The 57,671-nt window shown below is 59.2% G+C and carries 46 protein-coding genes, 2 tRNA genes, 1 other RNA gene and 6 pseudogenes (1 of these 55 running past the window's edge); 16 read left to right on the top strand and 39 right to left on the bottom strand.

Annotation, left to right across the window (positions count from 1 at the left end; all coding sequences use genetic code 11):
* Positions 1 to 1,436, bottom strand: a pseudogene (locus tag ACP15V_RS00005) (methyl-accepting chemotaxis protein); the annotation flags it as partial.
* 276 nt (positions 1,437 to 1,712) lie between these two features.
* Positions 1,713 to 2,441, bottom strand: a pseudogene (locus ACP15V_RS00010) (HAMP domain-containing protein); the annotation flags it as partial.
* 214 nt (positions 2,442 to 2,655) lie between these two features.
* Here ACP15V_RS00010 and ACP15V_RS00015 point away from each other — a divergent pair.
* Positions 2,656 to 3,312, top strand: coding sequence for an NnrU family protein (locus ACP15V_RS00015; protein WP_424941674.1), 657 nt, complete (start codon positions 2,656 to 2,658; stop codon positions 3,310 to 3,312).
* A gap of 376 nt (positions 3,313 to 3,688) precedes the next feature.
* Positions 3,689 to 3,916 (top strand): hypothetical protein, encoded by a 228-nt coding sequence (locus ACP15V_RS00020; protein ID WP_424941675.1) that lies wholly within the window; start codon positions 3,689 to 3,691, stop codon positions 3,914 to 3,916.
* Between the two features lie 63 nt (positions 3,917 to 3,979).
* Here the strand turns inward: ACP15V_RS00020 and ACP15V_RS00025 are convergent, their stop codons facing one another.
* Positions 3,980 to 4,591 (bottom strand): hypothetical protein, encoded by a 612-nt coding sequence (locus ACP15V_RS00025; RefSeq protein ID WP_424941676.1) that lies wholly within the window; start codon positions 4,589 to 4,591, stop codon positions 3,980 to 3,982.
* A gap of 375 nt (positions 4,592 to 4,966) precedes the next feature.
* On the opposite strand from ACP15V_RS00025, the pseudogene ACP15V_RS00030 reads away from it, so the two are divergent.
* Positions 4,967 to 5,110, top strand: a pseudogene (locus ACP15V_RS00030) (amino acid--tRNA ligase-related protein); the annotation flags it as partial.
* 184 nt (positions 5,111 to 5,294) lie between these two features.
* Here ACP15V_RS00030 and ACP15V_RS00035 read toward each other — a convergent pair.
* From ACP15V_RS00035 to ACP15V_RS00080, 10 genes and pseudogenes are all read right to left on the bottom strand, one after another.
* Positions 5,295 to 5,498, bottom strand: a pseudogene (locus ACP15V_RS00035) (D-Ala-D-Ala carboxypeptidase family metallohydrolase); the annotation flags it as partial.
* A 222-nt stretch (positions 5,499 to 5,720) separates the two neighbouring features.
* Positions 5,721 to 5,810 (bottom strand) — tRNA-Ser (locus ACP15V_RS00040).
* Between the two features lie 89 nt (positions 5,811 to 5,899).
* Positions 5,900 to 6,616, bottom strand: a complete 717-nt coding sequence (locus ACP15V_RS00045) for an alanyl-tRNA editing protein (protein WP_424941677.1) — start codon at positions 6,614 to 6,616, stop codon at positions 5,900 to 5,902.
* On the bottom strand, positions 6,609 to 9,128 hold the full coding sequence (locus ACP15V_RS00050) for a DUF3772 domain-containing protein (RefSeq protein WP_424941678.1): 2,520 nt from the start codon (positions 9,126 to 9,128) through the stop codon (positions 6,609 to 6,611). The genes ACP15V_RS00045 and ACP15V_RS00050 overlap by 8 nt, the downstream gene beginning before the upstream one ends.
* Complete coding sequence (locus ACP15V_RS00055) at positions 9,128 to 10,162, bottom strand: cysteine synthase A (RefSeq protein ID WP_424941679.1); 1,035 nt, start codon at positions 10,160 to 10,162, stop codon at positions 9,128 to 9,130. Before ACP15V_RS00055 ends, ACP15V_RS00050 begins: the two co-directional genes overlap by 1 nt.
* A gap of 123 nt (positions 10,163 to 10,285) precedes the next feature.
* A complete protein-coding gene (locus ACP15V_RS00060; protein ID WP_424941680.1) occupies positions 10,286 to 11,422 on the bottom strand; it encodes an NUDIX domain-containing protein in 1,137 nt (378 codons plus the stop codon).
* Between the two features lie 51 nt (positions 11,423 to 11,473).
* A complete protein-coding gene (locus ACP15V_RS00065; RefSeq protein ID WP_424941681.1) occupies positions 11,474 to 11,917 on the bottom strand; it encodes a TrgA family protein in 444 nt (147 codons plus the stop codon).
* 84 nt (positions 11,918 to 12,001) lie between these two features.
* Entirely contained in the window at positions 12,002 to 13,207 is a 1,206-nt protein-coding gene (locus ACP15V_RS00070; protein ID WP_424941682.1) for a class I SAM-dependent methyltransferase, read from the bottom strand.
* Between the two features lie 159 nt (positions 13,208 to 13,366).
* A complete protein-coding gene (locus ACP15V_RS00075) occupies positions 13,367 to 14,605 on the bottom strand; it encodes an aminotransferase class V-fold PLP-dependent enzyme (protein ID WP_424941683.1) in 1,239 nt (412 codons plus the stop codon).
* Positions 14,606 to 14,873: 268 nt separating this feature from the next.
* Entirely contained in the window at positions 14,874 to 16,454 is a 1,581-nt protein-coding gene (locus ACP15V_RS00080; RefSeq protein WP_424941684.1) for a BCCT family transporter, read from the bottom strand.
* Between the two features lie 227 nt (positions 16,455 to 16,681).
* Here ACP15V_RS00080 and ACP15V_RS00085 point away from each other — a divergent pair, with 227 nt between their 5' ends.
* Complete coding sequence (locus tag ACP15V_RS00085) at positions 16,682 to 18,511, top strand: BCCT family transporter (protein WP_424941685.1); 1,830 nt, start codon at positions 16,682 to 16,684, stop codon at positions 18,509 to 18,511.
* 76 nt (positions 18,512 to 18,587) lie between these two features.
* On the opposite strand, the gene ACP15V_RS00090 is transcribed toward ACP15V_RS00085, so the two are convergent.
* The 7 genes from ACP15V_RS00090 to ACP15V_RS00120 all read right to left on the bottom strand — a co-directional run bounded on the left by ACP15V_RS00090 (position 18,588) and on the right by ACP15V_RS00120 (position 23,866).
* Positions 18,588 to 19,040: an N-acetyltransferase family protein gene (locus ACP15V_RS00090; protein WP_424941686.1), complete on the bottom strand. Its 453-nt coding sequence runs from the start codon at positions 19,038 to 19,040 to the stop codon at positions 18,588 to 18,590.
* A gap of 188 nt (positions 19,041 to 19,228) precedes the next feature.
* The gene (locus ACP15V_RS00095; protein WP_424941687.1) at positions 19,229 to 19,636 is read right to left on the bottom strand and encodes a contact-dependent growth inhibition system immunity protein; all 408 of its coding nucleotides are present in this window, start codon (positions 19,634 to 19,636) and stop codon (positions 19,229 to 19,231) included.
* Between the two features lie 9 nt (positions 19,637 to 19,645).
* The gene (locus ACP15V_RS00100) at positions 19,646 to 20,104 is read right to left on the bottom strand and encodes a hypothetical protein (RefSeq protein WP_424941688.1); all 459 of its coding nucleotides are present in this window, start codon (positions 20,102 to 20,104) and stop codon (positions 19,646 to 19,648) included.
* A 143-nt stretch (positions 20,105 to 20,247) separates the two neighbouring features.
* A complete protein-coding gene (gene acuI, locus ACP15V_RS00105) occupies positions 20,248 to 21,240 on the bottom strand; it encodes an acryloyl-CoA reductase (protein WP_424941689.1) in 993 nt (330 codons plus the stop codon).
* A 45-nt stretch (positions 21,241 to 21,285) separates the two neighbouring features.
* Positions 21,286 to 22,410, bottom strand: coding sequence for a dimethylsulfoniopropionate demethylase (locus tag ACP15V_RS00110; RefSeq protein WP_424941690.1), 1,125 nt, complete (start codon positions 22,408 to 22,410; stop codon positions 21,286 to 21,288).
* Positions 22,411 to 22,444: 34 nt separating this feature from the next.
* The gene (locus tag ACP15V_RS00115) at positions 22,445 to 23,077 is read right to left on the bottom strand and encodes a DUF1326 domain-containing protein (RefSeq protein ID WP_055191758.1); all 633 of its coding nucleotides are present in this window, start codon (positions 23,075 to 23,077) and stop codon (positions 22,445 to 22,447) included.
* A 24-nt stretch (positions 23,078 to 23,101) separates the two neighbouring features.
* Entirely contained in the window at positions 23,102 to 23,866 is a 765-nt protein-coding gene (locus ACP15V_RS00120; RefSeq protein WP_424941691.1) for a DUF2182 domain-containing protein, read from the bottom strand.
* Between the two features lie 181 nt (positions 23,867 to 24,047).
* Between ACP15V_RS00120 and ACP15V_RS00125 the strand changes: the two genes are divergently transcribed.
* Positions 24,048 to 24,767 (top strand): FadR/GntR family transcriptional regulator, encoded by a 720-nt coding sequence (locus tag ACP15V_RS00125; protein WP_424941692.1) that lies wholly within the window; start codon positions 24,048 to 24,050, stop codon positions 24,765 to 24,767.
* Positions 24,768 to 24,785: 18 nt separating this feature from the next.
* Here ACP15V_RS00125 and ACP15V_RS00130 read toward each other — a convergent pair whose 3' ends face one another.
* The gene (locus ACP15V_RS00130; RefSeq protein ID WP_424941693.1) at positions 24,786 to 25,598 is read right to left on the bottom strand and encodes a hypothetical protein; all 813 of its coding nucleotides are present in this window, start codon (positions 25,596 to 25,598) and stop codon (positions 24,786 to 24,788) included.
* A 60-nt stretch (positions 25,599 to 25,658) separates the two neighbouring features.
* Between ACP15V_RS00130 and ssrA the strand changes: the two genes are divergently transcribed.
* The 6 genes from ssrA (at position 25,659) to ACP15V_RS00160 (ending at position 29,373) form a co-directional block, all read left to right on the top strand.
* Positions 25,659 to 26,036: a transfer-messenger RNA gene (ssrA, locus tag ACP15V_RS00135) on the top strand.
* A 182-nt stretch (positions 26,037 to 26,218) separates the two neighbouring features.
* Complete coding sequence (locus ACP15V_RS00140; RefSeq protein WP_424941694.1) at positions 26,219 to 26,641, top strand: ester cyclase; 423 nt, start codon at positions 26,219 to 26,221, stop codon at positions 26,639 to 26,641.
* Positions 26,642 to 26,812: 171 nt separating this feature from the next.
* Complete coding sequence (locus ACP15V_RS00145; RefSeq protein WP_424941695.1) at positions 26,813 to 27,343, top strand: SspB family protein; 531 nt, start codon at positions 26,813 to 26,815, stop codon at positions 27,341 to 27,343.
* Between the two features lie 241 nt (positions 27,344 to 27,584).
* Positions 27,585 to 28,979 carry a class II fumarate hydratase gene (fumC, locus tag ACP15V_RS00150; protein ID WP_424941696.1) on the top strand — a complete coding sequence of 465 codons (1,395 nt, stop codon included), beginning with the start codon at positions 27,585 to 27,587 and terminating at the stop codon, positions 28,977 to 28,979.
* Entirely contained in the window at positions 28,979 to 29,161 is a 183-nt protein-coding gene (locus ACP15V_RS00155) for a DUF4169 family protein (protein ID WP_424941697.1), read from the top strand. Before fumC ends, ACP15V_RS00155 begins: the two co-directional genes overlap by 1 nt.
* Positions 29,158 to 29,373 carry a ribbon-helix-helix domain-containing protein gene (locus tag ACP15V_RS00160; protein ID WP_424941698.1) on the top strand — a complete coding sequence of 72 codons (216 nt, stop codon included), beginning with the start codon at positions 29,158 to 29,160 and terminating at the stop codon, positions 29,371 to 29,373. Before ACP15V_RS00155 ends, ACP15V_RS00160 begins: the two co-directional genes overlap by 4 nt.
* A gap of 7 nt (positions 29,374 to 29,380) precedes the next feature.
* Here the strand turns inward: ACP15V_RS00160 and ACP15V_RS00165 are convergent, their stop codons facing one another.
* The 4 genes from ACP15V_RS00165 to ACP15V_RS00180 all read right to left on the bottom strand — a co-directional run bounded on the left by ACP15V_RS00165 (position 29,381) and on the right by ACP15V_RS00180 (position 33,220).
* Complete coding sequence (locus ACP15V_RS00165; protein WP_424941699.1) at positions 29,381 to 29,659, bottom strand: hypothetical protein; 279 nt, start codon at positions 29,657 to 29,659, stop codon at positions 29,381 to 29,383.
* Positions 29,660 to 29,680: 21 nt separating this feature from the next.
* The gene (locus tag ACP15V_RS00170; protein WP_424941700.1) at positions 29,681 to 31,060 is read right to left on the bottom strand and encodes a cytochrome P450; all 1,380 of its coding nucleotides are present in this window, start codon (positions 31,058 to 31,060) and stop codon (positions 29,681 to 29,683) included.
* Positions 31,057 to 32,304 (bottom strand): hypothetical protein, encoded by a 1,248-nt coding sequence (locus ACP15V_RS00175; protein ID WP_424941701.1) that lies wholly within the window; start codon positions 32,302 to 32,304, stop codon positions 31,057 to 31,059. The genes ACP15V_RS00170 and ACP15V_RS00175 overlap by 4 nt, the downstream gene beginning before the upstream one ends.
* A gap of 163 nt (positions 32,305 to 32,467) precedes the next feature.
* Entirely contained in the window at positions 32,468 to 33,220 is a 753-nt protein-coding gene (locus ACP15V_RS00180) for a cytochrome c biogenesis CcdA family protein (protein ID WP_424941702.1), read from the bottom strand.
* A 114-nt stretch (positions 33,221 to 33,334) separates the two neighbouring features.
* Here ACP15V_RS00180 and ACP15V_RS00185 point away from each other — a divergent pair, with 114 nt between their 5' ends.
* Positions 33,335 to 33,562 (top strand): sulfurtransferase TusA family protein, encoded by a 228-nt coding sequence (locus ACP15V_RS00185; RefSeq protein WP_424941703.1) that lies wholly within the window; start codon positions 33,335 to 33,337, stop codon positions 33,560 to 33,562.
* 91 nt (positions 33,563 to 33,653) lie between these two features.
* Here ACP15V_RS00185 and ACP15V_RS00190 read toward each other — a convergent pair whose 3' ends face one another.
* Positions 33,654 to 36,629, bottom strand: coding sequence for an Rne/Rng family ribonuclease (locus ACP15V_RS00190; protein WP_424941704.1), 2,976 nt, complete (start codon positions 36,627 to 36,629; stop codon positions 33,654 to 33,656).
* Between the two features lie 643 nt (positions 36,630 to 37,272).
* Positions 37,273 to 39,816: a penicillin-binding protein 1A gene (locus ACP15V_RS00195; protein WP_424941705.1), complete on the bottom strand. Its 2,544-nt coding sequence runs from the start codon at positions 39,814 to 39,816 to the stop codon at positions 37,273 to 37,275.
* Between the two features lie 267 nt (positions 39,817 to 40,083).
* Here ACP15V_RS00195 and ACP15V_RS00200 point away from each other — a divergent pair, with 267 nt between their 5' ends.
* Positions 40,084 to 41,931: a M3 family oligoendopeptidase gene (locus ACP15V_RS00200; RefSeq protein ID WP_424941706.1), complete on the top strand. Its 1,848-nt coding sequence runs from the start codon at positions 40,084 to 40,086 to the stop codon at positions 41,929 to 41,931.
* A gap of 236 nt (positions 41,932 to 42,167) precedes the next feature.
* Here the strand turns inward: ACP15V_RS00200 and ACP15V_RS00205 are convergent, their stop codons facing one another.
* Positions 42,168 to 43,808, bottom strand: a complete 1,641-nt coding sequence (locus ACP15V_RS00205) for a PAS domain S-box protein (protein ID WP_424941707.1) — start codon at positions 43,806 to 43,808, stop codon at positions 42,168 to 42,170.
* Positions 43,809 to 44,052: 244 nt separating this feature from the next.
* On the opposite strand from ACP15V_RS00205, the gene ACP15V_RS00210 reads away from it, so the two are divergent.
* Positions 44,053 to 44,709, top strand: a complete 657-nt coding sequence (locus ACP15V_RS00210; RefSeq protein ID WP_424941674.1) for an NnrU family protein — start codon at positions 44,053 to 44,055, stop codon at positions 44,707 to 44,709.
* A gap of 376 nt (positions 44,710 to 45,085) precedes the next feature.
* The gene (locus ACP15V_RS00215) at positions 45,086 to 45,313 is read left to right on the top strand and encodes a hypothetical protein (RefSeq protein WP_424941675.1); all 228 of its coding nucleotides are present in this window, start codon (positions 45,086 to 45,088) and stop codon (positions 45,311 to 45,313) included.
* Positions 45,314 to 45,376: 63 nt separating this feature from the next.
* Here ACP15V_RS00215 and ACP15V_RS00220 read toward each other — a convergent pair whose 3' ends face one another.
* Positions 45,377 to 45,988 (bottom strand): hypothetical protein, encoded by a 612-nt coding sequence (locus tag ACP15V_RS00220; protein ID WP_424941676.1) that lies wholly within the window; start codon positions 45,986 to 45,988, stop codon positions 45,377 to 45,379.
* 375 nt (positions 45,989 to 46,363) lie between these two features.
* Here ACP15V_RS00220 and ACP15V_RS00225 point away from each other — a divergent pair.
* Positions 46,364 to 46,507 (top strand): annotated as a pseudogene (locus tag ACP15V_RS00225) (amino acid--tRNA ligase-related protein); the annotation flags it as partial.
* A gap of 184 nt (positions 46,508 to 46,691) precedes the next feature.
* Here the strand turns inward: ACP15V_RS00225 and ACP15V_RS00230 are convergent.
* From ACP15V_RS00230 to ACP15V_RS00275, 10 genes and pseudogenes are all read right to left on the bottom strand, one after another.
* A pseudogene (locus ACP15V_RS00230) lies at positions 46,692 to 46,895 on the bottom strand (D-Ala-D-Ala carboxypeptidase family metallohydrolase); the annotation flags it as partial.
* A gap of 222 nt (positions 46,896 to 47,117) precedes the next feature.
* Positions 47,118 to 47,207 (bottom strand) — tRNA-Ser (locus tag ACP15V_RS00235).
* Positions 47,208 to 47,296: 89 nt separating this feature from the next.
* The gene (locus ACP15V_RS00240; RefSeq protein ID WP_424941677.1) at positions 47,297 to 48,013 is read right to left on the bottom strand and encodes an alanyl-tRNA editing protein; all 717 of its coding nucleotides are present in this window, start codon (positions 48,011 to 48,013) and stop codon (positions 47,297 to 47,299) included.
* Entirely contained in the window at positions 48,006 to 50,525 is a 2,520-nt protein-coding gene (locus ACP15V_RS00245) for a DUF3772 domain-containing protein (protein ID WP_424941678.1), read from the bottom strand. The genes ACP15V_RS00240 and ACP15V_RS00245 overlap by 8 nt, the downstream gene beginning before the upstream one ends.
* Entirely contained in the window at positions 50,525 to 51,559 is a 1,035-nt protein-coding gene (locus ACP15V_RS00250) for a cysteine synthase A (RefSeq protein WP_424941679.1), read from the bottom strand. The genes ACP15V_RS00245 and ACP15V_RS00250 overlap by 1 nt, the downstream gene beginning before the upstream one ends.
* Before the next feature lie 123 nt (positions 51,560 to 51,682).
* Positions 51,683 to 52,819, bottom strand: a complete 1,137-nt coding sequence (locus ACP15V_RS00255; RefSeq protein WP_424941680.1) for an NUDIX domain-containing protein — start codon at positions 52,817 to 52,819, stop codon at positions 51,683 to 51,685.
* 51 nt (positions 52,820 to 52,870) lie between these two features.
* Positions 52,871 to 53,314 (bottom strand): TrgA family protein, encoded by a 444-nt coding sequence (locus ACP15V_RS00260; RefSeq protein WP_424941681.1) that lies wholly within the window; start codon positions 53,312 to 53,314, stop codon positions 52,871 to 52,873.
* An 84-nt stretch (positions 53,315 to 53,398) separates the two neighbouring features.
* Positions 53,399 to 54,604, bottom strand: coding sequence for a class I SAM-dependent methyltransferase (locus tag ACP15V_RS00265; protein ID WP_424941682.1), 1,206 nt, complete (start codon positions 54,602 to 54,604; stop codon positions 53,399 to 53,401).
* A 159-nt stretch (positions 54,605 to 54,763) separates the two neighbouring features.
* Positions 54,764 to 56,002 carry an aminotransferase class V-fold PLP-dependent enzyme gene (locus tag ACP15V_RS00270; RefSeq protein ID WP_424941683.1) on the bottom strand — a complete coding sequence of 413 codons (1,239 nt, stop codon included), beginning with the start codon at positions 56,000 to 56,002 and terminating at the stop codon, positions 54,764 to 54,766.
* 268 nt (positions 56,003 to 56,270) lie between these two features.
* Positions 56,271 to 57,671 carry the 3' portion of a BCCT family transporter gene (locus tag ACP15V_RS00275; RefSeq protein ID WP_424941684.1) on the bottom strand. It continues 180 nt past the right edge of the window, so only the last 1,401 of its 1,581 coding nucleotides appear in the window; the start codon falls outside the window, past its right edge; it ends in the stop codon at positions 56,271 to 56,273.

A 57,671-nucleotide genomic window follows, 5' to 3' on the forward strand; every position in this document is an offset into this window, starting at 1 on the left:
ATGCCCGGTATTGAACCGCCCCATGGTCTTGTTCAAGGTTTGGGCCTCGCGGGTCAGCGCATGGCTTGCTGCAGTGGTTTCTTCGAACATGGCGGCGTTTTGCTGCGTCACCTGATCCAGCTGGTTCACCGCTTCGTTGATCTCGGCAAGCCCGGCACTCTGTTCGCGGGATGACACCGCAATTTCACCGACATTGCGACTGATTTCACTGACACTTTCGACAATGCCCGCCAGGGCCGCCCCAGCCTGGTCCACCAGTTGCACACCGCGTTTCACCTGCGTGCCCGACGCCGAGATCAATTCGTTGATCTCGCGTGCCGCATCAGAGGAGCGTTGCGCCAGCGCACGCACTTCTGAGGCAACAACCGCAAATCCGCGCCCCGCTTCGCCCGCCCGGGCCGCCTCAACCCCGGCGTTCAGCGCAAGCAAATTGGTCTGGAAGGCAATGTCGTCATCACCCCGGTGATCTTGGAAATCTGCTGCGACGAATTTTCAATCTCGCCCATCGCGTCCACGGCTTCACGCACCACCTCGCCCGAGGCTTCTGCGTTTTGGCGCGCAGTATCCACCACCTCATTGGCATGGCTCGCCCCTTCCGCGGCGGATCGCACCGACGAGGTCAGCTCATCCAGCGCCGAAGCGGTTTCCTCAAGCGTGGCCGCCTGTTTCTCGGTCCGTTGCGACAGATCATCTGCCGCATTGGAAATCTCGGACGCCTCGCCCTGGATCAGGTCGGCATTTTCCACCACGCCGCGCATCGCGGACAAGAGGTTCTCAGCCGCCCGGTTGAAATCATGGCGCAGCTGTTCGTAATTCTCGGCAAAGGGATCGGAAATGCTGATGGTCAGATCACCGTCCGACAGCTGGCTCAGACCATCGCGCAACGCATCAACAACCTGGCTTTGCGCCGCTTCCATCTCAGCCCGCTCGGCTTCCGCAGCCTCAACCTCCCGTCGCGCATCCGTCACGTCATTCGCGATCAGGACAATGCGCATCAGTGTGCCATCGAGATCGGTGACCGGAACGAACCCACCATCCACAATGACTTTTTGCCCATTTTTTCCGATCAGATGGAAGTGACCATAAAGGCTATCCCCCCCGGTCACCTGCAGCAGCACGTCGGTGAGCGTGAGGCCCTCTTCTTCGCCACCGGCAAACAGTGTTGCGAAATCCACATTCAACAATGCAGCCTCATCATGACCCATAACCGTCATGAAATGCGGGTTGACCGCAAGAACGGTTCCATCCGTTGCCAGGTCGATTTTGATCTGATTGCTGTTGATGGCTTGCATCAAGGCCTCGTTGACAAACCGATCCGTGATATCCTGCCATTCGGCCACATATCCAATGACGCAATTGTTGGTATCACGCACTGCATCCACCAACACCTTCAGACGTGTTTCCAAGACTGAAAGCACAACTTCACAGGGCAGATCTTCTGCTGCGATCAGCCGATCGGCCACATCGGATTGAGAACTGAAAGCCAGATACTGTTCAAAATTTCTGAACTCACCCAGATCCTGCTCGCCAGAGGTAACAGCCTTGGCACAGTCGCTTTGCAACTGCTCGATCAGCTCCTGCATCGCAGGGTTCACCATGCTGATATTCAACGTGTCATCCATCATCATCAAACACGTGGATGCGCCTTCGAACGCGGTGCTGCGGAACCGGTTTTCGGCTTCGGCTTGCGCCCCTTTACCCAATTCTCCCGCGAAGTCCTGCAATGCGGCCGCCAAACGACCCAACTCATCATGGCTGCGTGAGGTTGGTATTTCCACATCATAATTCTTGCGGGCAATCTGGCCCACGGCACAACCGATATCATGCAAGGGTGTCATGACAATTTTCCGCACCCCAAACATGATGGCAATCAAGGCGACAATAAAAATGCCCGCAGAGATGCCCGCGATTCGTATTTGGTCTGACAACACAAGGGCGTGGGTTTTCTCTGCATTCCACGCAATCGCCAACACCCCAAGCTGGCGATCCCCGCCGCGCGCTTTGACCGGCTGCGCAACATAAAGCCCGCCTTTCGAAACCTGCTTTTCGCCTGTGTCCAGGGCTGCATTCGCCAGCCGTTCCAATTCGTCAATATCTGCGATTTCCGGGCCGATTTGCGTCAGGTTCCGGCCATTTGCAGCGAGCGCCATAATCGTCGGGGCGTTTGGATCCTCCGGATCCACCATCGGTTCAAGCCGGCGATTGATGCCGTTGACATTCATCATCTGGAAGGACCCGACCAGCGCGTCGGCCACCAATGCGGTGATCTCTTGATCTCCTGCAGCGGTCAACTGATCCACCACCTGATTGCTGCCGCGCAACGACAGGCTGACCAATGCCAGCCCCGAGATCCCCACCGCAACGATGATTGGCACCGCCAGCTTAAAAAACACCGAGTTAATTCCACGCATTCGCTTGCCGGGTGTGACTTCTGGTTTCATCGTTGTTTTGTACCCTTCCCGCTGAGAGGCAAGTTCGCCTGACCTTAAGTTCAATCACGACCCTAGAGCCCCACTTATTGAGATGACGTTAAGGCCCGCGGAAATCAGTCCGGCCCCGTGATCAAACGAAAAACCCAAGTGGAGATCGCGCTGGATACAGAGGATAAAACCGCGTAGACAGACCGGAAATCTCAATGAGGGAAAGGCAAGAGCCATGCAGGATTGGACAGGTTACATCCTTGGTTTTGCATTCTTTTTTGCCAGCCACATGATCCCGGTAAAACCGCGGGTGAAGGCAGGGATCATATCTATCATTGGGGCACGTGGCTTCACCATTGCCTATAGTCTGTTGTCGACCCTGGCGTTGATCCTTTTGATTGTCGCGGCCCGCAGGGCACCCTATCTGCCGCTTTGGGATTGGCAGGAATGGCACAATCATCTTGCGATGGCTCTGATGCTCGTTGCCGTGGTGATCATTGCGATGGCCATTGGCCGACCAAACCCCTTGTCATTTGGCGGCGCAAATAATGACGCCTTCGATCCAGCAGATCCGGGCCTGATCGGCTGGACCCATCATCCCCTGTTATTGGCCCTGTTCCTGTGGTCTTGTGCCCATCTTCTGGCCAATGGTGATCTGGCACATGTGATCATGTTTGCCTGTTTCGCGGGGTTTTCCCTTTTGGGGCGCAAGATCATCAATCGTCGCAAGATCCGGCAGTTGGGCGACAAGGAATGGACGCGGATCAGCACCACAACACGCAACCTGCACCCCAGTTTTAATGGGAGCATGCGTGTTGGAATTGGCCTGGTGATCTACGCCCTGGTATTGTGGGCGCATGACCCCGTGATCGGGATTTCTCCTATCCCGTAACCCCCTCCCCGGCCCCCCAAACGGGCAAGCGCCAGAGCAACGTAACAGGTGGCAGAATTTCGCATCTGGTCCGGGTGCGCACTGACCGGACGCAGGGGAAAAGCGCGACTTTCCAGGTGCCTGCGGGGCTGACGCAAACCGCCTGCCCGCAATGTGACCTCTAAAATGTCACCACTAAACTGAATTGGGGGGGGCCACAAAAGATCTGTGGCGGAGCGGAAGTCCGGCAGTATTGAAATATGCCTACTGATTACCCCTTATTTTTAAGGCTGAATGGGTTTTATGCGGTGCAAAATGTGGTGCAAGGATTTGCTCATTTTTGAAATCAACCCAAAATTGTGGTATTGTTAGCTTATTAGCAAAAGGGAGACTCCAAATGGCTACAGATATTCCCCAAACCGACGTCGATCAAATTGCATCCGAGATGGCTCCAAAAATTCAAGCACTACTAGAGGCGTCAGGCCTTAGCCAGTATGAGCTTGAAGGCTTTGAATTAAAGAAAAAAGCTGATGTCAAGATTATGGGTCTCGTTCCAGAATGTAAAATGGAATGCTCCGTCGGCGGTTTTCCCCCAAAAGTCTCATGCAAATTGGTTTGCAAATAGACTGAACAAGAGCTGAGATTGAGCCTTAGCCATTAGCCAGAAGTGGGTTGGGGCTCCTATTTGTTAGCTACTCAAATAATGGTCTGGTTGGCTCCTGAAGCTCATATCAATGGTGACATCTTCGGCCTTGCCATGCAGCAAGACGATCGCAGAGCGGGATGATAGGTCTTTTACTTCCAACCGCAAGTTGGGATCAGAGCACTTCAATACAGGGTAGGCGGTTTGAGACAGATCCTGAAAAGTTAGAAAAATCGTAGTGACCACGTTTTCGTCTTTTCTCTGACCACTCTGATCAAAAACCTGCATGATAACTGGGAATGTATACCACCTAAAAATGTTGAGATTTTTGGCTTCGAACGGCTGTGGATCCTTCCGAAACTGCAGAGATAGCTCGCTATCATACAGAAGAACGGGCTTTGCTTGTCTGCGTTCTATTTTTCCCGCAAACCAATACAACCAAACTGCAGCGAATGCGCCGCCGCTGGCCCCCAAAACATAGGGGTATGCCGCGCTATTGATGATCTGGGAAGCAAACATAAGTAATGCATCCACGACTGCCGCGGGATCATCATAGAATCCGAGTGTTTTTGCATACTCAATAAAAAAAGTGCCCACGATCGGACTTATTACTAACACAAACAGAAGCGACGCGATCCATTGCAATACTCTTCTCATGAGTGTTTCATCTCATATTGATTCCACCATATCAAGAGGCAATGTATCACGTACGTATCGAGTGGGACATGCTCCGAAACTTAATAATGGATGCATCTAAAAAGCGTCATCAGAACCTACGCTAGGGAAGCCCTCGCGCTTGACTCGGCGGATAGTTTCAGGGCTTCTTATTTTGACTTCCAAGGCCTCGGCTCCACCGCAGGACTTATGTGCATTTTTTGCACACAACTCCGCTCCTTTTTCCTGGCAACCTCTTCACTGTCCGTCCGCAGGCTCATGAAGACAAATGAACGTCTTTCAATCTTCGAGTATCGGACAGGAACCCTCATCTTGAAATGGTAGGTAGAGCATCAAGATCTCGTTCGTGACGAGCCTTACGGGGTTGACGAGTATTTTTTGTCGGCGATTGAAGACGGACTGCCTCAAGCTGGCGGTCTTGGAATCGGCCTAGATCGCCTCGTGATGGTGATTACGGGTGCAGATAGAATATCTGACGTGGTGCCGTTCCCGTTGGTGTAGAAAATCTCCGTCAATCGCAGGCTCAACCTTGGCCTCTCCATCGTTCGCGCCCCGCTGGATTTCCAGCGGGGCGCTTTGATTTCGATTGCATAATACGCACTACAAAGAAGCCCGGGCTTTTCACCCCCTACGGCACGAGCGGCAGGATGGCGGTCTGGGTCTCTGCCAGGACGCCTTGCGCCACCCCGACCTCGCGCGCCGCCGCCTCGAAGGCCGCCGGGTCGTGGTTCGCCATCGCGATGTCGAAGGCGGCGCCCTCCATGTGCTTCGAGCGTTTGGCACCGCCGACAACGCGGTTGTGCTCCGGGCTGCGATAGGCCGAGCGCACGATCAAAGGCTTGCCCAGCTGATCGCGCAGGACCTGAAGCTTCTCCAATGCAGGCTCGTTGAAGTGCTCAGGTCATGGCTCCAGAAAATGCTTCCTTTTCAACGCCCTCTAAGAAATTCACCAAATGGCAGAAGTCATGAGGTTCAGAGAAAAGCTCGCCGAGAGAACGGATTTTGTGCCGATTGCTGGCACGGTGGTGTTCAGCCGGTTCTGCAAACCCCTTTGAAAACGCGGAAAAATCCGGCCGCAGCCGGATCGAGAGAACGCTTTCGCAGGGGCAAGTGGCGGAGCGGAAGGGATTCGAACCCTCGAGACGGTTCCCCGCCTACACACTTTCCAGGCGTGCGCCTTCGACCACTCGGCCACCGCTCCGCCGGTGTTGCTACAGAGAAAGCCGGGCGGTTTCAAGCATCTTTCTGCGAATTCCAAAAAATCTCTGACCTGCCGGGTACGGACCGAAATCAGTCCACCAGGTGCAGGGCCACGCGGCGATTAATCTTGCCTTTTTTCTCGATTTTGCCGATGCGGATTTTGCCGATTTCGGCGGTGTGTGCCACATGGGTGCCGCCGCAGGGTTGCAGGTCGACCTGCTCATCCTCGGTGCCAATCCGCACCAGGCGCACGCGCCCGGCCCCTTGGGGGGGCTGAACCGACATGGTTTTCACCAGACCAGGGTTGGCGGCGAGCTCCTGATCGGTAATCCATTGATCTGTCACGGAATAATTCTTCTCGATCAGCGCATTGAGCGCATCTTCGATGGCTTGCTTATCCTCCGGCGGGGTCTCCATCGCGAAATCCAGCCGCGACTTTTCCGCGCCGATCTGCCCCCCCGTAACCGGCAAGGGGATCACGACCGAGAGCAGATGCAGCGCCGTGTGCATGCGCATGTGCCGGTGACGGATATCCCAGTCCAGATGCTGTGTGACAGGGGTTCCAACCGGCGGCAAACCCTCGCCTTCGGCAGGCACAAGAACCGGGCCATCCGCAGATTTCACCGTGGTCACCACGGACATGTCACCCCCTTGCCAGACCAGACGCCCCGCATCACCGGGTTGCCCGCCACCGGTTGGGTAAAACAGGCAAGCGTCAACGATCACTCCGCCAATGTCGGTGTGGGCGATCACCTGCGCCGGCGCCTCTGAGGCATAGGCATCCTGTGTATAAAGCGCGTCACTCATCGCCCTCTCCTTCCACACCTTCATCGGCCCCGTTTTGCAGGTCGTCGAGTGTCATCGCCTCTGGGGGGACGGTCTGACCAGCCCCCGCGGCACCACCCGCCACAGCTGCGGCGGGGCGCAGCGCCTCGGGATTGCGGATCCACAGGTCGCGTTGCGCAAACGGGATTTCGAAGCCTTCCTCAGCAAAGCGGCGGGCAATCTCGTGGTTCATCTCGCTTTTCACCGTAAGCGAATAGTTCACATCACTCAGAACCGCACGGATTTCAAACTCCAGCGCGTCAGCACCGAAATTGGTAAAGATCACCGAGGGCGCCGGGTTTACCGTGACCATCGGATGGTCCTCGGCAATTTCGCGCAACACTTCTTCAACCCGTTTCGTATCCGTGCCGTATCCCACCCCCACCGGCAGGATGATCCGACCGATGGAGTTGCCGCGGGTATAGTTGGTCACCACCCCCGAGATCAGATCCGAGTTGGGTAAAATCACATCCGACCGGTCAAAGGTTTCAATCCGGGTGGAGCGCACGGAAATGTCGCGCACATAGCCCATCTGGCCGCCCACCTCGATCCAGTCCCCCTCGGAAATCGGCCGCTCGATCAACAGGATGATGCCAGAGACGAAGTTCGACACAATGTTTTGCAGACCAAAACCGATCCCCACCGACAGCGCACCGGCGACAATCGCCACCGAGCTGAGGTCAAGCCCCGCCGAGGTGATCGCAAGCAGCGCCGCCAGAAATATGCCAACATATCCGACGCCCGCAGAGATCGCATTTTGCCCGCCGATATCCAGCTTGGTCTTTGGCAGGATCGAGCTTTTCAGCATGGATTGCAGGAAACGGGTCGCCGCGTAGCCAAGCACAAACACAATGGCGAACGTCACAAAGGTGCGCGGCGTGATCCGCGCGCCGCCCACTTCGAACCCGCTCATCACCGTGGTCCACAGTTCGGTCAGGTCGGTGATCCGCGCGCCCCAGATCAGCGCCAAGAGCGGCACGGCCAGCAAGCTTATGAAAAACGAGATCAGAATTGGCCAAAGCGCCTGCCCCGCCTCTTCGTCATCCTTGCGCAGAACCACACCATACAGGCTGACGACAAACCAGTGCAGCACTTCGAGCACCGCAACCAGGCCCAGCGTCAGCACCCAGGGGATCATGAAGGAGGCGGCCAAAGTGACATAGCCGACCGCCGCCGCCAGCGGGCCCGCGATCGCCACGGCATTGGTGAGGATTGACAGCATATGCAACACGCTGGTGCGGAACGTCCCGACCTGTTCGTCACTCTCACGCAACTGCAGGTGCAGGCGCAACAGGCGGGCAAGCCGCAGCAAGAACAGTCCCATCAAGGCAAACACCGGGAAACTGATCACCGCCCATGTGGTCTGCGGATAGTTCTCATGCAGGGCCAGTTGCGTCAGAAGATCCCAGATCGCCAGAAGCACACCCAGCATATTGGTGGTCCAGCGCGCTTCGGTGCGCGCGCCTTCCGATGGCATATCCAGAATGGTCCAGCCTGCCCCCTCGACCCCAAACACCCGGTTGCTGATCCACAGGCTCGCGAAGATCACCATGACCATGTTCGGCAAAACATCCACGATCACCTGGCTGCGCAGTCCCAAAATGCCTGTCAGATACAGGGCAAAGACCAGGAAAGAGATGCCCAGAAGCGGGATGAGAAACTGGCCAAGGGACACCAGAAATCCGACCACGCCAAGCGCCGGGCCCCGGCGATTGCGGCGCAGAAAGGCGCCAAAGCGCATCACCCAATACCGCCCCCGCAGCAACAGAACCGCCCCGATCAGCGACAACGTCAACGAAAGCGGCAAGTCTCTTTTGAAATCCTGCCATTGCGCGTCGCGGCCCCAGTTTCGGGCCATCTCTTCCCCCGCCAGACGAAAGGTTTCAACCAGATCGGTCAGGGCCGCGGGCCAGATGGTCGGGTTAAACGGGGTCGGTCCCAGCTTCAGCAGCTGATCGGCCTGTCGGCCGCGCATCAGCTTGTCAATGCCATTGATCAGCACATCCGCCTGCGAATGGGCCTCTTCGGCGCGCTGTACCGGCAGGCGGGCGGCGTTCAGTTGCGTGGTCAGCTCATCCCTGCGTTCGGTCAAAATGGCCGGTTCGCTCTCCCCTTCTTTCGGCTTGGGGCCAAGCGTGGCAATCTGCGTCTTTAAGGTGTCGATCCGGATGTCGTTTTCCTGCTTGGCCTCGGCAAACAGCGCCCGCCAGTCGGTAAGATTGGCGCGCAGGTCCGCCATGACCGCATCGGATGCGCGCCCCACTTCCAGGGCCCGCTCGACCCGTTCGGCAAGTCGCGCCCAGGCGTCGTAATCCGGTGTCCCGTCATCCAGCAACACATAGGCCGGTTGATCAGACGCATCCGCATCAAGATCGGCTGGCGCAACAGAAAACTGCACCACCGGACTGGTCGCCCCGTCCTGGGCCATGCCCCCCTGTGCTGACCCCAGCAAGGTCAGAACCGCAAGGCAGAGGGCCAAAACGAAATGGTACATCAGACGTCCTCAAACACCTCTGGCAGCAGCGCGGGGTCGCGATCCAGCCAAGCGGGCACGGGCAGGCCCTTTTCCTTCAGGAAGGTCGGGTTGAACAATTTCGACTGATAGCGAGAGCCATAGTCGCACAGAATGGTTACAATTGTGTGGCCCGGCCCCATTTCGCGGGCCATACGCACCGCACCGGCAATATTGATCGCAGACGAACCGCCAAGGCAAAGCCCTTCCTGTTCCACCAGATCAAAGACATACGGCAGCGCTTCGGCATCAGGGATCTGGAAACACATGTCGGGGGTGAACCCTTCAAGGTTCGCGGTCACGCGCCCCTGCCCGATCCCCTCGGTGATGGATCCCCCTTCCGAGGCGAACTCGCCGGTGGTGTAAAAGCTGTAAAGGGCCGCGCCCAGCGGGTCGGCCAAACCGATTTTCACGCCTTTGGGCTGCAGCGCCTCGGCCACCCCGGCCAGCGTGCCCCCCGACCCCACCGCGCAGGTGAAGCCGTCGACCTTGCCGTCGGTCTGCGCCCAGATCTCGGGCGCGGTGGTTTCCACATGGGCCTGACGGTTGGCCACATTGTCGAACTGGTTGGCCCAGATCACGCCATTTGGTTCGGATTGTGCAAGTTTCTCGGCCAGACGCCCGGAATAGCGCACGTAATTGTTCGGATTGCGATAGGGGGCTGCGGGCACCTGCACCAGTTCCGCCCCCGCCAACCGCAGCATATCTTTCTTTTCTTCCGATTGGGTTTCCGGGATCACAATCACCGTCTTGAACCCCATCGAGGCCCCCACCAGGGAAAGGCCAATACCGGTATTGCCAGCCGTACCTTCGACAATTGTCCCACCCGGTTTCAGGTCCCCGCGCGCGATGGCATCCTTGATGATATAAAGCGCCGCGCGGTCCTTGACCGACTGGCCCGGGTTCATGAACTCGGCCTTGCCGTAAATCTCGCATCCGGTGGCGTCGCTGACCGCATTCAGACGGATCAGGGGGGTGTTGCCCACTGTTGCCGCAAGGTCCTGTTTGATATCCATGTTTCCCCCTAATTTCGCGCTTGGGTCAGGTGGCCGATGGGTGTTCCCACGGCGGATCATTTCTGTTCCCCACATGTGTAAGTGCGCAGGGCGCCAACTTCAAGACGAGCTTCACCACTGACCTTAAACAGCGCCACGCAACCGATCCCGGTTTTGCATCAACCACATGGCCGAAATCAGCAAGGGCGCATTGTCCACCTCGCCCGATTGCACCAGGTCGATCAGCCGGTCAAAGGAAATCACATGGCTGCGAATATCTTCAGCCTCGCCCAACATGCCGCCAAGCCCGGCGGCACTGTCGGGCAGATCGCAGATCGCAATGTAGGAATAAAGATATTCCGTGACCGCCCCCGGGGTTGGATAATAATCGCCCACATGTTCCAAAGCGCCAATGGTCAGGTTCGCCTCTTCCAGCGCCTCGCGCCGCGCCGTGGCCTCTGGCGTTTCACCCGGATCGATCCGCCCCGCAATGGGCTCCAGGATCCACGGGTGCAGATCGCCCCGCATATACGGCCCAACCCGAAATTGTTCGATCAGCAAAACCGCGTCGCGATGCGGATCATACGGCAGCACGGTGACCGCATCGCCCCCCAGAAACGCCGCGCGGTTCACCACCGGGCTCATGGTTCCGTCAAAACGCGGAAAGGCGAGGTCACGCTCTTCAATGGCGAAAAAATTCACATAGGGCCGCTCTCGTCTGGCGACACGGGTCCTGTCCGGCCCCCAGTCGGTGCGCAGCGCTGCCGGGCTGGGCTCGGCCTTGGCCCGCACCCGGCTGGCGGCGCGCAGACGGATCATCGGAAACCGCGCCGCCACCTCTTGCGGCGACAGCTGCCCCATGTAGGACATGACCTCTTCCGCAGCCGCTAGGGTCATCTCGCCCCATCGATCTGCCCAATCCTCAAGCGACCAGGGCGCGCCGGGTGACCAGAGCCCCGCTTCGGGGAAATACACTTCGGCCAATGCGGGCCCGTCTGGCCCCTCAACCCGCATGTCACAAAGCGTATAGGCAAAGCCGCCTTCGTAATGATTGAGCCGCTCAATCGCCGCCTTGCTTAGCCCGGAGACCAGAACCCCCTGCGCCGAGCCGCCCGGTTCCGCAACAATCATCGGGAACACCTGATCCTCGCCACCTGATTGCGCCCAATAGACGGCGTGATCCGCCAGCACGGCAGGCCGGACCGCATAGGTCTCGCCGTCCAGCACCAGATCCAGAAGCGGGCGAAACCGCAAGGTGCCATAGAAAAACAGGGTTTTCATGGGAAACACTCTCAGATGATGGACAGGGGAATGATGGACAGGGGAATAAACTCAGCGCCAGCGTGCCGCCGTCATACGGGTCAGAACACCCCCGGCCAGACTACCGATGATCAATGTCCCCATCACATCGGGCTGAGGGGCAATCAGCAGGACATATTCCACCGCAATCTCGATCGCGCCACGGATTGCTTCGACCGGTCCGTCATAGGCCTTGCGCAAAGACAGGCGGATCATTTCTGCGCCGGAAAACAGCACAAGCCCCCAAAACGCCAGTAAAAACGCCGAGGACAGACCAATACCAACCGCATCCCCCAGCCCCCGGCCAAGCCGATGGCCGGTAAACCGCCAACCGATCAACAGCCCTATCCCGGCGAAGGCAGGGGAAAACATGGCATAGCTGCGCCCTTCAGGCAGAAGCGGTTTGATCAGATCGGCCAGAAAATAGGCCAGCGCCGCGAAGAACACGGCAGCAACAAGTTTGGATGCGGTGGGCATGCTCGATCTCCTCCTCGGACCCCATAGCAGCAGTCGTTCCACCCTCTTGCGGGGTGGTCACGTGTTATGCCCACTATCGCCCCATCAATCCGGATTTTGCAAGGTCACTTGCACCACGTCACAATTGCCGGAATGAAAGGCCGCAGCGCAAGAGGTCAGGTAGAAATTCCACATCCGACGGAACCGATCATCAAACCCCAGCTTTGCCACACGGGACCATTTGTCATTAAAGACCCCATGCCAGCGGCGCAGGGTCACGGAATAGCTTTCGCCAAAGGTGATCTGGTCACGAAACGCCAGCCCCGCCTTGTTGACCTCTTCGCGAAGCCGCGTTTTAGAAGGCAACATGCCGCCCGGAAAGATGTATTTCTGTATGAAGTCAACGCCTTTTCGGTATTTCTCAAAGCGGTCTTCGGTGATAGTGATGATCTGCAGCACCGCCTGGGCGCCGGGGCGCAGGCAGGTGCGCACCGTGTTGAAATAGGTGGGCCAGTATTTCTCGCCCACCGCTTCGAACATCTCGATCGAGGCCACCCCGTCATATTTCCCAGTCTCGTCGCGGTAATCCTGCATCCGGATCTCGACCAGATCCGACAAACCTGCGCGGGCAATCCGCTCCACGGCAAAATCATGCTGTTCCTGCGAAATGGTCAGGCCGGTCACGCGCACGCCCCGGCGGGCGGCAAATTCCGCAAAGCCGCCCCAGCCACAGCCGATTTCCAGCACATGATCCCCCGGCCCCACCCCCATCTGATCCAGCATCGAGGCGTATTTCTGTTCCTGCGCGCGCTCCAGGCTTTCCTGCCCGGACCGAAACAGCGCCGAGGAATAGGTCATCGTGTCATCCAGCCACAGCGCGTAAAACGCGTTGCCCAGATCGTAGTGGTGGCTGATGTTTTTCTTGGCCTGTTTCTTGGAGTTGGAGTTCATCAGGTGGCGCAGCCGTTCGTAGGCGCGCACGAAGATCAGGCCGGGAAACCCGTCATAGATCCGGTCGTTATCATCTTGAATCCAATCAAGAAGCGCCTGCAGATCCGGGGTCGACCACCCCCCTTCGATATAGGCGTCGCAAAAGCCCAGATCGCCTTCGCGGATCAGCCGGGCAAAGACATCTTCGTCATGCACATGGATTTCCGCCACCTGCCCGGGTCGCGCGCCGTGTACACGAAACCGCCGCCCATCGGGCAGGATAAAATCCAGCTGGCCCGTGTTCATGTCTGAGACAAATTCGAAGACACGGGCGAAATAGCGGGGCAGATCGTTCTGCCCTTGCGTGGTGGTCAGGATCATGGCTCCCCCCAAAATCCATGTTTTTGAATACCATAAGGCTAAGCGGAGGCGGGGGGAGCGGACAAGGGGGCGGTTTTGCATGTGCAGAAACCCGCCCGCCTCGCAGGACCAAAACTCGTGAAAGAATATTCTGCGGAGTTTGTATGACCCTCCGTATTGCTACAACACCTGATCCAGCGCCTCGATCAGCTTGGTCACCTCGGCCTCGGTCGTGTAATGGGTAAAACTCACCCGCAGCACGCCCAGCGCCGGGTCCACCCCCTGCGCCTGAAGGGCGCGCACGGCGTAGAAATCGCCCCCCCCTGCCATGACGCCAAGCGGCGCAAGTTTGGTGGCCAGGTCTTCCCCCGCGATCTGCGCCGCCAGCGCCACGGTGGGCGCACGGGGTGCGGCCTGATCCGGCCCCAAAAGCCGCACGGAGTTTTTGGCTTTGGCGTAATCCAGCAGCGGTTGCAACAGCTTCACCTCACGGGCACGCATCAGGCTGTGGGCCGCACGAGCTGCCGTGGCCCCGCCGTCAGGCACGCCATGCTCTGCCGCCAGCGCCTCGATGTAGTCGGCCATCCCGGCTGAGGCCGCCACCTGCGCGTGATCCGGCCCGGCGGGCGTGAAGCGTTTGTAAAGGCAATCCGCGTTGAAATAATGCGCCTGATTGGGCAGCGCCTCGCCCAGCGCACGGCGGATCACCATGATCCCCTGATGGGGCCCATAGGTTTTATAGGCCGAGAACAAGTAGATATCCGCGCCCAGATCCCCAACGTCCACCAACCCATGCGGTGCATAGCTGACCCCATCCACACAGGTATAAGACCCGTTTGCGCGCGCCTTGGCACAGATCGCTTTCACATCATTGATCTCACCCACCACGTTGGAACAATGCGGAAAGCAGACCAGTTTGACCTTCTCGTCCAGCAGGTCATCCAGTTTGGCAGGGTCCAGATGGCCGGTGTCGGGATCGATCTGCCATTCGCGGACCTCAAACCCCTCATCTGCCAAACGCCGCCACGGGCCGGTGTTGGCCTCGTGATCCTGATTGGTCACGATGATTGCATCACCGGGGGTCAGGTGCTGGCGAAAGGCGTTGGCCAGCACATAGGTGTTTTGCGTGGTCGACGGGCCAAAGGACAGCTCGTCGGTATCGACGCCCAGCATTGCGGCAAGCCGCGCCCGTGCTTCGTCCATTTCCGCACCCGCCAATATGGCGGCCTCGTATGGCGCATAGGGTTGCACCTTGCGTTGGGTGTAATAGCGGGTCAGACGATCAATCACCTGCTGGCATGTGTAAGACCCGCCGGCATTTTCGAAGAACGCCTGCCCCGTCAGGCTGGGTTCAGCAAAGGCCGGAAACTGGCTGCGCACCCAATTGATGTCCAAGTCTGTGGTTTCAAGGTCTTTCATTTCTCGCTCCCCTATCGCGGCGATACGACCGCAGTTCTTGTTTGGGAGCGTGGGACGACGGTCCGGGGGCTCCCGTTCCGGCAGGTCCTCCAGCCAGCCACATGGGATGTGTCCCCCACGGGCAGACATGTGCAATTGGCACATGACGATTTCATAAGAATTGCTAGCCAGCGGCAAGCCACGGGTCAAGGCGGAAATAGTTGCAATGAATAAAGGGCCCCCGGATGGGAGCCCTTCCACGGTGTTTGTCCGATGGGGACGCTGCCGCTTAGGTTTTGCGCTCACCACGCAGGCCCAGGAAGATCGACACACACATCAGGACCAGCACAATTGCAAAGGGGAAGCCCGTTGCAATCGCGGCGGCCTGAAGCGCGGCCAATCCGCCGCCCAGCAAAAGCGCAATGGCGATGGCGCCTTCCAGGATACACCAGAACACACGCTGTGCGGTGGGGGCGTTGGTTTTGCCGCCCGCGGTGATCTGGTCGATCACCAGCGACCCCGAGTCCGACGAGGTCACGAAGAACACGATCACCAGCACGATGCCGATGAAGCTGAGGATCCCGGTCATCGGGAAGGCTTCGAACATCGAGAACATTTTCAGTTCCAGCGACGCATCCGACAGCGCCTGACCGGCCCCCGACATCACCTGATCCAAAGCAGCGCCGCCAAAGACGGACATCCAGATCGCGCCCACAACGGTGGGGATGATCAAGACGCAGGTGATGAACTCGCGCACGGTGCGCCCGCGCGAGATACGCGCGATGAACATGCCCACAAACGGTGACCAGCTGATCCACCACGCCCAGTAGAAGGCCGTCCAGCCCTGCATGAAGTTGGTGTCTTCACGGCCAATCACACCCGACAGGGCTGGCAGGTTCACCGCATAGGCCCAAAGGTTGTCGAAGACCCCGGTCAGGATCGCCAGCGTCGGCCCCACGATGATCACCAGGATCAGCAGCACAGCCGCCAGCACCATGTTGACCTCGGACAGGCGCTTCACCCCCTTGTCCAGACCGGCCACAACAGACACCAGCGCAAACGCGGTGATCGCGACGATCAGGAACACTTTCATGCCATCGGACACCGGCACGTCAAAGAGGTAGTTCAGACCGGCCAGCGCCTGTGAGGCCCCCAGACCCAGCGAGGTGGCAAGGCCAAAGATGGTCGCAAACACGGCCAGCACGTCAATCACGTGCCCCGCAAATCCCCAGGTCGCTTCGCCAAAGATCGGGTAAAAGACCGAGCGCATGGTCAGCGGCAGGCCCTTGTTGAAGCTGAAAAACGCCAAAGCCAGCGCCACAACCGCATAGACCGCCCAGGGGTGCAGACCCCAGTGAAAGATCGTGGCCGCCATCGCCAGATCGCGGGCGGCCTCTGGATTGTCAGCAGCGGCGCCCAAAGGCGCCCAGTCGGTGCGCAGACCGCCCTCGACCGCCGTGCCGCCCAGCGACGCGCCGTAATGCGAAATCGGTTCCGCCACACCCCAGAACACCAGGCCAATGCCCATGCCCGCGGCAAACAGCATCGAGAACCAGCCCATATAGCTGTAATCCGGTTTGGCGTCCGCCCCCCCCAGGCGGATCTTGCCATAGGGGCTGACCACCAAGATCAGCGAAAACACCACAAAGATGTTGCCTGCCAGCATGAATACCCAGTCAAACGAACTGGTCAGCGCAGGGCGCAACCAGCCAAAGAACTCCGAGGCCCCTTCCTTGAAAACCAGCGTGAAGAACACGAAGGCCAGAATGACCGCTGCGGAAATCCCGAAGACGGGATTGTGAAAGTCGAGCCCGAAGATCTGGACGTTGTCCTGACCGACCTCATAGTCTGTATCTGTTTCTTGTGCCACGGGCACCCTCCTTACTCCTTCAGTATGCCGCGACCCTGCGGAGAAGGGTGATTCACGTCTGGGTTCAAGAGACCCTTTACCGCCTAAAACCGACACACGTGTCGCAAATGAACCCAACCCTGTCCTTTTTGACCATTGCTTCACGCGTTCAAGACCTCACTCTTGTGCGCATGGGGGGCAATTGGCACCCGTCCCCTGCAAGAAGAAGATAAAAGACAGGGAATAACATGAGTATCAAACCACCGTTTACGGAGCTGGAGATCCCAAAAGCTTCCTCCGGGTTTTATGAGGGGAACAGCGTTCCGATTGCGCTGATCTCGAAGGGGATCATGGTCGCCTTGGTGATCTGGGCACTGGTCTTTCCGGCCAATGCAAACTCAACACTGGGCAGCCTGAACTGGAAACTTCTGGAAGGCTTCAACAGTTTCTACATCATCATCGTCGGGCTGTTTTTGTTCTTTCTGGCCATCGTCGCCATCCTGCCCTCGACGGGTAGACGGGTGATGGGGCTGCCGGGGGAAAAGCCCGAGTTCTCCAACTTCTCCTGGTTCTCGATGATGTTCGGGGCCGGTCTGGGTGTGGGGCTGATGGTGTTTGCCACCGCCGAACCGCTGGGCCTGTGGGGATCAAACCCGGTGATCCTGACCGGGGACGTTGCCCCGAACACACCGGAATCTTTGCAATCCGGGTATCGTTATACCTTCTTGCATTACGGGTTCCATGCCTGGGCGATCTATGTCCTGACCGGGCTGTCGCTGGCCTATTACGCCTATACGCGTGACATGCCGCTGACCATCCGGTCGGCGCTGACACCGCTGTTTGGCAAGGCCGTGAACGGGTTCTTTGGTCATGTGGTTGACGTGCTGGGTGTTGTGGCCACCATTCTTGGTGTCTCGGTGACCATCGGCTTTGGCGTCAGCCAGTTCATCGATGGCCTTTATGCGATCACCGGAATGGAATGGATGATGGATATGTCGGGCGAAGCCCCTGCCCCGGGCAAGGTTGGCCTGGTGGCCGGTCTGGTCATGATCATGGGCCTGTCGATCATTTCGGCTGTGTCAGGTGTGGGGCGCGGGGTGAAATACCTGTCGAACCTGAACCTGGTTCTGTCGCTGATCCTGCTGGGCACCTTCGTGATCTTCGGGTCGTTCTTCTTTGCCATGTCCACCTACGGCTCGGCCCTGATCGACTATATCCTGCATATCGTGCAATTGTCCTTTGGCGCTTATGGTCCGCAGCCCGCGGGCGAGTTTACCGCGAACCTGCCCGAAGCCGCCGCCCCTCTGGCGGACGCCCTGAAAGGGGGCGCCACCAACGCCTGGGGCAGCTATGGGGGCTTTGTCTCTGGCCTGGAAGGCGATGCTGCCGCCCTGCCCGAAGATGTGCTGCGTCAGGTCTACGCCGCCGGTGAACCCGCCCGTCAGTTTGGCTGGCAGGCTGGCTGGACCACTTTCTACTGGGCTTGGTGGATTGCCTTCTCGCCCTTCGTTGGCCTGTTCCTGGCCCGCATCTCCAAGGGCCGTTCGGTGCGCGAGTTCATCGTGGGCTGCGTCTTTGCCCCGGCGCTGGTGTGTTTTGCCTGGATGACCATCCTTGGCGGCACGGCCATTGATCTGGAGCTGACCGGCGGCGCAGAGGGCGCCATCATCGGCGCGTCAAACACTGCAAAGCTCTTTGTTACGCTGGGCGAAATGATCTCGGGTCCGTTCCTCTCGGCGATCACCGTGATGTGTGTGGTGCTGATCCTGACCTTCCTGGTCACCTCGGCGGACTCGGGCATTCTGGTGATGAACACCATCATGTCGGGCGGCGAACAGGAAACCGGCATCAAGCACCGCATCGTCTGGGGTGTGATCCTGACACTGGTGATCGGCACGCTTCTGATGGCTGCCGGGGACAACAACCCGATGGATGCGTTGAAAAACGCGATGATCATCGGGGCGCTGCCCTTTACCGCGGTCATGGGGCTGATGATGGTGTCGCTGACCAAGGCGCTTTACCGCGACGGGTTGCGTGACAAACATGCCGAAAGCGCCGAGGCCCAAGTGGCTGAATAAGCGACCAGGTTAAAAACAGAATGCGGCGCGGGTAAAACCTGCGCCGTTTTCTTTTGCCCCACCCCGTCTTCCTGCATCACAGCGCCCGCTGAAACCGTGCCGCGTCTGCTGTTGAGGGGGCGAACCCGGCCCCTTGGTAAAACTGCTGTGCCCGGTCATTTCCAACCTCGGCCGCCACGGTCAGGAAATCTGCCTGCATTTGCCGCGACAGCTCTGCAGCGGCATGAAGCAATGCCCGCCCCACACCCGCTCCGCGCAACGGGCGATGCACAAAGAGGTGGTGCAGCTCCATCCCCCGTTGACCAAATTGCATCCGGGCGCGCGGGCACAGGGCTGCGTAGCCCACCAGACCGCCATGGTGTTCGGCCACCAGCACCCGCAGCCAGGGCGCCTGCCCCAGACAGTCGCGCGCAAGGCTGGCCTGTGTCACCCGCGCGGTATCCCCGTGGTGGCGCGCCAAACTGCTTACCAGATCGCCCAGCGCCCGCAGATCGCGCGCCTCGACGGGCCGTATTGTCAGATTGTCCATCTTGTCTTTCCTTTCTCAGCTCCCGAAAGACGGAGTTGGAAAAGAAAAAACCGCCCTCGGGGCGGTCGTCAGTGTCTGCACATGCGTTTCCACCCGTTCTATGAGAACAAGGCGTAAAAGACAGCGCTGTGCATGGTCATCTTCATAGCAGCCTTCTCGCGCATCGTCCGGGGCGGGTCAAGCCCCGCTTACCGTTTTCCCACCTCCTGGGCCAGGCGACGGACCTCAGCGTCCTCGGGCCAGCGTTTCATCGCCGCCTCAAGCAGATCACCGGGATAATACGCCCCTTCGGCCAGTGGACTGTCCGCCAACCGCGCCAGAACCAAGGGTTTCAGGATCGCAGCGCCCACATCCTGATCCACCATCAGCCGCAGATCTTCGGTGGTGAAGGTGCCGATCGGTTTGCGCCGCAGCGCGTGACTTTGTGCCACCAGATATGGGGCGCAACAGGGCATCGGCCAGACCACGCCTTCGATCTGCTCAATCGTCCGGGTCAGGTCGATCTGGGTCAGGTCGGCCCGGTTCAGATCGGCCTGTGGCTTCGGGTCGAGGGGCGCCCGCGCGCGCCCCTCTGGTCTTTGGTCTGGTCCGGTCATGGGAGCGCCTTAAAAGCTCATCCGTGCGTCGGCCTCAAGCATCGCCTTGGCCATCGCGTCCGGGGCCGCGACCCCAACACCGTCCAGCAACACCTCTGGCCCCACATCCTTGTTGGGCAGGTAAATCGCACAAACCTCAACCTTGGCACCGGGCAATCCGGCGATCTTCTGCATCAACGCCTGCGGGCCAACGCCCAGCGGTTTTTGCGGCGCAGTGGCGCTGTCGGGGGCGTCTTTCAGCGCCATATCGGCGGCAGGACCACACAGCAGCACATGCGGGCGCACGCCCTGTTCGGCGGATTTCATCGTCAGGACCATCGCCATCATCTGGGTTTGCGCATCCGGCGCGGTCAGGATGGTGACCAGCGTGTCGTCATCATCCGCAAGCGCAGGCGACACGGCGGCCCCAAGGGCCAAAATGGCGGCGGAGAAAGCGGTTTTCAAAGAGCTCTTAACAGCGGATGTCATGGGTGTATCCCTTTAGGTTCCAAAAAGAAAAAGGCCCCGCCAACGCGGGACCCCTTTGATCTAGTAATTACATTCACAAACATGAATGCGGCATCTTTGCATCCCCCCAAACCAGCCAGTTTTTGCCGTGGGGTCGGCGGTTGTCAGCCGTTCACATCCACAACCACGCGGCCCTTGACCTGACCTTTCAGGATATCCGCGCCCAGACGGGGCAGATCGTCGAGTGTCGCCGGGTTGATCATTGCCTCCAGCTTGTCCATCGGCAGATCCTTGGCAATCCGCTCCCAGGCGCGCAGGCGGTTGTCATAAGGCTGCATCACACTGTCGATACCCAGGAGGTTCACACCGCGCAGCAGGAAGGGGATCACCGTGGCCGGCAGCCCAGCGCCACCCGCCAAACCCACGGCCGATACGGATGCGCCATATTTCATCTGCCCCAGCACGCGGGCCAACATGTCGCCCCCCACGGCATCCACACAGCCCGCCCAGGTTTCCTTCTCCAACGGGCGTTTGGTGGTTTCATTCAGCTCTTCGCGCGGCACGATGGTGGTGGCCCCCAGCGATGTCAGATAGTCCGCCTGATCGGGGCGTCCGGTGACAGCGGCCACCTCATAGCCGAGATTTGCCAGAATGGCGGTGGCGACCGAGCCCACGCCCCCCGCCGCGCCCGTGACCAGCACCGGGCCAGTGCCCGGCGTCAGCCCATGATCTTCCAGCGCCATCACGGCGAGCATTGCGGTGAACCCTGCGGTTCCCACGGCCATCGCCTGACGGGTGGTCAGCCCCTCGGGCAGCGGCACCAGCTTGTCTGCATCGATCCGGGCCTTCTGGGCATAGCCGCCCCAACTCACTTCGCCAACGCGCCAGCCGGTCAGCACCACCTTGTCACCGGGTTTATACCGATCATCGTCCGACGCCTCGACCGTGCCCGCATAATCAATGCCCGGCACATGGGGGTAATTGCGCACAAGCCCCCCGCCCTTGGCCGAGAGGCACAACCCGTCCTTGTAGTTCACGGTGGAATATTCCACGGCAACCGTCACATTGCCCTCGGGCAGCGCATCCGTGTCGATCTCCTTGATCTGGGCCGCGGCCAGCCCCTCATCATTTTGCTCCATGACCAGTGCTTTAAACATCTTCATCTCCTCCTCTCGGGGCCTCTTGTCAGAGGTCTCTCCCGGTTAAATCCAAAACGTGTCGAAAACCGTGGCCGCGCGCGGGCCATCCGGGGTGATGACATCCAGTTCGGTGCCGCTCTCCCAATGGGTCATGCGCACCATACCGATGGCGACCCCGGTGCTGAAATCCGGCGAGTTGGCGGCAGAGGTCACCTGCCCCACCTGTCTTGTGCCATCCATCAGGGGCCAGGCGCGATCACAGGGTGGCACCAGACGCCCGTCACCTGTGTGGATCTCGATCGCGCGCACCTGCTGCACCGGGCCTTCCTTGGCCACACGCAACAGCGCATCGCGCCCCACACAGCCCAGCGCGCTTTGGGTCGAACAAAACCGCCCCAGACCGGCCTCATGCGGGGTGTTGTCGCGGGTCATATCGTTGCCGTAGCTGAGAAGCCCCCCTTCGACGCGTTCAATGCCATTGGGACAGCCGGCATGCACATCCATGGATCTGCCCGCCTCCATCAAAGCGTTCCAAAGCGGCATGGCGATATCACTGCCCTCCACATAGATTTCAAACCCGCCCTGTTTGGAGTAACCCGAGCGCGCCACAACCAGATTGCGCCCCTGAAACGCCAACCTCTTGTAGCCGAAAAACCGGATATCGCGCACCGCGTCGCCAAAGACCGCCGCGGCCAGATCGTCGGCTTTGGGCCCCTGAATGGCAAGCGGCGAGACATCCGGTTCATCCACCAGCACATCCAGCCGGAACCCATAAGCCAACCCTTTGACCCAAAAGAGCAGATCACTGTCGGCAATGGAAATCCAGAACCGGTCCTCGTCCAGTTTCACCGCCACCGGGTCGTTCAACATCCCCCCGGTCTCATCGACCATCGGCACATAGAAACACTGCCCGTCCCGCATTTTCGACAAATCGCGCGGGGTGAGCATCTGGATCAGGCGGGCGGCATCGGGGCCACGCAGCTCGACCTGACGCTCGCAGGCCACGTCCCAGACCTGAACCGCTTCTTTCAGGTGGCGATAATCTTCCTCCACCGACCGAAAGACGGTCGGCAGCAGCATGTGGTTGTAAACCGTGTAGCCCCTGACCCCGGCAGCTTCGACGCCATCAGAGAAAGGGGTGCGCCGCAAACGGCGTGAGGGTGAAATCAGTGCGGCAGTCTGTGCCATGGGTCGCGCTCCCTTGCCAGAACCTCCGGCCGCGTCAGCGACCGGGGCCTTTCCAGTCGATCTGGCAGATCTCGGCGGATTTGCCGTCGAAATCCCAGACCCGGCCAAAGGCGCGCACGCGGGCCTCGTCTGCTTTGGCGACGGTGATGTCCGGCCCCATCCAGTAATTGGTGTTGGTGATCACCTGATCGGCCCCACCCTTGCCCGGAACCGGGGTCACGGACCCGCGAATGGCCTTGCCGACAATCAGGCGACGGGTGTTGCCTTCGGTTTCAAACGATACCGGCGCGCGTTCGGCGCCCAGAAACTCGCTGACCAGCATCTTAAAGAGCCCGGTGGTGCCTTTGGCGGCCCCGGTGAAGATGTGGCAGAGCGCTTCAAACGCATCATCATCGGCGCGCTCGTCGATATAGGCGGCGGCTTTCCAGTTGCCGCGGGCCATACGACCGGGGATTTCCAGCAAAAGCCCTACGTTCAGGCCCGACAGGTCCACACCGCCGTAATTGCCGCTGTCGATGCGAATGCCCGCCCAGCCCATGCAATAGCCTTCCGTCGGCGGATGATCCCCCAGGCTGACCACACAGGGGCAAAACACCGTGCAGTTACAATTGAGGATCAGTTCCCCTTTGATGGCCCATTCAACCTGGCCGATTTGCGTCCCGTCCATTTCTCTCTCCCTTCTTTGCGCGCCCTAGATCAGGGTCAATGCGCCATTGGTGATGACCGCAAGCCCCAGGATCGTCAGTCCCCAGCCCAGCGGTTTGGTGATATAGCGGCCCAGTTCCGGCAGCTTTTCGAAAATCATGATCAGGGTGGCGAGCCCCATGAAGGCGATGTTCATCACCCCGCCCACGAACCCAAGCAGCATCAGGGCCCAGCAGCACCCAAGGCAGACCGCCCCTAGGCGCAGACCAAGCGAGATCGCGTTCCAGCGGCTCTCGCGCCAATACTGCATGTAAAAACTCATCGGATGGCGGCATTTCGACAGGCAGCTCTCTTTGAGCGCCGAAAACTGATACAACCCCGCGCCAATCAAAAGCCCGCCAGAAAGCCAAGCCGACAGGCTTTGCCCCAGGGGCGAGATCAGCCCCGCCTGAAACAGCGCCAGCTGCGCCCCAGCGGCCAGTAGTGAAAACCCCAGCCAGATGGCAAGGTATCCGCCCAGCAGTTCCGCAAAACCCCGGCGTGTGCCCGCCCCCGATGCAATCAGATCATCATAGGTCGCCAGCGCGGGAAGTGCGGTCGGGGCCATCATTGCCGCGGACATGATCATCCACATGGCAGACAGCCCCCAGAACCCGGCCTTATCCGGCGACACGATACACAAAGAGCGCCAGAACTCCGCCCCGTAAATCTGCGCCATCGCAAGCTGATCCGCCGGCACCGCCATGGCGTAAAGCACCAGCCAGCCCAAGGCCACCAGCCCAAACAGCGCCAACCAATGAGGGGCGGCCATCTGCCGAAGGCGCGGGGCTATTTTGGAAGCAAGCTGCATGTCGATCCTCATCCGAGTCGCAATTGTCTTACATTTAAACCTACGCGCAATTGTAATTGTCTGACAAATGAAATCTTCGCCCCCCGAAAGTGACGCGGCGTCCTGTTGACCGACCCGCCCCTTGCCGCCTACACAGGAAGGCATGAACGAGCAGAAACAAACCCCGCAGGACCTTTCGGCGCAAATTGCCAGCGACATTCGTGATGCGATCATCGCAGGCGACCTGATTGTTGATCAGCGCCTGCCCTCCGAGGCAGAGCTGGCCGATCAGTTCTCGGTCTCGCGCCCCACCGTGCGCGAAGCCCTGAAACGGCTGGCGGCGCAGAACCTCATTCGCACCCAGCGCGGAGCCACCGGCGGCGCCTTTGTGAACCGCATGTCATTTGAAGACGCCTATGATCAGCAGATCACCACTTCGACCCTGCTTCTGTCCATGAACCGCGTGGACTTCGAGACTGCGTGCGAGGCGCGATATGCGCTGGAACGTGCCTGCGCTCCGCTCTCTGCCCAACGCCGGACGGCCGACCACCTTGCCACCATGCGCGCCGAAATCCACCGCCAATCCCAACCAGGCCTGACCGACGAAGCCTTCTGTGCCTCGGACGTGGCCTTTCACCGCGCCCTGGTGGATGGCGCGGGCAACCCGGTGCTGTCCTACCAACTGGCCGGCGCGGTTGAGGCGATGCAGCCCCTGATGAACATGATCACCTATACGCAAAGGGATCGGGATCGGATTGTTGGGCTGCATACGCGGCTGGCGGATATGATCGAAGGACAGGATGGCGTGCAAGTTGACGCCATCCTTTCAGAGCTTGCGGATTATACGGTCGAATTGGGGCGCACTCGTTTGTCACAAAGCTGATGTGAGTGAGCCCAGCTTTCAGTCCGCGTTCACTTTCGCCGAAGAGACCGGAGCGCGGATTTCACGCGCGTAGATCATTGCCATCATGGCAACGGTTCCCCAAAACACGATGAGTGGGACCAGCAATACAAAGATCGATGTTCCGGCATTCAAAAGGACAATCGACACCCACCGGCTGCCCAACTGAGCCAACGGCCAATTTGGCAACATGATCCCAAGATCTGAAAGTACCGCAATCGCAGCCAAGAAAGCGCAGCCCACCATGATTTCTTTTCGATGCCGCATGCAGATGCGAACAGATCTAATCATGGAAACTCTTTTGTGCCCTACGGCCACAGCAATAAATCCAAGCCATAGGTAACACATGAGATGCATCATCAGGAAATACCTGACAAAGAGCCCTGCGGCTCCGAACACTTCAAATGGTATCGGGTCGAGTTTCTGACTTTGGAAAACTGCCCAAAGCAAATAGGAAAAATAGCCGACCCACTCCGATCCAAACCACCAGATCAGCGCAACAATTGTACCCCTCCACAAACAGGGCCAAACGACACCCGGCCGGGTGTGCAATCCACACCATCTCGGTTTCTCTCGTAGCAGTAGAAACCTCCACAGCCCTATTGCCATGAGGACCGCCAACAAAAGTCTTGTGAGTACCGACAGCCAAGAGGTGATTTGCAGATATTGCAGTATTTGCGGCTCGGGATTGATTTGCGCCAGCAACAACGCGGAAATGACACTGTAGACCACCAGCACAACCAAGTAAGGCACTGTCAGAAACAAAACCTGAGTGCGGGCACCGGCAAGAAGGCGAAAAATAGAAAAAACCACGAGAACTACCGCCTCTAAAAACAACTCAAAGCTTCACAGCTTTGATTATTCCCTCTGCCCCCTCTTTTCAATCCCGTCATCACCCCCTACATATGATCTGTCCCCTCGGGGACTATGGACATAAACGCGCTCGTAATAAGCGGATCGGACCCGGGGGCGGTACCCGGCGCCTCCACCATACAACACTCAGGGGCATCCTTCGCTTGGGGAACACCTTGATATCGTGGGGGCGAAACAGGATCGACGGACGTCTAAAGGGGTTAGCTTTGTTTCGGTGAGATACCACCGTTATCGGTTCACTTAAGCTAGTTGCAAACGACAACAAAGCTCCGGCAATGGCTCTGGCTGCGTAAGCAGTTCGGGTCGCCGAAACTTAAGTCCTTACGCCTAGCCGCGTTTGGCGGGGTTCGCAGGTACCTGGCAACAGAAACCTGCACTTTCCCCCGCACTTCCCCTCTGACATCTGACGTGTTTGGCTCGGCCCCCGGAATATGATCGCCCCGCTGCCCCGCTGACCGCGCCACCTGTCTAAAAGGACAAGTCTCAAAATAAGACTTTGTTCATATAAATCCGCGAGAATTTGACCAGAGCAACCCGCCTGAGCGAGAACGGAGAGAGCCGTGTCGAATTTGGACATCCTTAAAAGCTGGTATAACAAGGTCTGGATCGAGGGGGATCTCGACAGTATTGATGAGTTTTTCACCCCTGACGCCGAGGCCCAGGGCATGATGGATTTCACCGTGGGACCCGAAGATTTCAAAGCCCTTGTGGCCGCAATGCTTGAACAGATCGAAGAGATCGAGATCACCTTCAACCGCGTGGTCGAAACCGACCATTGGGTCTGGGCGCAAATGTCCGGCAAGGCAAAAGGTAAACTGACCGAAGCAGATGTGGAAGTGGCCGGACAGGTGATGTGCCGCTTTGCCAATGGTAAAATCGTTGAAGCATATAACCAAATGGATTTCCTCACTCTTTTTGAAAAACTTGGGCTGTTACCCGAAAACACTCTGGCACTGTGCCTGGCGGGGGAAACGATTGGCTGAACGGTCATCTCGCTGGGTGGCGCCGCTGACCCGCGCGATCTTCACGCCTGGCTCCGCCACGTTCAAAACCGCGATCACATCCTTGTTTTTTGCCCATGTTTCCATCAACTCTCCGCTTCCTTTTGCCCAAATTTCGCTTATGCTCAGATCAGGAAACAGCAAGGGTGCAGCATGTCCGCAACCATCGACTATGGAAACCTGATGCATGATGCCATGCGCGGCCTGATCAAGACCGTTCTGGACGACGTGGCGGAGGGTGGGCTGCCCGGTCAGCATCATTTTTTCATCAATTTCAACACGCGCCATCCGGAAACCGAACTGGCGGATTGGATGTATGATCGATTTCCCGAAGATATGACCATCGTTTTGCAGCATTGGTTTGCCGATCTCGAGGTCAGCGATGACGGGTTTTCGGTCACCCTCAACTTCGGGGATAGTCCGGAATCGATGTATGTGCCCTTTGATGCGATCAATACCTTTGTCGACCCGTCCGTGGAGTTTGGCCTGCGGTTTGAAACGCAAGACAGTGAGGACCATCACGCAAACCTGCATCTGGCAGGTGAGGATGAAGGCGAAGGCATTGACGAGGCAGATGTCGCCAGAGCCGCAGAGGACACTGCGGAGGCAGATGACCCATCCGAAGCCCCCGAGGGCGCGCATCAGGATGCCGAAGTGGTCAGCCTGGACCAGTTTCGCAAGTAGATCGCGCCGGGTCTTCCTGCCGGGCACTCCTGCTGGGTCCCCCCCGCGCATGGCTCAAAATCAGGAGAGGTTGTGGCGACCGTTCATGGGGTTTGACCGAAGGCGCCAAGAATTGTGCACGATTGCATGCAATGTTGGCGCTACCCCCGTTTTTCCGCCGTCTTTCCCACCTCTGCCCCATTGAATTTAACGCGCATTCGGGTAGAAAAGCGTCGGTTTCTTTTGAAAAAAGGCGCATGACATGACCGAGACCCGCACTGAATCCGACAGCTTTGGCCCGCTCGAAGTTCCTTCCGACAAATATTGGGGCGCACAGACCCAACGCTCGCTGATGAACTTCCCGATCGGTTGGGAAAAGCAGCCCGTCGCCATCGTGCGCGCCCTTGGCGTGATCAAACAGGCCTGTGCTGAGGCCAACAAAGCCGCGGGCAACATGGACCCGGCCATCGCAGACGCGGTGATCCAGGCCGCCAGCGAAGTGGTCGCCGGCAAGTTTGACGACAACTTCCCGCTGGTCGTCTGGCAAACCGGGTCCGGCACCCAGTCGAATATGAACGCCAACGAGGTGATCGCCAACCGCGCCATCGAAATCATGGGCGGCGTCATTGGCTCAAAAGATCCGGTGCACCCGAACGATCACTGCAACATGGGCCAGTCGTCGAACGACACTTTCCCGACCGCAATGCACATCGCCACCGCCATGTCGGTGCGTGACGTGCTGTTGCCGGGCCTTGAAAAACTGCTCGCCGGTCTTGAAGCCAAACAGGAAGAGTTCAAGGACATCATCAAAATCGGCCGCACCCACACCCAGGATGCAACGCCTCTGACCCTGGGCCAGGAGTTTTCCGGCTACGCCCATATGATCCGTCAGGGCATTGCCCGCGTGAAGGCCGCCCTGCCCGGCATTTACGAACTGGCGCAAGGCGGCACCGCCGTGGGCACCGGGCTGAACACCAAACAAGGTTGGGGTGAAGAGGTCGCCGCCAATATGGCCCGCATCACCGACCTGCCCTTCGTGACCGCGCCGAACAAATTCGAAGCGCTGGCCGCCCATGACGCGATGGTCTTCATGTCAGGCGCTTTGGCCACCGTCGCCGGGTCGTGCTACAAAATCGCCAACGATATCCGCTTCCTGGGCTCGGGCCCGCGGTCGGGTCTGGGCGAGCTGATCTTGCCGGAAAACGAACCGGGCTCCTCGATCATGCCGGGCAAGGTCAACCCGACCCAGGCCGAAGCGCTGACGCAGGTCGCCGCCCACGTGATGGGCAACAACGCCGCAATGACCTTTGCCGGATCGCAGGGGCACTTTGAACTCAACGTCTATAACCCGATGATGAGCTACAACCTCTTGCAATCCATCCAGCTTCTCGGCGACGCGGCTGACAGCTTTACTGAACGGATGCTGAATGGCATCCAAGCCAATGAACCGCGCATCGACAAGCTGATGAAGGAAAGCCTGATGCTGGTCACCGCGCTGGCCCCGACCATCGGCTATGACAACGCCACAAAGGTCGCCAAAACCGCGCATAAAAACGGCACCACCCTGAAGGAAGAGGCGATCGCGCTTGGCTTTGTGGACGAAAAAACCTTTGACGAAGTGGTCCGCCCCGAACAGATGATCGGCCCGAAAGCCTGATGGCAAAACCGGTCAACCTGAACCGGTTTCGAAAAGAAAAAGCGCGGGCCGAAAAAAAGGCCCGCGCAGATCAAAACGCCGTGTCGTTTGGCCGAACCAAAGCGCAAAAAGCGGTCGAGAAAGCCGAAAACGACCGGGTGACCCGCCTGTTTGAAGACCATAAACAGGAGGATGAGACATGAACACCCGCCCGCAAAAACACTCGCTCACGCTGCGTGGCCACCGCACGTCTGTGTCGTTGGAACCAGAGTTTTGGATGGCTTTTCAAGAGATTGCGAAATCTCGCGGTCTGGCCCTGAACGCGCTGGCGGCAGAAGTGGATGAAACACGTGGCATGGACCGCGGGTTGGCCTCGGCCATTCGGGTTTATGTGCTGAACCATTATCGCGGTTAACGCCGTTTTAACCAAGGCAGGTCAGGCTGTTGGTATGCCTATGCCTGCGCCCCTCTCCCCTGATGCTTGGATCACGGATCTGTTCAGCTCCAAAGCGGCCCGCCAAGGGGCCGTCATTCGGCGCAAATTTCGCGATATTGAACGCTATGTCGTGCGCCCAACGTTCGAGGCAGAACTGAGAAGGCGTGGATTTCATGCCGTGGAAAGTGCCGGGCAACTGGTGGTTTTCTGCAATCAGGAACCGATACAGCGCGTGGTTTAGCCGTTTTCTTGCAAGAAAACGCATCGGAAAATTGCAATCTTCCGTCTATCGGCGCGGCGTGAGCTTCAACCAGATCCCATCTTTGCCCCGCACGGTCAGATGCGCCACCGGCATCGCAGGCTTTTGCTCTACAATCTCAAACCGGTAGGCCCGGATAAGCAGTGAGAGGATCAACGGCCCTTCGATCATCGCAAAGGCCGACCCGGGGCACACCCGCTGCCCCGAGGAAAACGGAAAATAAGCCGCGCGCATACTTTCTTTGCCCTCGGGCGTCGAAAACCGGCCGGGATCAAATTCATCCGGGCGCTGCCAAATCCGCTCATGCCGATGCGCGTGCCAGGGGCTGAGCACAATCTGACTGCCTTTCGGCACCTTGCGATTGCGAAAACTTTCCGGGCACGCCGCTTCGCGCACCATCATCGGCACGGGGGGATAGAGCCGCATCGCCTCGCGAAACACGTCCCGCGACAATTTCAGCTTTGACATCACTGAAAAATAGATCTTCTCCGGATCAATCGCCGCCTGCGCTTCGTCCGCCACCTTCGCCTGCCAGTCGGGATATAGCGCCAGCAGATACAGCGACCAGGCCAGGGCCGACGCGCTGGTTTCGTGCCCTGCGAGGAAAAAGATCGCCACCTGGTCGACCATTTCCTCGGTGTCAAACCGCGCGCCCGTCACCGGGTCTTCGGTGGTCATGATCTTGGTGGCCAGATCATCCGGCGCGGTACCGGCCCTGATCCGATCCATCCGTTCGGCGGTCAGTTGGGTGATCAGCGCGCGGATGTCGCGCGCGGTGTCGCGGGTCTGGCGCGAATGAAAGCGCGGGAACCATTTCGGCAGGGGCAGGATGGCCCCCAGATTGACCACAGGTTGCGCGCGCTGGTGTTCCTTGAACCGTTCAAACACGGCCCCCGCGACGTCATGTTCGATCGGGATCGAAAACAGAGTGCGAAAGATCACATCCGCCGCCGCATGACTGGTTTGCAGCTCAATTTCAAGGGGTTGCCCGTTGGCCAACGGCGCCAGCCGCTCGACCGCCGCCACCCCGGCATCCCACATCGCCGGGAACACATCCCGCACCCGCCCGCCTTCAAAAGCCGGGTCGATGATCCGCCGCTGGCGTTTCCAGGTCTCGCCATTGGTGATGAAGACCGAGTTGCCCAACAGCGGTGCCAACCCTTCGCGAATCCGGTCAGATTTGGGAAAATCGTCGGGGCGCCCCTTCAAAACCAGATCAATCAGGTCAGGATCGTTGCACAGGTAACTGCGGAAAAACGGCGTGCGAAACTCCGCCATCCAGGCGCGATACAGACGCGCGGGCTGGGCTGACAGGATGTCTTCGCGAAACAGTTTGGCATAACGGCGCAGCGACACTTTTCCGGCGCGCGCCGGCGGTTTCGGGGGCAGATGCGGGCAGCTCGTCATGGGTCCATACTCGTATATTTCGATATGGAACGGTCAATGCGGCTGGCGGACGGTTTTCGGTTTTTATAGCGCTCAGAAAGGCTTATCGGTCCTGCCGTAATGCGGAAATAGTCGTAGTCACCGGGTTTGTCAAAGGCGCAGAGATATTGGAAATGCAGCCGGAAGAACCGCCATCTGAGTGCTTTCCAGCGTTCCGGGCTCAGCGTTTTGGTAAACGCCGCGGAAAAGACGATGGGCCAGCGTTTGCCCGGGGTCGGGGCCACGCCGGACACGCCCACCGGATCACACAGCGCAAAGGCACAGCCATCGCCCGGTGCGGTCACATCAATCCAGGTGATCTGATCTGCCTGGCACAGGTCATGCAGATCGCGCCGCAGCCGCCAGGCATCGGGTAGGAAACTGACCATTGGCACCACCTGCCCCAGCGTCAAAAATCCCAGTTTCGGCCCATCCGCCGGCACCCGCCCGTCCCGCACCAGATCCGCCAGGATCGACACGCCCAGATGCGCGCCGGAACTGTGGCCGACCACCAGTACCTCGTCCACATCACTTGTCAGCGCCGCCGCGATCTGATCGGCAAATTCGGCCATACGGGCCTCAAGCTTTGGCGGGTTGGCACCTTTCGAGGCCGCCGAATAGCTGTAATCATGCATCAGGTAATAAACGTAAAGCTTGTTGTCGATGTTGCGAAACCACCGCAGAGCGGCGACCACAACGGCGATGCCGACAATGACGCCAATCCCACTTGCAATCGTCGGCCCACTCAGCGGCGCCAGCAAAAGCGCCGCGCCCCCGCCGATGATCCACCCCGCCAACAGCGCAAGGATCAGCTGCAGGATCAACATGCCCACCGGATAAAGGGCCGCGATCACCGGTCCTTTGCGCAGCCGCATCAGGCGGCGCAACGCGCCGGACCCGATATAGGTCCAGGCGGTGCGCGCCATCAGCAAATAGGTCTGCAGGATGTTCAATTCCATGCTGTCGCGCACGATGTCGGACCAGACCAGCACGTCAAACTCGGCCTCGGTCTCTGTTCCGGACATCCGCCCCGTGACCTGCCAGCCATAGGTGCCTGCGCCCTGACGGCCGATCAGATCCACCTCATAGCCGGAAATCGCCCCCTGGCGTGCACTTTCCTTGCGATACAGTTCGCGATAGCGGCGGGGATGAATCGGGTCATAGCCGGGAATGTAAAACACTCTCCGCCTGCGGATTTCCTGCCCGTTCGACCCGTCTGTCACCATCTACCCGGCCTTTTCTCTGGCCCCAATCTGATCAGACGATAGCGCTGGATTGCGGCCAAAGTAAGCCCCGGCCTGTGGATTTGCCCCACTCGGCCCGCTCTTTTTCTTGCCCAAAGCACCTCGGGGTGAGGCCGAATGGCCGAGGGGCAGCGCCCCTTCCCCGTCAGCCCAAAGTGGCCAGTGCAGGGAAGGTTTCCAGCAGCCAATAGGAAAAGGCCGAGAAGCCGCCGGTCAGGATCAAAAGACCAATGGTCCACAAAAGCAGCCCCATGATCCGCTCAATCCGTTCCATATTGCGCTTCATGAACGCCATCAGCGGCCCCATGCGCGGGAAAAACGCGGCGACCAGCAGGAAGGGAAGGCCCAGCCCGGCGGCGTAAACCGCGAGCAAAAGCGTGCCGTGTGACACGGACCCTTCGGTGGCGGCCAGCGACAGGATCATGCCCAGCTGCGGGCCAATGCAGGGCGTCCAGCCAAAGGCAAAGGCCAAGCCCAGCAGATAGGCCCCAAAGGCACTGCCCCCCTGGTCGCCCGCATCCACACGCGCCTCGCGGTTGAGGAACGGAATGTTGATCACGCCGAGGAAATGCGCGCCGAAAACCATCACAACAACACCGGCGAAGGTGTTGAAATAGCCTTGATTTTGCAAAAAGAACGACCCGAAAACAGAGGTGGTGAACCCTAAAAACAGAAACACCGTCGACAGGCCCAGAACGAAGAACCCGGCGGTCATGATCACCTTGCCCTGCCCGGTTTTGCCTTCGGTCATATCCCCCATCGACACCCCCGACATATAGGCCAGATAGGGCGGCACAATCGGCAGCACACAGGGGCTGAGAAAGGACAGCACACCGGCCACCAGGGCCACGATCATTGCGGGCAAAAGGCTCGCATCTATGAGGTCAATTCCGAACATATCCCCCACATAGGGCAATGCGCGGGGGCTGTCACCTGCCAGATGGTCACATCCGCGCGACCGTGATGAACCGGCATGCTGGACAGACGGCCCCGGGCATCTTATGTGACCCACATGACCTATGATGAGACCCTCGATGCCATTGGGCTGTTGTGCCCGCTGCCCGTGCTGAAAGCACGCAAGCGTTTGAAATCCCTTGAAAGCGGTCAGGTGTTGCGGCTGGAGGCAACCGACCCCGCCGCGGTGATCGACGTGCCGCATTTCTGCGCCGAACAGGGCCATGAATTTCTGGGGGACGAAGCGGAGAACGAGGTTACCCATTATTTCATCCGCAAGGGCTGAGGTTTTCGACCTTCCAAAGATAAAGCCGGGCAAGTTGCCCGGCTTTTCTGTTTTCGTGGCTCAAACCCGCGAACCGGTTTGGCGGTCCAGTTTAGCGGCCGAGTGACCACCAGCCCTTGCGCTTGGGCTTGGGCGGCTCGTCCGATTTGGCCTCTTCCACCGGCGCAGGGTTCGGCGCGGGGTCCGCAACGGCCTCTGCGGTCTCAAGAACCGGTTCGGGAGCAGGCTCGGCCGGAGCCTCAACTGCTGCCTCAACGGCTGCGTCCACCGGAGCAGCTTCGGCATAAACCTCGGCTTCAGCCGCAGGCGTTTCTGCTTCTGCCGTCACGTCTTCCTTCTTCTTGCGCGGGGCGCGTTTGCGGGCGGGCTTTTTCTTCGGCTTTTCGTCCTCAGCGGGCGTTTCTGCCACCGCTGCCTTCGCCTCACCCTCGGCGGCGTCGTCGCTCACCGGAGCCTCTGGGGCCTCTGCGGCCTCTTCAGCCTTCTTCTTACGCGGCGCGCGTTTGCGGGTCTTCTTGGGCTTTTCCTCTTCCGCAGGGGGCGCGGCCTCTGCCTCTGCCGGAACAGCCTCTTTCGCCACCGCCTCGCCGTCCTGAGCCGCCTCAGCCGGAGCTTCGTCAGACTTTTTCTTGCGCGGCGCGCGTTTGCGCGTGGCCTTTTTCTTCGGCTTTTCGTCCGCCTCTGCGTCGGCAGCGGCTTCGGTTTTGGCCTCAGCCTCTTCGCCCTCTTTCACGTCAGCTGGCGCGTCTTTTTTGGGCGTGTCCTCGGACGAGGTTTCATCGCCGTCAGCCGATGCCTCTGCCTCGTTTTCGGCGTTTGCCTCGCCCTCTTCCCCGTTGCCGGAGCCGCGACGACGACGACGACGGCGGCGGCGTTTTTTGGGCTTCTGTTCCTCTTCGCCAGCGACGGTCGGGGTCTCTTCCTCAACCACTTCGGCCTCTTCGACCTCGTCAATCTCGCTCATCAGTGCGGCATCTGCGGTCACCACAGGGGCGGCCGCTTCGGGCACCACGCGGGTCGCGGTTTTGAACTTCTCGATCGCGTAATCCGGTGAAATCAGGAAAGGATCAGCCTCGATCCGCACCGACATGCCATAGCGCGCTTCGATCTGGGCGATATGTTCACGTTTGTTGTTCATCAGGAAGTTGACGATCCCCACCGGCGCCTTGACCAGCACCTCGCGCGAGCGGCGACGCACGCCCTCTTCTTCCAGCTGGCGCAGGATGTTGAGCGCCAGGTTGTCGTCGGACCGAATGAGGCCGGTGCCGTGACAATGGTTACACGGCTGGGTCGTGGCCTCGATCATGCCGGGGCGCAGTCGCTGACGCGACATTTCCATCAGGCCAAAGCCCGAAATGCGGCCCACCTGAATGCGGGCGCGGTCGGTCTTCAGCTTGTCTTTCATCCGCTTTTCAACGGCGGCGTTGTTGCGACGTTCATCCATGTCGATGAAGTCGATCACAATCAGGCCCGCAAGGTCGCGCAGACGCAGCTGACGGGCCACCTCTTCGGCGGCCTCCAGGTTGGTCTTCAGCGCCGTTTCCTCGATCGAGCCTTCCTTGGTGGCCCGGCCCGAGTTCACGTCGATCGCCACCAGCGCTTCGGTCACGCCGATCACGATATAGCCGCCGGATTTCAGCTGCACGGTCGGGTTGAACATCGCCGACAGATAGCTTTCGACCTGGTAGCGCGCAAAGAGCGGCATCTGGTCGTTGTAGCGTTTCACGTTTTTGGCGTGGGACGGCATGATCATTTTCATGAAGTCCTTGGCGGTGCGATAGCCCGCTTCGCCTTCCACAAACACCTCGTCGATCTCGCGCGAATAGAGGTCGCGGATGGTGCGTTTGATCAGGTTGCCTTCTTCATAGATCTTGGCGGGCGCAATGCTTTCGAGCGTGTGCGAGCGGATCTGTTCCCACAGGCGCTGCAGATATTCGTAGTCGCGCTTGATCTCGGTCTTGGTACGCTTGGCGCCCGCGGTGCGCACGATCAGCCCCGCACCTTGCGGCACGTCGATCTCAGCCGCGATTTCCTTGAGCTTCTTGCGGTCGGTCACATTGGTGATCTTGCGGGAAATCCCGCCGCCGCGTGCGGTGTTGGGCATCAAAACGCAATACCGGCCCGCCAGCGACAGATAGGTGGTGAGGGCCGCGCCTTTGTTGCCGCGTTCTTCTTTGACAACCTGCACCAGAAGGATCTGGCGCACCTTGACAACCTCTTGAATTTTATACCGTTTCGGGCGCGGTTTGCGACGCGGTCGGATATCTTCGGAACTGTCATCATCAGCGACACGTTCGATCTGGTCGTCTTTTTCATCCGCTTCCAGAGGATCGTCTTCATCATCCTCATCATCGTCATCCGCACTGGTGCTGTCGTCATCAGAGGTGGCAGCGGTGTTGGCGTTTTCTTTGGCCTCTGCGCCGGTCTCTTCATCCGACGCAGGCTGATCACCTGCATCTTCGGATGTATCTGCGGTCGCAGTCTCTGCCGCAGCGCCGTCTTCGGCCGCGGCCTCGTCCTTGGGGTCGGCGGGTTCGGCCACCGGGGTGTCCTCGACCAGATCCATGGGCGAATGGCCCTCAAGCGTGTCCGCCCCGCCTTCGTCCAGATCAATCACATCCATGCCCGATGCACCGGCGTCACCGGTCTCAGGGCTGGTGTCCACCTCTTTGGTGGCCACGGCATCGTCCGACTTGGTCTCTTCGGCCTTGGATTTCGACCGCGAGCGGCGGCGACGACGGGATTTGGGTTTTTCTTCCTCAGCGGCCATCGCTTCGGCATAGGCGCGCTCTTCTTCCAAAAGCGCCTCGCGATCCGCGACCGGGATCTGGTAGTAATCCGGGTGGATTTCCGTGAACGCCAGGAAACCATGGCGATTTCCGCCATAATCCACGAAAGCGGCCTGCAGGCTGGGTTCAACCCGCGTGACCTTGGCCAGGTAGATATTCCCGGCTAGCTGGCGTTTATTTTCCGATTCAAAGTCGAATTCCTCGACCTTGTTGCCGTCGACCACAACAACGCGGGTTTCCTCCGCGTGGGTGGCATCGATAAGCATCTTTTTAGGCATATTGTCTTTCTGCACCTAGCATCAGGCGCGCGCCCGACCCCTGTTGGGGGCGGACCCACGGCACGTGAAAGGTGGCTTGTCAGGGCGAAAGAATGCGGGGGAAAAGGCAGCGCATTCAGAGGCTTGCACCCCTGATCGTTTCTCTGCTCTGTCCTCGCACGCATCATCGCGTTTCTTCTCCGGAACCGGCGGCCTGCCTGCAACGATTGCGCGTCACCTGCTGAAAGACGGTTTCCCGTCTGTGGCCCGCGAGGCCCCAATTTCAAGCTGCCCCCGGCGTCCGGGGTACAGCGATGTATCCGACCGGACCACGATCATTTGCCGTGAAAGCCGATCTTCAATTCCTGCCGGTCAGGAGGTATTCTGCATGGTTTTTGCGAACCTGCCCTGGCGCGGCGCTCTCGGTCCGTTCTGTCCGGTGTCCTGGCAGTGACCTTGCGCTTGGCAATGGCCTGCCCCGAAGGGAACGGCGAAACTCTGATCAGAGGAAACGACAAGGCGCCCCTCTTCATCCTGAACATATGTGGCAAGTGGGGGGAATGACAATGGGCAAAATGCAAAGAAGGGAAAGCAATTCGCCATTTAGATGAGGCGGGACAACCGAAGCGCCCCGCCTGATCCGCCGATTTGCCCGTCCTGCTTGTCAGTATTGACCGCCCGAAGACAGCGAACCGAAATCTGCCTTGCCCGGCACAACCACACGTTCGCCGGTGGATGTGGTCACAACAGATCCCTGATCGTTTTCGGCCGGTGAAAACAGCGGCAGGTTCGACCCCATGGCAAAACCACCGTCAAACATGATGCCAAAAAGCGGCTCTTCCCCATCCCGGAAATACTCTGCCACCACGTGTTCACCGCTGGCGTCATTGGGCAGACGCGCGCCGGTGAAGCGGTCGATCTTGATGAAATGCCCCCCGGGCGGCACTTTGAACGCGCCCCCGCCATATTCCTTGATCGCCTCTTTCATAAAGCTGTTGAAGACCGGGCCACACATGCCACCCCCAGAGGCACCCGGCATGGTGCGCGGACGGTCATAGCCGATGTAACAGCCGGCCACGATATTTGAGGTAAAGCCCACAAACCACACGTCACGTGCGTCATTGGTGGTCCCGGTTTTGCCCGCGGTGGGGACCGGCAAGTTCACCGTGGACGAGGCCGTGCCGCGTTTGACCACCCCGGTCATCATCGAGGTCAGCTGATAGGCGGTGATCGCATCCATCACCCGCTCGCGGTTCGACACAATCGCCGGGGCCGCCCCGGCCGCCAGGTTCGCAAGGGTGCAGTCCACACAATCGCGCTGGTCGTGACGATAGATCGTTTTCCCCCAGCGATCCTGCACCCGGTCCACCAGCGTCGGCTCCACCCGTTCGCCGCCATTGGCAAACATCGCATAGGCCGCCACCATCTTAAAGAGCGTGGTTTCCTCGGCCCCCAGTGAATTGGCCAGAAACGGGTTCATATTGTCATAGACGCCAAAGCGTTCCGCATAGGCCGCCACCGTGTCCATGCCAATTTCCTGCGCCAGGCGCACGGTCATCAGGTTCCGCGATCGTTCAATCCCCGTGCGCAGCGGCGTAGGGCCGTAAAATTTGTTCGACGCGTTCTTGGGGCGCCAGACCTTGCCCCCGCCCACATCCACCTCGATCGGCGCGTCAATCACGATGGTTGCCGGGGAAAACCCGCTGTCCAGCGCCGAGGCATACACAAAGGGCTTAAAGCTCGACCCCGGTTGCCGCGTGGCCTGGGTGGCGCGGTTAAAGACGCTGTCCTGATAGGAAAAACCGCCCTGCATGGCGATCACCCGACCGGTGTTCACATCCATCGCCATGAAGCCGCCCTGCACTTCGGGCACCTGGCGCAGGGTCCAGCGGATAAAGCTGCCATCGTCGTCGCTGACCATGCGGCGCACCAGCACAACCTCGCCCACCTTCAGCAGATCCCCCGCAACCCGCGCCTTACGGCCCAACTGGCCGGTTTCCGGGTCACGGCGGCGTGCCCATTGCACATCTTTGGCCGGGATCCAGTGACCGTCTTCGTCTTCTTCCACCCCCTCAATGCCGATGCGGGCATCCTTTGCCCCGACCTCCAGCACAACGGCAGGGTGCCAGCCTTCAATATCTCGCGAGATCCTGGCGCCTTTCAACGCCGCCCGCCAGCTGGCCTCATTCCCCAGTTGATCGGCGGCAATCACTTCGCCGCTTGGGCGCCAGACCCCCTGACGACGGTCATATTTCTCAAGCCCGTCGCGCAGGCTTTTCGCCGCCACTTTCTGCAGTTTCGGATCCACGGTGGCGCGCACGGTCATGCCGCCGGTGAAAAACTCTTCCTCGCCAAAATCGCGCGACAGCTGGCGGCGGATTTCATCCGAGAAATAATCACGCGGTGGCAGGGCCTGCCGGAACGCCGGGAAATCCCCCGCCTGCACCGACCGCAGCGGCAGCGCGGCTTCGCTGTCATAAGTTGCCTTGTCGAGATAGCCGTTTTGATACATCTCGCGCAGAACATAATTGCGCCGCTTCAGCGCCGCCTCCTTGTTGCGCACCGGATGCAGGCGCGCGGGCGCCTTGGGCAGCGTCGCCAGATAGGCCGCCTCATGCGGGGCCAACTGCCCCAGCGTCTTATTGAAATAGGTCTGGGCCGCAGCCGTCACACCATAAGAGTTCTGCCCCAGGAAAATCTCGTTCAGATACAGCGACAGGATCTGATCCTTATCGAGCGTGTTTTCCAGCCGCACCGACAGGATCAATTCCTTGATCTTGCGCTCAGCCGAGCGTTCCGAGGACAGCAGAAAGTTCTTCACCACCTGTTGCGAAATCGTCGAGGCCCCGCGCAGGCGCCCCCCCTGGGCGGCCTCGATCGCGGCGGCAATAATGCCGCGCATGTCAAACCCTTGGTGATTATAGAAATTCTTATCCTCGGCCGAGATGAACGCGTTTTTCACCATTTCCGGAATTTCATCCGCTGGTGTGTACAGGCGTCGCTCGCGGGCGAACTCGTCCATCAGGTCGCCTTCACCGGAATAGACCCGGCTGATCGTGGCAGGGGTATAGTTCGACAGCTGCTCATGGCTGGGCAGGTCGCGCGAATACATCCAGAAGACGCCGCCAATCACCAATGCCCCCACAACCACCCCGAGGGTGATGAAGGTAAAAATAGAGCCAAAAAAGCCAAGAATGAATCGGACCACGTGCGCCTCCGGGTTACGTCCATCCTCCTATAAAGGGCGCGCCCTCGGGGGTCAAAACCCCAACGCGGGGAAAAATCGGCCAAATCACGCCCGTTTGACCTTTGGTCAGCCCCCATGGCAGCCCAAAATCCGCCTCAAAGCCCGCGGGTTCGCGGGGGCGGTCACCGATGAGCGGGTGCATGACGGGGCGCATGATCGGGCGCAGTTGATTGCATCCCCCGCGCCCCGCCCCTATGTCTTGAGGCAACAGATCAATCCGGAGGCAACATGTTCCACCCCCTTCCCTTCCCCGCCGCCAAACCCCTTTTTGACGCCAATGCCGGGTCCGGCGACGGCTCTGACGGTGGGGCATTTGGCAATCTGCCCAGCTGGGATCTGACCGATCTCTACAGCTCAGAAGAGGCCCCCGAACTGTCCCGTGATCTGGATTGGATCGACACCGCCTGTGCCGAATTTGCCGCGACATACCAGGGCAAACTGGCCGATCTGGACGCCGCCGGAATGCTGGCCTGTGTGCAGCAGGATGAGAAAATCACCATGATCGCCGGGCGCATCATGTCCTTTGCGGGGCTGCGGTATTACCAGGAAACCACCGATGCGGATCGCGCGCAGTTTTTCCAGAACTGCCAGGAACGCATCACCGTGGGCACCGCGCCGCTTGTCTTTTTCTCGTTGGAAGTCAACCGGTTGGACGACGATCTTCTGGAAGGTTGGTTTGCCGAAAACCAAGACCTCGCCCGCTACAAACCGATCTTTGACCGGATGCGCGCCCTGCGCCCCTATCAGCTGTCGGACGAGCTGGAACAGTTCCTGCATGACAAATCCTCGGTCGGATCTTCGGCCTGGAACACGCTGTTTGACGAAACTGTCGCCGGGCTGATGTTCACCGTAAACGGCGAAGAGCGCAATCTTGAGGCCACCGCCAACCTGTTGACCGAGCACGACCGCCCCACCCGCGAGGCCGCCGCGCGTGAAATCGCCCGCGTGCTTGGGGAAAACATCAAGATCTTCGCCCGCGTGCACAACACGCTGGCCAAGGAAAAGGAAATCGAAGACCGCTGGCGCAACATGCCCAGCCCGCAAATGGGCCGGCACCTGTCCAATCACGTGGAACCCGAAGTGGTCGAGGCGCTGCGCAACGCCGTGGTCGACGCCTACCCGCGCCTCAGCCACCGCTATTACGAGCTGAAGCGCAAATGGCTGGGCCTGGATACCATGCAGGTCTGGGATCGCAACGCGCCCCTGCCGATGGAAGACGACCGGCTGGTCGACTGGCCCACGGCGGAAAAAATCGTGATGGAGGCCTATGCCGATTTCGACCCGCGCATGGCCGAGATCGCAAAGCCCTTCTTCACCGATGGCTGGATTGATGCAGGCGTGAAACCGGGCAAGGCCCCGGGCGCTTTTGCCCACCCCACCGTGACCGACGCGCACCCCTATGTGATGCTGAACTATCTGGGAAAACCCCGCGATGTCATGACCTTGGCGCATGAACTTGGTCACGGTGTGCACCAGGTTCTGGCGGCCGATCAGGGTGAACTTCTGTCCTCCACCCCGCTGACACTGGCCGAAACGGCCTCCGTCTTTGGCGAAATGCTGACCTTCCGCAAGCTCCTGTCCGAGGCCAAGACCAAGGCAGAGAAAAAGGTGCTGCTGGCCGGCAAGGTCGAGGACATGATCAACACCGTGGTGCGCCAGATCGCGTTTTATGACTTTGAGTGCAAACTGCACGAAGCGCGCGCGGGCGGCGAGCTTACCCCCGATGACATCAACGCCCTTTGGATGTCGGTGCAGGCCGAAAGCCTGGGCGGCGCGTTTGAGTTCATGGAGGGCTATGAAACCTTCTGGGCCTACATCCCGCATTTCGTCCATTCGCCCTTCTACGTCTACGCCTACGCGTTCGGCGACGGCCTCGTGAACGCGCTTTACGCGGTCTACGAAGAAGGCGACGCCGACTTCCAAGAGAAATATTTCGACATGCTGAAAGCGGGCGGTGCGAAACACCACAAAGACCTGCTCGCCCCCTTCGGCCTCGACGCATCCGACCCGAAATTCTGGGACAAGGGCCTGTCGATGATCGAAGGCTTCATTGATGAATTGGAGGCGATGGAGTGATCCACGCTTAAACCATCCCCTCCCCGCCTGGCCACGCCCGCGCGGGGGGGCACCCTACAGGCGGGCACCGCGTGTGCGCCCCCAAGGCCCATTTCGGGTAACCTTTTTTTTCTTGCCCAAAATACCTCGAAGTTCGAGGGCTTATTGGAAACAGTCTGGGGGACTGTTTCGCCCGATGAACGGGCGAAGCCCTGTCAGCGGGCCGAGGGGCAGCGCCCCTTCCCCGTCGCCTTAATTCACTTCAACTGGCTGTCTTTCGACCCGCGGCGGTTGAAACCGGGGCGCGTCTTGAAGGCCGCATCGCGGTCGCGCACGCAGTCGATGCAGAGCTGGCTCAGACCATCGCGCAACGCATCAACAACCTGGCTTTGCGCCGCTTCCATCTCAGCCCGCTCGGCTTCCGCAGCCTCAACCTCCCGTCGCGCATCCGTCACGTCATTCGCGATCAGGACAATGCGCATCAGTGTGCCATCGAGATCGGTGACCGGAACGAACCCACCATCCACAATGACTTTTTGCCCATTTTTTCCGATCAGATGGAAGTGACCATAAAGGCTATCCCCCCCGGTCACCTGCAGCAGCACGTCGGTGAGCGTGAGGCCCTCTTCTTCGCCACCGGCAAACAGTGTTGCGAAATCCACATTCAACAATGCAGCCTCATCATGACCCATAACCGTCATGAAATGCGGGTTGACCGCAAGAACGGTTCCATCCGTTGCCAGGTCGATTTTGATCTGATTGCTGTTGATGGCTTGCATCAAGGCCTCGTTGACAAACCGATCCGTGATATCCTGCCATTCGGCCACATATCCAATGACGCAATTGTTGGTATCACGCACTGCATCCACCAACACCTTCAGACGTGTTTCCAAGACTGAAAGCACAACTTCACAGGGCAGATCTTCTGCTGCGATCAGCCGATCGGCCACATCGGATTGAGAACTGAAAGCCAGATACTGTTCAAAATTTCTGAACTCACCCAGATCCTGCTCGCCAGAGGTAACAGCCTTGGCACAGTCGCTTTGCAACTGCTCGATCAGCTCCTGCATCGCAGGGTTCACCATGCTGATATTCAACGTGTCATCCATCATCATCAAACACGTGGATGCGCCTTCGAACGCGGTGCTGCGGAACCGGTTTTCGGCTTCGGCTTGCGCCCCTTTACCCAATTCTCCCGCGAAGTCCTGCAATGCGGCCGCCAAACGACCCAACTCATCATGGCTGCGTGAGGTTGGTATTTCCACATCATAATTCTTGCGGGCAATCTGGCCCACGGCACAACCGATATCATGCAAGGGTGTCATGACAATTTTCCGCACCCCAAACATGATGGCAATCAAGGCGACAATAAAAATGCCCGCAGAGATGCCCGCGATTCGTATTTGGTCTGACAACACAAGGGCGTGGGTTTTCTCTGCATTCCACGCAATCGCCAACACCCCAAGCTGGCGATCCCCGCCGCGCGCTTTGACCGGCTGCGCAACATAAAGCCCGCCTTTCGAAACCTGCTTTTCGCCTGTGTCCAGGGCTGCATTCGCCAGCCGTTCCAATTCGTCAATATCTGCGATTTCCGGGCCGATTTGCGTCAGGTTCCGGCCATTTGCAGCGAGCGCCATAATCGTCGGGGCGTTTGGATCCTCCGGATCCACCATCGGTTCAAGCCGGCGATTGATGCCGTTGACATTCATCATCTGGAAGGACCCGACCAGCGCGTCGGCCACCAATGCGGTGATCTCTTGATCTCCTGCAGCGGTCAACTGATCCACCACCTGATTGCTGCCGCGCAACGACAGGCTGACCAATGCCAGCCCCGAGATCCCCACCGCAACGATGATTGGCACCGCCAGCTTAAAAAACACCGAGTTAATTCCACGCATTCGCTTGCCGGGTGTGACTTCTGGTTTCATCGTTGTTTTGTACCCTTCCCGCTGAGAGGCAAGTTCGCCTGACCTTAAGTTCAATCACGACCCTAGAGCCCCACTTATTGAGATGACGTTAAGGCCCGCGGAAATCAGTCCGGCCCCGTGATCAAACGAAAAACCCAAGTGGAGATCGCGCTGGATACAGAGGATAAAACCGCGTAGACAGACCGGAAATCTCAATGAGGGAAAGGCAAGAGCCATGCAGGATTGGACAGGTTACATCCTTGGTTTTGCATTCTTTTTTGCCAGCCACATGATCCCGGTAAAACCGCGGGTGAAGGCAGGGATCATATCTATCATTGGGGCACGTGGCTTCACCATTGCCTATAGTCTGTTGTCGACCCTGGCGTTGATCCTTTTGATTGTCGCGGCCCGCAGGGCACCCTATCTGCCGCTTTGGGATTGGCAGGAATGGCACAATCATCTTGCGATGGCTCTGATGCTCGTTGCCGTGGTGATCATTGCGATGGCCATTGGCCGACCAAACCCCTTGTCATTTGGCGGCGCAAATAATGACGCCTTCGATCCAGCAGATCCGGGCCTGATCGGCTGGACCCATCATCCCCTGTTATTGGCCCTGTTCCTGTGGTCTTGTGCCCATCTTCTGGCCAATGGTGATCTGGCACATGTGATCATGTTTGCCTGTTTCGCGGGGTTTTCCCTTTTGGGGCGCAAGATCATCAATCGTCGCAAGATCCGGCAGTTGGGCGACAAGGAATGGACGCGGATCAGCACCACAACACGCAACCTGCACCCCAGTTTTAATGGGAGCATGCGTGTTGGAATTGGCCTGGTGATCTACGCCCTGGTATTGTGGGCGCATGACCCCGTGATCGGGATTTCTCCTATCCCGTAACCCCCTCCCCGGCCCCCCAAACGGGCAAGCGCCAGAGCAACGTAACAGGTGGCAGAATTTCGCATCTGGTCCGGGTGCGCACTGACCGGACGCAGGGGAAAAGCGCGACTTTCCAGGTGCCTGCGGGGCTGACGCAAACCGCCTGCCCGCAATGTGACCTCTAAAATGTCACCACTAAACTGAATTGGGGGGGGCCACAAAAGATCTGTGGCGGAGCGGAAGTCCGGCAGTATTGAAATATGCCTACTGATTACCCCTTATTTTTAAGGCTGAATGGGTTTTATGCGGTGCAAAATGTGGTGCAAGGATTTGCTCATTTTTGAAATCAACCCAAAATTGTGGTATTGTTAGCTTATTAGCAAAAGGGAGACTCCAAATGGCTACAGATATTCCCCAAACCGACGTCGATCAAATTGCATCCGAGATGGCTCCAAAAATTCAAGCACTACTAGAGGCGTCAGGCCTTAGCCAGTATGAGCTTGAAGGCTTTGAATTAAAGAAAAAAGCTGATGTCAAGATTATGGGTCTCGTTCCAGAATGTAAAATGGAATGCTCCGTCGGCGGTTTTCCCCCAAAAGTCTCATGCAAATTGGTTTGCAAATAGACTGAACAAGAGCTGAGATTGAGCCTTAGCCATTAGCCAGAAGTGGGTTGGGGCTCCTATTTGTTAGCTACTCAAATAATGGTCTGGTTGGCTCCTGAAGCTCATATCAATGGTGACATCTTCGGCCTTGCCATGCAGCAAGACGATCGCAGAGCGGGATGATAGGTCTTTTACTTCCAACCGCAAGTTGGGATCAGAGCACTTCAATACAGGGTAGGCGGTTTGAGACAGATCCTGAAAAGTTAGAAAAATCGTAGTGACCACGTTTTCGTCTTTTCTCTGACCACTCTGATCAAAAACCTGCATGATAACTGGGAATGTATACCACCTAAAAATGTTGAGATTTTTGGCTTCGAACGGCTGTGGATCCTTCCGAAACTGCAGAGATAGCTCGCTATCATACAGAAGAACGGGCTTTGCTTGTCTGCGTTCTATTTTTCCCGCAAACCAATACAACCAAACTGCAGCGAATGCGCCGCCGCTGGCCCCCAAAACATAGGGGTATGCCGCGCTATTGATGATCTGGGAAGCAAACATAAGTAATGCATCCACGACTGCCGCGGGATCATCATAGAATCCGAGTGTTTTTGCATACTCAATAAAAAAAGTGCCCACGATCGGACTTATTACTAACACAAACAGAAGCGACGCGATCCATTGCAATACTCTTCTCATGAGTGTTTCATCTCATATTGATTCCACCATATCAAGAGGCAATGTATCACGTACGTATCGAGTGGGACATGCTCCGAAACTTAATAATGGATGCATCTAAAAAGCGTCATCAGAACCTACGCTAGGGAAGCCCTCGCGCTTGACTCGGCGGATAGTTTCAGGGCTTCTTATTTTGACTTCCAAGGCCTCGGCTCCACCGCAGGACTTATGTGCATTTTTTGCACACAACTCCGCTCCTTTTTCCTGGCAACCTCTTCACTGTCCGTCCGCAGGCTCATGAAGACAAATGAACGTCTTTCAATCTTCGAGTATCGGACAGGAACCCTCATCTTGAAATGGTAGGTAGAGCATCAAGATCTCGTTCGTGACGAGCCTTACGGGGTTGACGAGTATTTTTTGTCGGCGATTGAAGACGGACTGCCTCAAGCTGGCGGTCTTGGAATCGGCCTAGATCGCCTCGTGATGGTGATTACGGGTGCAGATAGAATATCTGACGTGGTGCCGTTCCCGTTGGTGTAGAAAATCTCCGTCAATCGCAGGCTCAACCTTGGCCTCTCCATCGTTCGCGCCCCGCTGGATTTCCAGCGGGGCGCTTTGATTTCGATTGCATAATACGCACTACAAAGAAGCCCGGGCTTTTCACCCCCTACGGCACGAGCGGCAGGATGGCGGTCTGGGTCTCTGCCAGGACGCCTTGCGCCACCCCGACCTCGCGCGCCGCCGCCTCGAAGGCCGCCGGGTCGTGGTTCGCCATCGCGATGTCGAAGGCGGCGCCCTCCATGTGCTTCGAGCGTTTGGCACCGCCGACAACGCGGTTGTGCTCCGGGCTGCGATAGGCCGAGCGCACGATCAAAGGCTTGCCCAGCTGATCGCGCAGGACCTGAAGCTTCTCCAATGCAGGCTCGTTGAAGTGCTCAGGTCATGGCTCCAGAAAATGCTTCCTTTTCAACGCCCTCTAAGAAATTCACCAAATGGCAGAAGTCATGAGGTTCAGAGAAAAGCTCGCCGAGAGAACGGATTTTGTGCCGATTGCTGGCACGGTGGTGTTCAGCCGGTTCTGCAAACCCCTTTGAAAACGCGGAAAAATCCGGCCGCAGCCGGATCGAGAGAACGCTTTCGCAGGGGCAAGTGGCGGAGCGGAAGGGATTCGAACCCTCGAGACGGTTCCCCGCCTACACACTTTCCAGGCGTGCGCCTTCGACCACTCGGCCACCGCTCCGCCGGTGTTGCTACAGAGAAAGCCGGGCGGTTTCAAGCATCTTTCTGCGAATTCCAAAAAATCTCTGACCTGCCGGGTACGGACCGAAATCAGTCCACCAGGTGCAGGGCCACGCGGCGATTAATCTTGCCTTTTTTCTCGATTTTGCCGATGCGGATTTTGCCGATTTCGGCGGTGTGTGCCACATGGGTGCCGCCGCAGGGTTGCAGGTCGACCTGCTCATCCTCGGTGCCAATCCGCACCAGGCGCACGCGCCCGGCCCCTTGGGGGGGCTGAACCGACATGGTTTTCACCAGACCAGGGTTGGCGGCGAGCTCCTGATCGGTAATCCATTGATCTGTCACGGAATAATTCTTCTCGATCAGCGCATTGAGCGCATCTTCGATGGCTTGCTTATCCTCCGGCGGGGTCTCCATCGCGAAATCCAGCCGCGACTTTTCCGCGCCGATCTGCCCCCCCGTAACCGGCAAGGGGATCACGACCGAGAGCAGATGCAGCGCCGTGTGCATGCGCATGTGCCGGTGACGGATATCCCAGTCCAGATGCTGTGTGACAGGGGTTCCAACCGGCGGCAAACCCTCGCCTTCGGCAGGCACAAGAACCGGGCCATCCGCAGATTTCACCGTGGTCACCACGGACATGTCACCCCCTTGCCAGACCAGACGCCCCGCATCACCGGGTTGCCCGCCACCGGTTGGGTAAAACAGGCAAGCGTCAACGATCACTCCGCCAATGTCGGTGTGGGCGATCACCTGCGCCGGCGCCTCTGAGGCATAGGCATCCTGTGTATAAAGCGCGTCACTCATCGCCCTCTCCTTCCACACCTTCATCGGCCCCGTTTTGCAGGTCGTCGAGTGTCATCGCCTCTGGGGGGACGGTCTGACCAGCCCCCGCGGCACCACCCGCCACAGCTGCGGCGGGGCGCAGCGCCTCGGGATTGCGGATCCACAGGTCGCGTTGCGCAAACGGGATTTCGAAGCCTTCCTCAGCAAAGCGGCGGGCAATCTCGTGGTTCATCTCGCTTTTCACCGTAAGCGAATAGTTCACATCACTCAGAACCGCACGGATTTCAAACTCCAGCGCGTCAGCACCGAAATTGGTAAAGATCACCGAGGGCGCCGGGTTTACCGTGACCATCGGATGGTCCTCGGCAATTTCGCGCAACACTTCTTCAACCCGTTTCGTATCCGTGCCGTATCCCACCCCCACCGGCAGGATGATCCGACCGATGGAGTTGCCGCGGGTATAGTTGGTCACCACCCCCGAGATCAGATCCGAGTTGGGTAAAATCACATCCGACCGGTCAAAGGTTTCAATCCGGGTGGAGCGCACGGAAATGTCGCGCACATAGCCCATCTGGCCGCCCACCTCGATCCAGTCCCCCTCGGAAATCGGCCGCTCGATCAACAGGATGATGCCAGAGACGAAGTTCGACACAATGTTTTGCAGACCAAAACCGATCCCCACCGACAGCGCACCGGCGACAATCGCCACCGAGCTGAGGTCAAGCCCCGCCGAGGTGATCGCAAGCAGCGCCGCCAGAAATATGCCAACATATCCGACGCCCGCAGAGATCGCATTTTGCCCGCCGATATCCAGCTTGGTCTTTGGCAGGATCGAGCTTTTCAGCATGGATTGCAGGAAACGGGTCGCCGCGTAGCCAAGCACAAACACAATGGCGAACGTCACAAAGGTGCGCGGCGTGATCCGCGCGCCGCCCACTTCGAACCCGCTCATCACCGTGGTCCACAGTTCGGTCAGGTCGGTGATCCGCGCGCCCCAGATCAGCGCCAAGAGCGGCACGGCCAGCAAGCTTATGAAAAACGAGATCAGAATTGGCCAAAGCGCCTGCCCCGCCTCTTCGTCATCCTTGCGCAGAACCACACCATACAGGCTGACGACAAACCAGTGCAGCACTTCGAGCACCGCAACCAGGCCCAGCGTCAGCACCCAGGGGATCATGAAGGAGGCGGCCAAAGTGACATAGCCGACCGCCGCCGCCAGCGGGCCCGCGATCGCCACGGCATTGGTGAGGATTGACAGCATATGCAACACGCTGGTGCGGAACGTCCCGACCTGTTCGTCACTCTCACGCAACTGCAGGTGCAGGCGCAACAGGCGGGCAAGCCGCAGCAAGAACAGTCCCATCAAGGCAAACACCGGGAAACTGATCACCGCCCATGTGGTCTGCGGATAGTTCTCATGCAGGGCCAGTTGCGTCAGAAGATCCCAGATCGCCAGAAGCACACCCAGCATATTGGTGGTCCAGCGCGCTTCGGTGCGCGCGCCTTCCGATGGCATATCCAGAATGGTCCAGCCTGCCCCCTCGACCCCAAACACCCGGTTGCTGATCCACAGGCTCGCGAAGATCACCATGACCATGTTCGGCAAAACATCCACGATCACCTGGCTGCGCAGTCCCAAAATGCCTGTCAGATACAGGGCAAAGACCAGGAAAGAGATGCCCAGAAGCGGGATGAGAAACTGGCCAAGGGACACCAGAAATCCGACCACGCCAAGCGCCGGGCCCCGGCGATTGCGGCGCAGAAAGGCGCCAAAGCGCATCACCCAATACCGCCCCCGCAGCAACAGAACCGCCCCGATCAGCGACAACGTCAACGAAAGCGGCAAGTCTCTTTTGAAATCCTGCCATTGCGCGTCGCGGCCCCAGTTTCGGGCCATCTCTTCCCCCGCCAGACGAAAGGTTTCAACCAGATCGGTCAGGGCCGCGGGCCAGATGGTCGGGTTAAACGGGGTCGGTCCCAGCTTCAGCAGCTGATCGGCCTGTCGGCCGCGCATCAGCTTGTCAATGCCATTGATCAGCACATCCGCCTGCGAATGGGCCTCTTCGGCGCGCTGTACCGGCAGGCGGGCGGCGTTCAGTTGCGTGGTCAGCTCATCCCTGCGTTCGGTCAAAATGGCCGGTTCGCTCTCCCCTTCTTTCGGCTTGGGGCCAAGCGTGGCAATCTGCGTCTTTAAGGTGTCGATCCGGATGTCGTTTTCCTGCTTGGCCTCGGCAAACAGCGCCCGCCAGTCGGTAAGATTGGCGCGCAGGTCCGCCATGACCGCATCGGATGCGCGCCCCACTTCCAGGGCCCGCTCGACCCGTTCGGCAAGTCGCGCCCAGGCGTCGTAATCCGGTGTCCCGTCATCCAGCAACACATAGGCCGGTTGATCAGACGCATCCGCATCAAGATCGGCTGGCGCAACAGAAAACTGCACCACCGGACTGGTCGCCCCGTCCTGGGCCATGCCCCCCTGTGCTGACCCCAGCAAGGTCAGAACCGCAAGGCAGAGGGCCAAAACGAAATGGTACATCAGACGTCCTCAAACACCTCTGGCAGCAGCGCGGGGTCGCGATCCAGCCAAGCGGGCACGGGCAGGCCCTTTTCCTTCAGGAAGGTCGGGTTGAACAATTTCGACTGATAGCGAGAGCCATAGTCGCACAGAATGGTTACAATTGTGTGGCCCGGCCCCATTTCGCGGGCCATACGCACCGCACCGGCAATATTGATCGCAGACGAACCGCCAAGGCAAAGCCCTTCCTGTTCCACCAGATCAAAGACATACGGCAGCGCTTCGGCATCAGGGATCTGGAAACACATGTCGGGGGTGAACCCTTCAAGGTTCGCGGTCACGCGCCCCTGCCCGATCCCCTCGGTGATGGATCCCCCTTCCGAGGCGAACTCGCCGGTGGTGTAAAAGCTGTAAAGGGCCGCGCCCAGCGGGTCGGCCAAACCGATTTTCACGCCTTTGGGCTGCAGCGCCTCGGCCACCCCGGCCAGCGTGCCCCCCGACCCCACCGCGCAGGTGAAGCCGTCGACCTTGCCGTCGGTCTGCGCCCAGATCTCGGGCGCGGTGGTTTCCACATGGGCCTGACGGTTGGCCACATTGTCGAACTGGTTGGCCCAGATCACGCCATTTGGTTCGGATTGTGCAAGTTTCTCGGCCAGACGCCCGGAATAGCGCACGTAATTGTTCGGATTGCGATAGGGGGCTGCGGGCACCTGCACCAGTTCCGCCCCCGCCAACCGCAGCATATCTTTCTTTTCTTCCGATTGGGTTTCCGGGATCACAATCACCGTCTTGAACCCCATCGAGGCCCCCACCAGGGAAAGGCCAATACCGGTATTGCCAGCCGTACCTTCGACAATTGTCCCACCCGGTTTCAGGTCCCCGCGCGCGATGGCATCCTTGATGATATAAAGCGCCGCGCGGTCCTTGACCGACTGGCCCGGGTTCATGAACTCGGCCTTGCCGTAAATCTCGCATCCGGTGGCGTCGCTGACCGCATTCAGACGGATCAGGGGGGTGTTGCCCACTGTTGCCGCAAGGTCCTGTTTGATATCCATGTTTCCCCCTAATTTCGCGCTTGGGTCAGGTGGCCGATGGGTGTTCCCACGGCGGATCATTTCTGTTCCCCACATGTGTAAGTGCGCAGGGCGCCAACTTCAAGACGAGCTTCACCACTGACCTTAAACAGCGCCACGCAACCGATCCCGGTTTTGCATCAACCACATGGCCGAAATCAGCAAGGGCGCATTGTCCACCTCGCCCGATTGCACCAGGTCGATCAGCCGGTCAAAGGAAATCACATGGCTGCGAATATCTTCAGCCTCGCCCAACATGCCGCCAAGCCCGGCGGCACTGTCGGGCAGATCGCAGATCGCAATGTAGGAATAAAGATATTCCGTGACCGCCCCCGGGGTTGGATAATAATCGCCCACATGTTCCAAAGCGCCAATGGTCAGGTTCGCCTCTTCCAGCGCCTCGCGCCGCGCCGTGGCCTCTGGCGTTTCACCCGGATCGATCCGCCCCGCAATGGGCTCCAGGATCCACGGGTGCAGATCGCCCCGCATATACGGCCCAACCCGAAATTGTTCGATCAGCAAAACCGCGTCGCGATGCGGATCATACGGCAGCACGGTGACCGCATCGCCCCCCAGAAACGCCGCGCGGTTCACCACCGGGCTCATGGTTCCGTCAAAACGCGGAAAGGCGAGGTCACGCTCTTCAATGGCGAAAAAATTCACATAGGGCCGCTCTCGTCTGGCGACACGGGTCCTGTCCGGCCCCCAGTCGGTGCGCAGCGCTGCCGGGCTGGGCTCGGCCTTGGCCCGCACCCGGCTGGCGGCGCGCAGACGGATCATCGGAAACCGCGCCGCCACCTCTTGCGGCGACAGCTGCCCCATGTAGGACATGACCTCTTCCGCAGCCGCTAGGGTCATCTCGCCCCATCGATCTGCCCAATCCTCAAGCGACCAGGGCGCGCCGGGTGACCAGAGCCCCGCTTCGGGGAAATACACTTCGGCCAATGCGGGCCCGTCTGGCCCCTCAACCCGCATGTCACAAAGCGTATAGGCAAAGCCGCCTTCGTAATGATTGAGCCGCTCAATCGCCGCCTTGCTTAGCCCGGAGACCAGAACCCCCTGCGCCGAGCCGCCCGGTTCCGCAACAATCATCGGGAACACCTGATCCTCGCCACCTGATTGCGCCCAATAGACGGCGTGATCCGCCAGCACGGCAGGCCGGACCGCATAGGTCTCGCCGTCCAGCACCAGATCCAGAAGCGGGCGAAACCGCAAGGTGCCATAGAAAAACAGGGTTTTCATGGGAAACACTCTCAGATGATGGACAGGGGAATGATGGACAGGGGAATAAACTCAGCGCCAGCGTGCCGCCGTCATACGGGTCAGAACACCCCCGGCCAGACTACCGATGATCAATGTCCCCATCACATCGGGCTGAGGGGCAATCAGCAGGACATATTCCACCGCAATCTCGATCGCGCCACGGATTGCTTCGACCGGTCCGTCATAGGCCTTGCGCAAAGACAGGCGGATCATTTCTGCGCCGGAAAACAGCACAAGCCCCCAAAACGCCAGTAAAAACGCCGAGGACAGACCAATACCAACCGCATCCCCCAGCCCCCGGCCAAGCCGATGGCCGGTAAACCGCCAACCGATCAACAGCCCTATCCCGGCGAAGGCAGGGGAAAACATGGCATAGCTGCGCCCTTCAGGCAGAAGCGGTTTGATCAGATCGGCCAGAAAATAGGCCAGCGCCGCGAAGAACACGGCAGCAACAAGTTTGGATGCGGTGGGCATGCTCGATCTCCTCCTCGGACCCCATAGCAGCAGTCGTTCCACCCTCTTGCGGGGTGGTCACGTGTTATGCCCACTATCGCCCCATCAATCCGGATTTTGCAAGGTCACTTGCACCACGTCACAATTGCCGGAATGAAAGGCCGCAGCGCAAGAGGTCAGGTAGAAATTCCACATCCGACGGAACCGATCATCAAACCCCAGCTTTGCCACACGGGACCATTTGTCATTAAAGACCCCATGCCAGCGGCGCAGGGTCACGGAATAGCTTTCGCCAAAGGTGATCTGGTCACGAAACGCCAGCCCCGCCTTGTTGACCTCTTCGCGAAGCCGCGTTTTAGAAGGCAACATGCCGCCCGGAAAGATGTATTTCTGTATGAAGTCAACGCCTTTTCGGTATTTCTCAAAGCGGTCTTCGGTGATAGTGATGATCTGCAGCACCGCCTGGGCGCCGGGGCGCAGGCAGGTGCGCACCGTGTTGAAATAGGTGGGCCAGTATTTCTCGCCCACCGCTTCGAACATCTCGATCGAGGCCACCCCGTCATATTTCCCAGTCTCGTCGCGGTAATCCTGCATCCGGATCTCGACCAGATCCGACAAACCTGCGCGGGCAATCCGCTCCACGGCAAAATCATGCTGTTCCTGCGAAATGGTCAGGCCGGTCACGCGCACGCCCCGGCGGGCGGCAAATTCCGCAAAGCCGCCCCAGCCACAGCCGATTTCCAGCACATGATCCCCCGGCCCCACCCCCATCTGATCCAGCATCGAGGCGTATTTCTGTTCCTGCGCGCGCTCCAGGCTTTCCTGCCCGGACCGAAACAGCGCCGAGGAATAGGTCATCGTGTCATCCAGCCACAGCGCGTAAAACGCGTTGCCCAGATCGTAGTGGTGGCTGATGTTTTTCTTGGCCTGTTTCTTGGAGTTGGAGTTCATCAGGTGGCGCAGCCGTTCGTAGGCGCGCACGAAGATCAGGCCGGGAAACCCGTCATAGATCCGGTCGTTATCATCTTGAATCCAATCAAGAAGCGCCTGCAGATCCGGGGTCGACCACCCCCCTTCGATATAGGCGTCGCAAAAGCCCAGATCGCCTTCGCGGATCAGCCGGGCAAAGACATCTTCGTCATGCACATGGATTTCCGCCACCTGCCCGGGTCGCGCGCCGTGTACACGAAACCGCCGCCCATCGGGCAGGATAAAATCCAGCTGGCCCGTGTTCATGTCTGAGACAAATTCGAAGACACGGGCGAAATAGCGGGGCAGATCGTTCTGCCCTTGCGTGGTGGTCAGGATCATGGCTCCCCCCAAAATCCATGTTTTTGAATACCATAAGGCTAAGCGGAGGCGGGGGGAGCGGACAAGGGGGCGGTTTTGCATGTGCAGAAACCCGCCCGCCTCGCAGGACCAAAACTCGTGAAAGAATATTCTGCGGAGTTTGTATGACCCTCCGTATTGCTACAACACCTGATCCAGCGCCTCGATCAGCTTGGTCACCTCGGCCTCGGTCGTGTAATGGGTAAAACTCACCCGCAGCACGCCCAGCGCCGGGTCCACCCCCTGCGCCTGAAGGGCGCGCACGGCGTAGAAATCGCCCCCCCCTGCCATGACGCCAAGCGGCGCAAGTTTGGTGGCCAGGTCTTCCCCCGCGATCTGCGCCGCCAGCGCCACGGTGGGCGCACGGGGTGCGGCCTGATCCGGCCCCAAAAGCCGCACGGAGTTTTTGGCTTTGGCGTAATCCAGCAGCGGTTGCAACAGCTTCACCTCACGGGCACGCATCAGGCTGTGGGCCGCACGAGCTGCCGTGGCCCCGCCGTCAGGCACGCCATGCTCTGCCGCCAGCGCCTCGATGTAGTCGGCCATCCCGGCTGAGGCCGCCACCTGCGCGTGATCCGGCCCGGCGGGCGTGAAGCGTTTGTAAAGGCAATCCGCGTTGAAATAATGCGCCTGATTGGGCAGCGCCTCGCCCAGCGCACGGCGGATCACCATGATCCCCTGATGGGGCCCATAGGTTTTATAGGCCGAGAACAAGTAGATATCCGCGCCCAGATCCCCAACGTCCACCAACCCATGCGGTGCATAGCTGACCCCATCCACACAGGTATAAGACCCGTTTGCGCGCGCCTTGGCACAGATCGCTTTCACATCATTGATCTCACCCACCACGTTGGAACAATGCGGAAAGCAGACCAGTTTGACCTTCTCGTCCAGCAGGTCATCCAGTTTGGCAGGGTCCAGATGGCCGGTGTCGGGATCGATCTGCCATTCGCGGACCTCAAACCCCTCATCTGCCAAACGCCGCCACGGGCCGGTGTTGGCCTCGTGATCCTGATTGGTCACGATGATTGCATCACCGGGGGTCAGGTGCTGGCGAAAGGCGTTGGCCAGCACATAGGTGTTTTGCGTGGTCGACGGGCCAAAGGACAGCTCGTCGGTATCGACGCCCAGCATTGCGGCAAGCCGCGCCCGTGCTTCGTCCATTTCCGCACCCGCCAATATGGCGGCCTCGTATGGCGCATAGGGTTGCACCTTGCGTTGGGTGTAATAGCGGGTCAGACGATCAATCACCTGCTGGCATGTGTAAGACCCGCCGGCATTTTCGAAGAACGCCTGCCCCGTCAGGCTGGGTTCAGCAAAGGCCGGAAACTGGCTGCGCACCCAATTGATGTCCAAGTCTGTGGTTTCAAGGTCTTTCATTTCTCGCTCCCCTATCGCGGCGATACGACCGCAGTTCTTGTTTGGGAGCGTGGGACGACGGTCCGGGGGCTCCCGTTCCGGCAGGTCCTCCAGCCAGCCACATGGGATGTGTCCCCCACGGGCAGACATGTGCAATTGGCACATGACGATTTCATAAGAATTGCTAGCCAGCGGCAAGCCACGGGTCAAGGCGGAAATAGTTGCAATGAATAAAGGGCCCCCGGATGGGAGCCCTTCCACGGTGTTTGTCCGATGGGGACGCTGCCGCTTAGGTTTTGCGCTCACCACGCAGGCCCAGGAAGATCGACACACACATCAGGACCAGCACAATTGCAAAGGGGAAGCCCGTTGCAATCGCGGCGGCCTGAAGCGCGGCCAATCCGCCGCCCAGCAAAAGCGCAATGGCGATGGCGCCTTCCAGGATACACCAGAACACACGCTGTGCGGTGGGGGCGTTGGTTTTGCCGCCCGCGGTGATCTGGTCGATCACCAGCGACCCCGAGTCCGACGAGGTCACGAAGAACACGATCACCAGCACGATGCCGATGAAGCTGAGGATCCCGGTCATCGGGAAGGCTTCGAACATCGAGAACATTTTCAGTTCCAGCGACGCATCCGACAGCGCCTGACCGGCCCCCGACATCACCTGATCCAAAGCAGCGCCGCCAAAGACGGACATCCAGATCGCGCCCACAACGGTGGGGATGATCAAGACGCAGGTGATGAACTCGCGCACGGTGCGCCCGCGCGAGATACGCGCGATGAACATGCCCACAAACGGTGACCAGCTGATCCACCACGCCCAGTAGAAGGCCGTCCAGCCCTGCATGAAGTTGGTGTCTTCACGGCCAATCACACCCGACAGGGCTGGCAGGTTCACCGCATAGGCCCAAAGGTTGTCGAAGACCCCGGTCAGGATCGCCAGCGTCGGCCCCACGATGATCACCAGGATCAGCAGCACAGCCGCCAGCACCATGTTGACCTCGGACAGGCGCTTCACCCCCTTGTCCAGACCGGCCACAACAGACACCAGCGCAAACGCGGTGATCGCGACGATCAGGAACACTTTCATGCCATCGGACACCGGCACGTCAAAGAGGTAGTTCAGACCGGCCAGCGCCTGTGAGGCCCCCAGACCCAGCGAGGTGGCAAGGCCAAAGATGGTCGCAAACACGGCCAGCACGTCAATCACGTGCCCCGCAAATCCCCAGGTCGCTTCGCCAAAGATCGGGTAAAAGACCGAGCGCATGGTCAGCGGCAGGCCCTTGTTGAAGCTGAAAAACGCCAAAGCCAGCGCCACAACCGCATAGACCGCCCAGGGGTGCAGACCCCAGTGAAAGATCGTGGCCGCCATCGCCAGATCGCGGGCGGCCTCTGGATTGTCAGCAGCGGCGCCCAAAGGCGCCCAGTCGGTGCGCAGACCGCCCTCGACCGCCGTGCCGCCCAGCGACGCGCCGTAATGCGAAATCGGTTCCGCCACACCCCAGAACACCAGGCCAATGCCCATGCCCGCGGCAAACAGCATCGAGAACCAGCCCATATAGCTGTAATCCGGTTTGGCGTCCGCCCCCCCCAGGCGGATCTTGCCATAGGGGCTGACCACCAAGATCAGCGAAAACACCACAAAGATGTTGCCTGCCAGCATGAATACCCAGTCAAACGAACTGGT

Source organism: Aliiroseovarius crassostreae (assembly GCF_049803815.1).
GTDB lineage: Bacteria > Pseudomonadota > Alphaproteobacteria > Rhodobacterales > Rhodobacteraceae > Aliiroseovarius > Aliiroseovarius crassostreae_A.

What these genes read in the sequence shown, in the direction of transcription:
- ACP15V_RS00015 (WP_424941674.1), top strand. Translation starts at nt 2,656, where the DNA reads ATGCAGGATTGGACAGGTTACATCCTTGGTTTTGCATTCTTTTTTGCC.
- ACP15V_RS00020 (WP_424941675.1), top strand. Translation starts at nt 3,689, where the DNA reads ATGGCTACAGATATTCCCCAAACCGACGTCGATCAAATTGCATCCGAG.
- ACP15V_RS00025 (WP_424941676.1), bottom strand. Translation starts at nt 4,591, where the DNA reads ATGAGAAGAGTATTGCAATGGATCGCGTCGCTTCTGTTTGTGTTAGTA.
- ACP15V_RS00045 (WP_424941677.1), bottom strand. Translation starts at nt 6,616, where the DNA reads ATGAGTGACGCGCTTTATACACAGGATGCCTATGCCTCAGAGGCGCCG.
- ACP15V_RS00050 (WP_424941678.1), bottom strand. Translation starts at nt 9,128, where the DNA reads ATGTACCATTTCGTTTTGGCCCTCTGCCTTGCGGTTCTGACCTTGCTG.
- ACP15V_RS00055 (WP_424941679.1), bottom strand. Translation starts at nt 10,162, where the DNA reads ATGGATATCAAACAGGACCTTGCGGCAACAGTGGGCAACACCCCCCTG.
- ACP15V_RS00060 (WP_424941680.1), bottom strand. Translation starts at nt 11,422, where the DNA reads ATGAAAACCCTGTTTTTCTATGGCACCTTGCGGTTTCGCCCGCTTCTG.
- ACP15V_RS00065 (WP_424941681.1), bottom strand. Translation starts at nt 11,917, where the DNA reads ATGCCCACCGCATCCAAACTTGTTGCTGCCGTGTTCTTCGCGGCGCTG.
- ACP15V_RS00070 (WP_424941682.1), bottom strand. Translation starts at nt 13,207, where the DNA reads ATGATCCTGACCACCACGCAAGGGCAGAACGATCTGCCCCGCTATTTC.
- ACP15V_RS00075 (WP_424941683.1), bottom strand. Translation starts at nt 14,605, where the DNA reads ATGAAAGACCTTGAAACCACAGACTTGGACATCAATTGGGTGCGCAGC.
- ACP15V_RS00085 (WP_424941685.1), top strand. Translation starts at nt 16,682, where the DNA reads ATGAGTATCAAACCACCGTTTACGGAGCTGGAGATCCCAAAAGCTTCC.
- ACP15V_RS00090 (WP_424941686.1), bottom strand. Translation starts at nt 19,040, where the DNA reads ATGGACAATCTGACAATACGGCCCGTCGAGGCGCGCGATCTGCGGGCG.
- ACP15V_RS00095 (WP_424941687.1), bottom strand. Translation starts at nt 19,636, where the DNA reads ATGACCGGACCAGACCAAAGACCAGAGGGGCGCGCGCGGGCGCCCCTC.
- ACP15V_RS00100 (WP_424941688.1), bottom strand. Translation starts at nt 20,104, where the DNA reads ATGACATCCGCTGTTAAGAGCTCTTTGAAAACCGCTTTCTCCGCCGCC.
- acuI (WP_424941689.1), bottom strand. Translation starts at nt 21,240, where the DNA reads ATGTTTAAAGCACTGGTCATGGAGCAAAATGATGAGGGGCTGGCCGCG.
- ACP15V_RS00110 (WP_424941690.1), bottom strand. Translation starts at nt 22,410, where the DNA reads ATGGCACAGACTGCCGCACTGATTTCACCCTCACGCCGTTTGCGGCGC.
- ACP15V_RS00115 (WP_055191758.1), bottom strand. Translation starts at nt 23,077, where the DNA reads ATGGACGGGACGCAAATCGGCCAGGTTGAATGGGCCATCAAAGGGGAA.
- ACP15V_RS00120 (WP_424941691.1), bottom strand. Translation starts at nt 23,866, where the DNA reads ATGGCCGCCCCTCATTGGTTGGCGCTGTTTGGGCTGGTGGCCTTGGGC.
- ACP15V_RS00125 (WP_424941692.1), top strand. Translation starts at nt 24,048, where the DNA reads ATGAACGAGCAGAAACAAACCCCGCAGGACCTTTCGGCGCAAATTGCC.
- ACP15V_RS00145 (WP_424941695.1), top strand. Translation starts at nt 26,813, where the DNA reads ATGTCCGCAACCATCGACTATGGAAACCTGATGCATGATGCCATGCGC.
- fumC (WP_424941696.1), top strand. Translation starts at nt 27,585, where the DNA reads ATGACCGAGACCCGCACTGAATCCGACAGCTTTGGCCCGCTCGAAGTT.
- ACP15V_RS00155 (WP_424941697.1), top strand. Translation starts at nt 28,979, where the DNA reads ATGGCAAAACCGGTCAACCTGAACCGGTTTCGAAAAGAAAAAGCGCGG.
- ACP15V_RS00160 (WP_424941698.1), top strand. Translation starts at nt 29,158, where the DNA reads ATGAACACCCGCCCGCAAAAACACTCGCTCACGCTGCGTGGCCACCGC.
- ACP15V_RS00165 (WP_424941699.1), bottom strand. Translation starts at nt 29,659, where the DNA reads ATGCGTTTTCTTGCAAGAAAACGGCTAAACCACGCGCTGTATCGGTTC.
- ACP15V_RS00170 (WP_424941700.1), bottom strand. Translation starts at nt 31,060, where the DNA reads ATGACGAGCTGCCCGCATCTGCCCCCGAAACCGCCGGCGCGCGCCGGA.
- ACP15V_RS00175 (WP_424941701.1), bottom strand. Translation starts at nt 32,304, where the DNA reads ATGGTGACAGACGGGTCGAACGGGCAGGAAATCCGCAGGCGGAGAGTG.
- ACP15V_RS00180 (WP_424941702.1), bottom strand. Translation starts at nt 33,220, where the DNA reads ATGTTCGGAATTGACCTCATAGATGCGAGCCTTTTGCCCGCAATGATC.
- ACP15V_RS00185 (WP_424941703.1), top strand. Translation starts at nt 33,335, where the DNA reads ATGACCTATGATGAGACCCTCGATGCCATTGGGCTGTTGTGCCCGCTG.
- ACP15V_RS00190 (WP_424941704.1), bottom strand. Translation starts at nt 36,629, where the DNA reads ATGCCTAAAAAGATGCTTATCGATGCCACCCACGCGGAGGAAACCCGC.
- ACP15V_RS00200 (WP_424941706.1), top strand. Translation starts at nt 40,084, where the DNA reads ATGTTCCACCCCCTTCCCTTCCCCGCCGCCAAACCCCTTTTTGACGCC.
- ACP15V_RS00205 (WP_424941707.1), bottom strand. Translation starts at nt 43,808, where the DNA reads ATGCGTGGAATTAACTCGGTGTTTTTTAAGCTGGCGGTGCCAATCATC.
- ACP15V_RS00210 (WP_424941674.1), top strand. Translation starts at nt 44,053, where the DNA reads ATGCAGGATTGGACAGGTTACATCCTTGGTTTTGCATTCTTTTTTGCC.
- ACP15V_RS00215 (WP_424941675.1), top strand. Translation starts at nt 45,086, where the DNA reads ATGGCTACAGATATTCCCCAAACCGACGTCGATCAAATTGCATCCGAG.
- ACP15V_RS00220 (WP_424941676.1), bottom strand. Translation starts at nt 45,988, where the DNA reads ATGAGAAGAGTATTGCAATGGATCGCGTCGCTTCTGTTTGTGTTAGTA.
- ACP15V_RS00240 (WP_424941677.1), bottom strand. Translation starts at nt 48,013, where the DNA reads ATGAGTGACGCGCTTTATACACAGGATGCCTATGCCTCAGAGGCGCCG.
- ACP15V_RS00245 (WP_424941678.1), bottom strand. Translation starts at nt 50,525, where the DNA reads ATGTACCATTTCGTTTTGGCCCTCTGCCTTGCGGTTCTGACCTTGCTG.
- ACP15V_RS00250 (WP_424941679.1), bottom strand. Translation starts at nt 51,559, where the DNA reads ATGGATATCAAACAGGACCTTGCGGCAACAGTGGGCAACACCCCCCTG.
- ACP15V_RS00255 (WP_424941680.1), bottom strand. Translation starts at nt 52,819, where the DNA reads ATGAAAACCCTGTTTTTCTATGGCACCTTGCGGTTTCGCCCGCTTCTG.
- ACP15V_RS00260 (WP_424941681.1), bottom strand. Translation starts at nt 53,314, where the DNA reads ATGCCCACCGCATCCAAACTTGTTGCTGCCGTGTTCTTCGCGGCGCTG.
- ACP15V_RS00265 (WP_424941682.1), bottom strand. Translation starts at nt 54,604, where the DNA reads ATGATCCTGACCACCACGCAAGGGCAGAACGATCTGCCCCGCTATTTC.
- ACP15V_RS00270 (WP_424941683.1), bottom strand. Translation starts at nt 56,002, where the DNA reads ATGAAAGACCTTGAAACCACAGACTTGGACATCAATTGGGTGCGCAGC.